General features: G+C 52.8%; 56 protein-coding genes and 3 pseudogenes (1 of these 59 running past the window's edge). 39 read left to right on the top strand and 20 right to left on the bottom strand.

Features of this window, described 5'->3' with window-relative positions:
- The 6 genes from N6P30_RS13535 to gutQ form a co-directional block, all read left to right on the top strand.
- Positions 1-776 carry the 3' portion of a PTS glucitol/sorbitol transporter subunit IIB gene (locus tag N6P30_RS13535; protein ID WP_008499553.1) on the top strand. It extends 184 nt beyond the left edge of the window, so 776 of the gene's 960 nt are visible here — the last part of the coding sequence; its start codon lies off the left edge, out of view; the stop codon is at positions 774-776.
- Between the two features lie 12 nt (positions 777-788).
- Positions 789-1,151, top strand: a complete 363-nt coding sequence (gene srlB, locus N6P30_RS13530) for a PTS glucitol/sorbitol transporter subunit IIA (RefSeq protein ID WP_023294410.1) — start codon at positions 789-791, stop codon at positions 1,149-1,151.
- A 14-nt stretch (positions 1,152-1,165) separates the two neighbouring features.
- Positions 1,166-1,945 carry a sorbitol-6-phosphate dehydrogenase gene (gene srlD / locus N6P30_RS13525; protein WP_023294411.1) on the top strand — a complete coding sequence of 260 codons (780 nt, stop codon included), beginning with the start codon at positions 1,166-1,168 and terminating at the stop codon, positions 1,943-1,945.
- 92 nt (positions 1,946-2,037) lie between these two features.
- Complete coding sequence (gutM, locus tag N6P30_RS13520) at positions 2,038-2,397, top strand: transcriptional regulator GutM (RefSeq protein WP_008499556.1); 360 nt, start codon at positions 2,038-2,040, stop codon at positions 2,395-2,397.
- 63 nt (positions 2,398-2,460) lie between these two features.
- A complete protein-coding gene (locus tag N6P30_RS13515) occupies positions 2,461-3,234 on the top strand; it encodes a DNA-binding transcriptional repressor (RefSeq protein WP_023294412.1) in 774 nt (257 codons plus the stop codon).
- Positions 3,227-4,192 (top strand): arabinose-5-phosphate isomerase GutQ, encoded by a 966-nt coding sequence (gene gutQ / locus N6P30_RS13510; RefSeq protein WP_023294413.1) that lies wholly within the window; start codon positions 3,227-3,229, stop codon positions 4,190-4,192. Before N6P30_RS13515 ends, gutQ begins: the two co-directional genes overlap by 8 nt.
- On the opposite strand, the gene norR is transcribed toward gutQ, so the two are convergent.
- Entirely contained in the window at positions 4,189-5,700 is a 1,512-nt protein-coding gene (gene norR / locus N6P30_RS13505; protein WP_023294414.1) for a nitric oxide reductase transcriptional regulator NorR, read from the bottom strand. The two genes, gutQ and norR, sit on opposite strands and share 4 nt — an antisense overlap.
- A 188-nt stretch (positions 5,701-5,888) precedes the next feature.
- Between norR and norV the strand changes: the two genes are divergently transcribed.
- A complete protein-coding gene (gene norV, locus N6P30_RS13500) occupies positions 5,889-7,331 on the top strand; it encodes an anaerobic nitric oxide reductase flavorubredoxin (RefSeq protein WP_023294415.1) in 1,443 nt (480 codons plus the stop codon).
- Positions 7,328-8,461 carry an NADH:flavorubredoxin reductase NorW gene (gene norW, locus N6P30_RS13495; RefSeq protein WP_023294416.1) on the top strand — a complete coding sequence of 378 codons (1,134 nt, stop codon included), beginning with the start codon at positions 7,328-7,330 and terminating at the stop codon, positions 8,459-8,461. The genes norV and norW overlap by 4 nt, the downstream gene beginning before the upstream one ends.
- Positions 8,462-8,542: 81 nt before the next feature.
- On the opposite strand, the gene N6P30_RS13490 is transcribed toward norW, so the two are convergent.
- From N6P30_RS13490 to N6P30_RS13475, 4 genes are all read right to left on the bottom strand, one after another.
- On the bottom strand, positions 8,543-9,565 hold the full coding sequence (locus N6P30_RS13490) for a HoxN/HupN/NixA family nickel/cobalt transporter (protein ID WP_023294417.1): 1,023 nt from the start codon (positions 9,563-9,565) through the stop codon (positions 8,543-8,545).
- A 1-nt stretch (position 9,566) separates the two neighbouring features.
- Positions 9,567-11,783, bottom strand: a complete 2,217-nt coding sequence (hypF, locus tag N6P30_RS13485; RefSeq protein WP_154827266.1) for a carbamoyltransferase HypF — start codon at positions 11,781-11,783, stop codon at positions 9,567-9,569.
- A gap of 5 nt (positions 11,784-11,788) precedes the next feature.
- Positions 11,789-12,334, bottom strand: coding sequence for an electron transport protein HydN (gene hydN / locus N6P30_RS13480; RefSeq protein WP_008499565.1), 546 nt, complete (start codon positions 12,332-12,334; stop codon positions 11,789-11,791).
- A gap of 134 nt (positions 12,335-12,468) precedes the next feature.
- Positions 12,469-13,482: a LacI family DNA-binding transcriptional regulator gene (locus tag N6P30_RS13475; RefSeq protein ID WP_154827265.1), complete on the bottom strand. Its 1,014-nt coding sequence runs from the start codon at positions 13,480-13,482 to the stop codon at positions 12,469-12,471.
- Between the two features lie 213 nt (positions 13,483-13,695).
- On the opposite strand from N6P30_RS13475, the gene ascF reads away from it, so the two are divergent.
- On the top strand, positions 13,696-15,147 hold the full coding sequence (gene ascF / locus N6P30_RS13470; RefSeq protein WP_008499568.1) for a PTS cellobiose/arbutin/salicin transporter subunit IIBC: 1,452 nt from the start codon (positions 13,696-13,698) through the stop codon (positions 15,145-15,147).
- An 18-nt stretch (positions 15,148-15,165) separates the two neighbouring features.
- Entirely contained in the window at positions 15,166-16,590 is a 1,425-nt protein-coding gene (locus tag N6P30_RS13465; RefSeq protein ID WP_023294420.1) for a 6-phospho-beta-glucosidase, read from the top strand.
- Positions 16,591-16,671: 81 nt separating this feature from the next.
- Here the strand turns inward: N6P30_RS13465 and hycI are convergent, their stop codons facing one another.
- From hycI to hycA, 9 genes are all read right to left on the bottom strand, one after another.
- Positions 16,672-17,127: a hydrogenase maturation peptidase HycI gene (hycI, locus tag N6P30_RS13460; protein ID WP_023294421.1), complete on the bottom strand. Its 456-nt coding sequence runs from the start codon at positions 17,125-17,127 to the stop codon at positions 16,672-16,674.
- Entirely contained in the window at positions 17,120-17,530 is a 411-nt protein-coding gene (locus N6P30_RS13455; protein ID WP_023294422.1) for a formate hydrogenlyase maturation HycH family protein, read from the bottom strand. The genes hycI and N6P30_RS13455 overlap by 8 nt, the downstream gene beginning before the upstream one ends.
- Complete coding sequence (locus N6P30_RS13450) at positions 17,527-18,294, bottom strand: NADH-quinone oxidoreductase subunit B family protein (RefSeq protein ID WP_021241938.1); 768 nt, start codon at positions 18,292-18,294, stop codon at positions 17,527-17,529. Before N6P30_RS13450 ends, N6P30_RS13455 begins: the two co-directional genes overlap by 4 nt.
- The gene (locus N6P30_RS13445) at positions 18,294-18,836 is read right to left on the bottom strand and encodes a formate hydrogenlyase complex iron-sulfur subunit (protein WP_023294423.1); all 543 of its coding nucleotides are present in this window, start codon (positions 18,834-18,836) and stop codon (positions 18,294-18,296) included. The genes N6P30_RS13450 and N6P30_RS13445 overlap by 1 nt, the downstream gene beginning before the upstream one ends.
- Positions 18,837-18,845: 9 nt before the next feature.
- Positions 18,846-20,555: a formate hydrogenlyase subunit HycE gene (gene hycE / locus N6P30_RS13440; RefSeq protein WP_023294424.1), complete on the bottom strand. Its 1,710-nt coding sequence runs from the start codon at positions 20,553-20,555 to the stop codon at positions 18,846-18,848.
- A gap of 15 nt (positions 20,556-20,570) precedes the next feature.
- On the bottom strand, positions 20,571-21,494 hold the full coding sequence (locus N6P30_RS13435) for a respiratory chain complex I subunit 1 family protein (protein WP_023294425.1): 924 nt from the start codon (positions 21,492-21,494) through the stop codon (positions 20,571-20,573).
- A gap of 1 nt (position 21,495) precedes the next feature.
- Positions 21,496-23,310 (bottom strand): formate hydrogenlyase subunit 3, encoded by a 1,815-nt coding sequence (hycC, locus tag N6P30_RS13430; protein WP_023294426.1) that lies wholly within the window; start codon positions 23,308-23,310, stop codon positions 21,496-21,498.
- Complete coding sequence (locus N6P30_RS13425; RefSeq protein ID WP_023294427.1) at positions 23,307-23,915, bottom strand: 4Fe-4S dicluster domain-containing protein; 609 nt, start codon at positions 23,913-23,915, stop codon at positions 23,307-23,309. The genes hycC and N6P30_RS13425 overlap by 4 nt, the downstream gene beginning before the upstream one ends.
- Positions 23,916-23,986: 71 nt before the next feature.
- Positions 23,987-24,451, bottom strand: a complete 465-nt coding sequence (gene hycA, locus N6P30_RS13420) for a formate hydrogenlyase regulator HycA (RefSeq protein ID WP_023294428.1) — start codon at positions 24,449-24,451, stop codon at positions 23,987-23,989.
- 210 nt (positions 24,452-24,661) lie between these two features.
- Here hycA and hypA point away from each other — a divergent pair, with 210 nt between their 5' ends.
- From hypA to N6P30_RS13370, 10 genes are all read left to right on the top strand, one after another.
- Entirely contained in the window at positions 24,662-25,012 is a 351-nt protein-coding gene (gene hypA, locus N6P30_RS13415) for a hydrogenase maturation nickel metallochaperone HypA (protein ID WP_023294429.1), read from the top strand.
- A gap of 3 nt (positions 25,013-25,015) precedes the next feature.
- Positions 25,016-25,879 carry a hydrogenase nickel incorporation protein HypB gene (gene hypB / locus N6P30_RS13410; protein WP_023294430.1) on the top strand — a complete coding sequence of 288 codons (864 nt, stop codon included), beginning with the start codon at positions 25,016-25,018 and terminating at the stop codon, positions 25,877-25,879.
- A complete protein-coding gene (locus N6P30_RS13405) occupies positions 25,870-26,142 on the top strand; it encodes a HypC/HybG/HupF family hydrogenase formation chaperone (RefSeq protein ID WP_023294431.1) in 273 nt (90 codons plus the stop codon). Before hypB ends, N6P30_RS13405 begins: the two co-directional genes overlap by 10 nt.
- A 2-nt stretch (positions 26,143-26,144) precedes the next feature.
- Positions 26,145-27,266, top strand: a complete 1,122-nt coding sequence (gene hypD, locus N6P30_RS13400) for a hydrogenase formation protein HypD (RefSeq protein ID WP_023294432.1) — start codon at positions 26,145-26,147, stop codon at positions 27,264-27,266.
- Positions 27,263-28,273 (top strand): hydrogenase expression/formation protein HypE, encoded by a 1,011-nt coding sequence (gene hypE, locus N6P30_RS13395; protein ID WP_023294433.1) that lies wholly within the window; start codon positions 27,263-27,265, stop codon positions 28,271-28,273. The genes hypD and hypE overlap by 4 nt, the downstream gene beginning before the upstream one ends.
- A gap of 64 nt (positions 28,274-28,337) precedes the next feature.
- The gene (gene flhA / locus N6P30_RS13390; protein WP_021241929.1) at positions 28,338-30,410 is read left to right on the top strand and encodes a formate hydrogenlyase transcriptional activator FlhA; all 2,073 of its coding nucleotides are present in this window, start codon (positions 28,338-28,340) and stop codon (positions 30,408-30,410) included.
- Positions 30,411-30,563: 153 nt separating this feature from the next.
- A complete protein-coding gene (locus N6P30_RS13385; protein WP_023294434.1) occupies positions 30,564-31,562 on the top strand; it encodes an ABC transporter substrate-binding protein in 999 nt (332 codons plus the stop codon).
- A complete protein-coding gene (locus N6P30_RS13380) occupies positions 31,562-32,599 on the top strand; it encodes a FecCD family ABC transporter permease (RefSeq protein WP_023294435.1) in 1,038 nt (345 codons plus the stop codon). Before N6P30_RS13385 ends, N6P30_RS13380 begins: the two co-directional genes overlap by 1 nt.
- On the top strand, positions 32,599-33,360 hold the full coding sequence (locus N6P30_RS13375; protein ID WP_008499588.1) for an ABC transporter ATP-binding protein: 762 nt from the start codon (positions 32,599-32,601) through the stop codon (positions 33,358-33,360). Before N6P30_RS13380 ends, N6P30_RS13375 begins: the two co-directional genes overlap by 1 nt.
- A 16-nt stretch (positions 33,361-33,376) precedes the next feature.
- Positions 33,377-34,597 (top strand): MDR family MFS transporter, encoded by a 1,221-nt coding sequence (locus tag N6P30_RS13370; protein ID WP_023294436.1) that lies wholly within the window; start codon positions 33,377-33,379, stop codon positions 34,595-34,597.
- A 5-nt stretch (positions 34,598-34,602) separates the two neighbouring features.
- Here the strand turns inward: N6P30_RS13370 and N6P30_RS13365 are convergent, their stop codons facing one another.
- Complete coding sequence (locus tag N6P30_RS13365; protein ID WP_008499590.1) at positions 34,603-34,947, bottom strand: nitrous oxide-stimulated promoter family protein; 345 nt, start codon at positions 34,945-34,947, stop codon at positions 34,603-34,605.
- 175 nt (positions 34,948-35,122) lie between these two features.
- Here N6P30_RS13365 and N6P30_RS13360 point away from each other — a divergent pair, with 175 nt between their 5' ends.
- The 4 genes and pseudogenes from N6P30_RS13360 to N6P30_RS13345 all read left to right on the top strand — a co-directional run.
- Positions 35,123-35,353, top strand: coding sequence for a SymE family type I addiction module toxin (locus N6P30_RS13360; RefSeq protein ID WP_023294437.1), 231 nt, complete (start codon positions 35,123-35,125; stop codon positions 35,351-35,353).
- Between the two features lie 456 nt (positions 35,354-35,809).
- A complete protein-coding gene (locus N6P30_RS13355) occupies positions 35,810-36,994 on the top strand; it encodes a DUF4297 family anti-phage-associated protein (RefSeq protein WP_016239654.1) in 1,185 nt (394 codons plus the stop codon).
- A complete protein-coding gene (gene herA / locus N6P30_RS13350; protein WP_016239655.1) occupies positions 36,994-38,709 on the top strand; it encodes an anti-phage-associated helicase HerA in 1,716 nt (571 codons plus the stop codon). The genes N6P30_RS13355 and herA overlap by 1 nt, the downstream gene beginning before the upstream one ends.
- A gap of 136 nt (positions 38,710-38,845) precedes the next feature.
- Positions 38,846-39,061: pseudogene (locus tag N6P30_RS13345) on the top strand (hypothetical protein); the annotation flags it as partial.
- Positions 39,062-39,274: 213 nt separating this feature from the next.
- Here the strand turns inward: N6P30_RS13345 and N6P30_RS13340 are convergent.
- On the bottom strand, positions 39,275-39,469 hold the full coding sequence (locus tag N6P30_RS13340; RefSeq protein WP_016239656.1) for a hypothetical protein: 195 nt from the start codon (positions 39,467-39,469) through the stop codon (positions 39,275-39,277).
- 700 nt (positions 39,470-40,169) lie between these two features.
- Positions 40,170-40,435: pseudogene (locus N6P30_RS13335) on the bottom strand (integrase core domain-containing protein); the annotation flags it as partial.
- 214 nt (positions 40,436-40,649) lie between these two features.
- Between N6P30_RS13335 and N6P30_RS13330 the strand changes: the two are divergent.
- The 3 genes from N6P30_RS13330 to N6P30_RS13320 are packed head-to-tail and all read left to right on the top strand — an operon-like array spanning position 40,650 to position 46,613.
- A complete protein-coding gene (locus N6P30_RS13330) occupies positions 40,650-42,197 on the top strand; it encodes a type I restriction-modification system subunit M (RefSeq protein ID WP_045286511.1) in 1,548 nt (515 codons plus the stop codon).
- Positions 42,194-43,315 carry a restriction endonuclease subunit S gene (locus tag N6P30_RS13325; protein WP_142441492.1) on the top strand — a complete coding sequence of 374 codons (1,122 nt, stop codon included), beginning with the start codon at positions 42,194-42,196 and terminating at the stop codon, positions 43,313-43,315. Before N6P30_RS13330 ends, N6P30_RS13325 begins: the two co-directional genes overlap by 4 nt.
- A 58-nt stretch (positions 43,316-43,373) precedes the next feature.
- The gene (locus tag N6P30_RS13320) at positions 43,374-46,613 is read left to right on the top strand and encodes a type I restriction endonuclease subunit R (protein ID WP_097476836.1); all 3,240 of its coding nucleotides are present in this window, start codon (positions 43,374-43,376) and stop codon (positions 46,611-46,613) included.
- Between the two features lie 45 nt (positions 46,614-46,658).
- On the opposite strand, the gene N6P30_RS13315 is transcribed toward N6P30_RS13320, so the two are convergent.
- Positions 46,659-47,356 (bottom strand): IS1 family transposase gene (locus tag N6P30_RS13315; protein ID WP_232937292.1). Its coding sequence is split into 2 segments (ribosomal slippage): positions 46,659-47,107 and positions 47,107-47,356, totalling 699 coding nucleotides; the frame shifts between segments, so codons are not numbered across the junction.
- Between the two features lie 84 nt (positions 47,357-47,440).
- Here N6P30_RS13315 and N6P30_RS13310 point away from each other — a divergent pair.
- From N6P30_RS13310 to N6P30_RS13300, 4 genes and pseudogenes are all read left to right on the top strand, one after another.
- Positions 47,441-47,842 (top strand): annotated as a pseudogene (locus N6P30_RS13310) (relaxase); the annotation flags it as partial.
- Between the two features lie 198 nt (positions 47,843-48,040).
- Positions 48,041-48,319 carry a hypothetical protein gene (locus N6P30_RS24665; RefSeq protein WP_071839581.1) on the top strand — a complete coding sequence of 93 codons (279 nt, stop codon included), beginning with the start codon at positions 48,041-48,043 and terminating at the stop codon, positions 48,317-48,319.
- 29 nt (positions 48,320-48,348) lie between these two features.
- Complete coding sequence (locus N6P30_RS13305) at positions 48,349-48,735, top strand: hypothetical protein (protein WP_016239665.1); 387 nt, start codon at positions 48,349-48,351, stop codon at positions 48,733-48,735.
- A gap of 19 nt (positions 48,736-48,754) precedes the next feature.
- Positions 48,755-49,018 (top strand): hypothetical protein, encoded by a 264-nt coding sequence (locus tag N6P30_RS13300; RefSeq protein WP_016239666.1) that lies wholly within the window; start codon positions 48,755-48,757, stop codon positions 49,016-49,018.
- 110 nt (positions 49,019-49,128) lie between these two features.
- Here the strand turns inward: N6P30_RS13300 and N6P30_RS13295 are convergent.
- Positions 49,129-49,826, bottom strand: a protein-coding gene (locus N6P30_RS13295) for an IS1 family transposase (RefSeq protein ID WP_232937296.1) whose coding sequence is annotated in 2 segments (ribosomal slippage) — positions 49,129-49,577 and positions 49,577-49,826 — 699 coding nt in all. Because the reading frame shifts where the segments join, the coding sequence is not laid out codon by codon here.
- A 519-nt stretch (positions 49,827-50,345) separates the two neighbouring features.
- Between N6P30_RS13295 and N6P30_RS13290 the strand changes: the two genes are divergently transcribed.
- From N6P30_RS13290 to N6P30_RS13255, 8 genes are all read left to right on the top strand, one after another.
- Entirely contained in the window at positions 50,346-51,332 is a 987-nt protein-coding gene (locus N6P30_RS13290) for an ankyrin repeat domain-containing protein (protein WP_045286509.1), read from the top strand.
- 356 nt (positions 51,333-51,688) lie between these two features.
- A complete protein-coding gene (locus tag N6P30_RS13285) occupies positions 51,689-52,129 on the top strand; it encodes a hypothetical protein (RefSeq protein WP_045286508.1) in 441 nt (146 codons plus the stop codon).
- 15 nt (positions 52,130-52,144) lie between these two features.
- Positions 52,145-53,089, top strand: coding sequence for an ankyrin repeat domain-containing protein (locus tag N6P30_RS13280; protein WP_045286507.1), 945 nt, complete (start codon positions 52,145-52,147; stop codon positions 53,087-53,089).
- A gap of 177 nt (positions 53,090-53,266) precedes the next feature.
- Positions 53,267-53,671 (top strand): hypothetical protein, encoded by a 405-nt coding sequence (locus N6P30_RS13275; RefSeq protein WP_001594377.1) that lies wholly within the window; start codon positions 53,267-53,269, stop codon positions 53,669-53,671.
- Entirely contained in the window at positions 53,668-54,897 is a 1,230-nt protein-coding gene (locus N6P30_RS13270; RefSeq protein ID WP_115186669.1) for a relaxase/mobilization nuclease domain-containing protein, read from the top strand. Before N6P30_RS13275 ends, N6P30_RS13270 begins: the two co-directional genes overlap by 4 nt.
- A gap of 189 nt (positions 54,898-55,086) precedes the next feature.
- Positions 55,087-55,359 (top strand): hypothetical protein, encoded by a 273-nt coding sequence (locus N6P30_RS13265; protein WP_016239672.1) that lies wholly within the window; start codon positions 55,087-55,089, stop codon positions 55,357-55,359.
- A 49-nt stretch (positions 55,360-55,408) separates the two neighbouring features.
- A complete protein-coding gene (locus tag N6P30_RS13260; protein WP_016239673.1) occupies positions 55,409-55,795 on the top strand; it encodes a hypothetical protein in 387 nt (128 codons plus the stop codon).
- Between the two features lie 26 nt (positions 55,796-55,821).
- On the top strand, positions 55,822-56,142 hold the full coding sequence (locus tag N6P30_RS13255) for a cell wall-binding protein (protein WP_260629949.1): 321 nt from the start codon (positions 55,822-55,824) through the stop codon (positions 56,140-56,142).
- A 145-nt stretch (positions 56,143-56,287) separates the two neighbouring features.
- Here the strand turns inward: N6P30_RS13255 and N6P30_RS13250 are convergent, their stop codons facing one another.
- On the bottom strand, positions 56,288-56,713 hold the full coding sequence (locus tag N6P30_RS13250; protein WP_004114857.1) for a hypothetical protein: 426 nt from the start codon (positions 56,711-56,713) through the stop codon (positions 56,288-56,290).
- Positions 56,714-56,978: the final 265 nt, after the last annotated feature.

Here is a 56,978-nt window from a genome sequence, read left to right as displayed (position 1 = left end):
CGGAAATTGGCGTGGCGGTGATCGACTGCGGCGGCACGCTGCGCTGCGGCATCTATCCGAAGCGCCGCATTCCGACGGTAAATATTCACTCCACCGGGAAATCCGGCCCGCTGGCGCAGTACATCCTCGAAGACATTTATGTCTCAGGCGTGAAGGAAGACAACATCACCCTGGTGAAGGGGACGTCTGCGCCGCAAAAAGCGGCCCCGCGCGAGTACGACACCAGCAAGAAAATTACCGAGCAGAGCGACGGCCTGCTGGCGAAGGTCGGGATGGGGATGGGGTCCGCCGTGGCGGTGCTGTTCCAGTCCGGGCGCGACACCATCGACACGGTGCTGAAGACCATCCTGCCGTTTATGGCTTTCGTCTCGGCGCTGATCGGCATCATCATGGCCTCAGGCCTGGGCGACTGGATTGCCCACGGCCTCGCCCCGCTCGCCAGCCACCCGCTCGGGCTGGTGACGCTGGCGCTGATCTGCTCCTTCCCGCTGCTGTCGCCGTTCCTCGGCCCGGGCGCGGTGATTGCCCAGGTCATCGGCGTGCTGATTGGCGTGCAGATTGGTCTGGGGAATATTCCTCCGCACCTCGCCCTGCCCGCCCTGTTTGCCATTAACGCCCAGGCAGCGTGCGACTTTATCCCCGTGGGGCTGTCGCTGGCGGAAGCACGCCAGGACACCGTGCGCGTGGGCGTGCCGTCCGTGCTGGTCAGCCGCTTCCTGACGGGCGCGCCGACGGTGCTGATTGCCTGGTTTGTCTCCGGCTTTATTTATCAATAAGAGGTTCCTGCCATGACCGTGATTTACCAGACCACCATTATCCGCATCGGCCAGAGCGCCACCGACGCGCTGAGCGACCAGATGCTGATCACCTTTCGCGAAGGGGCGCCTGCGGATATCGAAGAGTTTTGCTTCATCCACTGCCACGGCGAGCTGAACGGTGAGCTAAAGGCCGGGAGCCAGCTGGAGCTGGGCGAGGCGCGCTATGCCGTGACCGCCGTCGGCGACGTCGCAGAACAAAACCTGCGCGAGCTGGGCCACATCACCCTGCGTTTCGACGGCCAGCCGCAGGCGGAATATCCCGGCACGGTTCACGTAGCGGGCCCGGTTCCGCAGGCCGTTACCCCAGGCTGCACGTTAAAATTTGTTGCGTAATTAAGGAGATAGACATGAGTCAGGTTGCCGTTGTCATTGGTGGGGGACAAACCTTAGGCGAGTTCCTCTGCCGTGGGCTTGCCGCTGAGGGTTACCGCGTGGCGGTAGTGGATATTCAGAGTGAAAAGGCCGCCCGCGTGGCGGACACCATCAACACCGAGTTTGGTGAAGGAATGGCGTACGGGTTTGGCGCCGACGCCACCAGCGAGCAGAGCGTGATGGCGCTCGCCCGCGGCGTGGACGAGATTTTTGGACGCACCGACCTGCTGGTCTACAGCGCGGGGATTGCGAAAGCGGCCTTTATCAGCGACTTCGAGCTGGGGGATTTTGACCGCTCGCTGCAGGTCAATCTGGTGGGCTATTTCCTCTGCGCCCGCGAGTTTTCCCGTCTGATGATCCGCGACGGCATTCAGGGGCGCATCATTCAGATCAACTCAAAATCGGGGAAAGTGGGCAGCAAGCACAACTCCGGCTACAGCGCGGCGAAGTTTGGCGGCGTGGGGCTGACGCAGTCTCTGGCGCTGGATCTGGCCGAATACGGCATTACCGTCCACTCGCTGATGCTGGGCAATCTGCTGAAATCGCCGATGTTCCAGTCCCTGCTGCCGCAGTACGCCACCAAGCTCGGTATTAAAGCGGAAGAAGTGGAGCAGTACTACATCGATAAAGTGCCGCTCAAGCGCGGGTGCGACTATCAGGACGTGCTGAATATGCTGCTGTTTTACGCCAGCCCGAAAGCCTCATACTGCACCGGACAGTCGATTAACGTCACCGGTGGGCAGGTGATGTTCTGAGTTCATTCCCCGGTGGCGCTGCGCTTACCGGGGCTATAATCCCCGTAGGCCGGGTAAGGCGCAGCCGCCACCCGGCAATTAAAGGAGCCGATATGGTCACCGCACTCATCACCGTCGCCGCCCTCGCCTGGCTCTGCCAGATGGCGTTTGGCGGCTGGCAAATCCATCGGTTTAACCGCGCGTTTGACGCCCTGTGCCAGAAAGGCCGCGTGGGCGTCGGGCGTTCCGGTGGACGTTTCAAGCCGCGGGTCGTCGTGGCTGTTGCGCTGGATGAAAACAACAAGGTCTGCGATTCCCTCATCATGCGCGGCATGACCGTCTTTGCCCGTCCGGTGAAAATCCAGGCAATCAACGGCATTTCGCTGCAGGAATTGCAGCCCGATGTGATCTTTCCCCATGATCCACTCTGTCAGAATGCACTATCATTAGCGCTTAATCTGAAACATGGATAATTTCGTTGTGAAAGATATAGACTTGCGAAATTATCATTTCGCAACCTAAGGAACGAAGCGCCTATGAAACCTCGTCAGCGGCAGGCGGCCATTCTTGAGCATCTGCAAAAACAGGGAAAATGCTCGGTGGAGGATCTGGCCCACTACTTTGACACCACCGGCACGACGATACGCAAGGACCTCGTATTGCTCGAAAACTCTGGCGCCGTCATTCGAACCTACGGCGGCGTGGTGCTCAATAAAGACGAAGCGGACCCGCCTATCGACCACAAAACGCTGATCAATACCCACCAGAAAGCGCTGATTGCCGAAGCCGCCGTAAAATTTATCCACGATGGCGACTCGATCATTCTGGATGCAGGCAGTACCGTCCTGCAGATGATCCCCCTGCTCAGCCGCTTTAACAACATCACGGTGATGACCAACAGCCTGCACATCGTCAACGCCCTGTCGGAGTTCGACTGCGAGCAGACCATCCTGATGCCCGGCGGCACCTTCCGTAAAAAATCCGCGTCGTTCCACGGGCAGCTGGCGGAGAACGCCTTCGATCACTTCAGCTTCGATAAACTGTTTATGGGTACCGACGGCATCGACCTGAACGCGGGCGTCACGACGTTTAACGAGGTGTTCAGCGTCAGTAAAGCCATGTGCAACGCCGCGCGGGAAGTGATTCTGATGGCGGACTCGTCGAAGTTTGGCCGCAAAAGCCCCAACATTGTCTGTAGCCTTGAAAGCGTTGATAAGCTGATTACCGACGCGGGTATCGATCCGGCGTTCAAAAAAGCGCTGGAAGAGAAAGGCATCGACGTGATCGTAACCGGAGAGAGAGATGAGTGATTTTCTGTTAGAAACGGGCCGCCAGACGCTGATGCTGGAGCTGCAGGAAGCCAGCCGCCTGCCGGAACGTCTGGGCGAGGATTTTGTCCGCGCGGCCAACACCATTATCCACTGCGAAGGCAAAGTGATCGTGGCGGGCATCGGTAAATCCGGCCATATCGGCAAAAAGATTGCCGCGACGCTGGCCAGCACCGGCACCCCGGCCTTCTTCGTGCACCCTGCCGAAGCGCTGCACGGCGATCTGGGAATGATTGAGAGCCGCGACGTGATGCTGTTTATCTCCTACTCCGGTTCGGCGAAAGAGCTGGATCTCATTATTCCACGCCTGCAGGAAAAATCGGTCGCCCTGCTGGCGATGACCGGGAAATCCCGCTCGCCCCTGGCGCTGGCCGCCAAAGCGACGCTGGATATTTCCGTTGAGCGTGAAGCCTGTCCGATGCACCTCGCCCCCACCTCCAGCACCGTGAATACCCTGATGATGGGCGACGCGCTGGCGATGGCGGTGATGCAGGCGCGTGGGTTTAACGAAGAAGATTTCGCCCGCTCGCATCCGGCGGGGGCGCTCGGGGCGCGCCTGCTCAACAAGGTCCACCACCTGATGCGCACTGACGATGCGATTCCGCAGGTCAAGCTCAATACCAGCGTCATGGACGCGATGCTGGAGCTGAGCCGTACCGGTCTGGGGCTGGTAGCGGTGTGCGATGACGACGGGTACGTCAAAGGCGTGTTCACCGACGGCGACCTGCGCCGCTGGCTGGTGGGCGGCGGCAAGCTGGAAACAGACGTGTCGGACGCCATGACCCTGGGCGGGCTGACGCTGAACGCCGAGAGCCGCGCCATTGAAGCCAAAGAGGTGCTGATGAAGCGCAAAATCACCGCCGCACCGGTGGTGGATGACACCGGCAGGCTGTGCGGTGCCATCAACCTGCAGGATTTCTATCAGGCCGGGATTATCTAACCCTTCAGCCCGAGACGCTTCGCCAGCCGGTGCAGGTTGGCGACGTCCATCTCCAGCGCCCGGGCGCACGCCGCCCAGTTGCGGTTGTTCTGCTCCAGCGCGCGGGTAATCATCTGACGCTGAAACGCCTCCGTGGCGTCACGCAGATTTTCATTCGCTCTCTCTGGTACAGCCTGCGCAATAGACGCAATTTCATCATGCTGCGCAAAATGCCGGGCATGTATAACCACTTCATCACCCGAACGCGTCGCTCGCGCCAGCACCACCGCGCGGTGAATCGCGTGTTCCAGCTCGCGCACGTTGCCCGGCCAGCCGTAGCTCAGCAGATGCGCCCTCGCCCCCGGGCTTAACACCACGCGGGAAAGCCCCATCCTGAGACGGCACTGTTCGCAGAAATAGCCCGCCAGCAGCACCACGTCGTCCCCGCGCTCGCGCAGCGGCGGCACGGTAAGCGGAAACACGCTCAGGCGGTGGAACAGGTCGGCGCGGAACTGCCCGGCAAGCACCGCTTCACGCAGGTCGCGGTTCGTCGCCGCCAGCACGCGAACGTCCACTCTGTGACTGCGGTCGTCCCCCACGCGCTGGATATCGCCGTACTGCAATACGCGCAGGAGTTTGGCCTGGAGCGACAGAGAGAGCTCGCCAATTTCATCCAGAAACAGCGTGCCGTTATCGGCCATTTCGAACTTGCCGCTGCGGTTGCTGATGGCGCCGGTAAACGCCCCTTTGACGTGACCAAACAATTCGCTTTCCGCCACGCTTTCCGGCAGCGCGGCGCAGTTGAGGTACACCAGCGGACTGACCGCGCGCGGCGACGCTTCGTGAATCGACTTCGCCACCAGCTCCTTGCCGGTGCCGGTCTCCCCGAAGATCAGCACGTTCAAATCGGACGCGGCAACAATCTCAATCTCTTTTTTGAGCTGCGCCATGCCCGGCGAGAGGCCAATCATCTCCGTGTGCGTCACCTGCTCAAACGCCGCCGGGCTGCCGGGAGAAATATTCTGACTCTCCAGCTGTTCAATCAGCAGCGCATTGTTCAGCGCCCCGGCGGCCAGGGCGGCAATCAGGCGAAGCTCCTCATCGCTGAAGGTATCGAACTGGTCCGGCGACAGGCCGTCGAGGGTCAGCGCCCCAATCAGATTCTGCCCGGCAAACAGCGGCAGGCCGATACAGGCGTGCACCTTCAGGCTCTCCTGGCCTGGAATCAGCCCGTCGTACGGGTCGGGCAGATCGCTGTCCGCCGGGAAACGCACCACGTCACCCGCGCGGGCGATGGTCTCCAGACGCGGATGGCCTTCAAGGGTAAAGCGCCGCCCGAGCACGTCCTTCGCCAGGCCGTCGATGGCCAGGGGAATAAACTGCCGCCCCTCGTAGCGCAGCAGCGCCGAGGCGTCGCACGCCAGCACGTGGCGCAGCGTGGAGATCAGCCGCTGGAAGCGGTCCTGATGACCAATACCGGTTTGCAGTTCAATGGCGATTTTCGCCAGCACGTCTACGGAAAAGCTCATCTCTGCCTCACTGTCATTTTGACAATGCATGTTGTCATAGTGACACTGTTTTTAATAGTCATAATGACTACCCACTTCGGATTATCAAAGTATTAACCTATAAAAATCAATATATTAAAAGTTGGCACGCGGCTTGATATAAGCAAACCATCCTATTTGAAAAACGCGATATTACGCTGAGGTTTGCTATGTCTATTCTGGTTAAAAATAACATTCATTGGGTGGGTCAACGTGACTGGGAAGTGCGCGATTTCCACGGGACGGAATATAAAACGCTGCGCGGCAGCAGCTACAACAGCTATCTCATTCGTGAAGGTAAAAATGTGCTGATCGATACCGTCGATCACAAGTTCAGCCGCGAGTTCGTGCAGAACCTGCGCAGCGAAATCGATCTGAACGACATCGACTACATCATCATCAACCACGCGGAGGAGGATCACGCCGGGGCCCTGACCGAGCTGATGTCGTATATTCCGGACACCCCGATCTACTGCACCACCAACGCCATCGACTCGATCAACGGCCACCACCACCATCCGGAGTGGAACTTCCACACCGTGAAAACGGGCGACGCGCTGGATATCGGCAACGGCAAGCAGCTGATCTTCGTGGAAACGCCGATGCTGCACTGGCCGGACAGCATGATGACCTACATGACCGGCGACGCGGTGCTGTTCAGCAACGACGCCTTCGGCCAGCACTACTGCGACGAACGTCTGTTCAACGACGAGGTGGATCAGACCGAGCTGTTCGAACAGTGCCAGCGCTACTACGCCAATATCCTCACCCCCTTCAGCCGTCTGGTGACGCCTAAAATCACCGAGATCCTCGGCTTTAACCTGCCGGTGGAGATGATTGCCACCTCCCACGGCGTGGTGTGGCGTGAAAACCCCACCCAGATCGTGGAGCTGTACCTGAAGTGGGCGGCGGATTACCAGGAAGATCGCATCACGATCTTCTACGACACCATGTCCAACAACACCCGCATGATGGCGGACGCCATTGCCCAGGGCATCAACGAAGTGGACCCGAACGTGGCGGTGAAAATCTTCAACGTGGCGCGCAGCGATAAAAACGAGATCCTCACCAACGTCTTCCGCTCCAAGGGCGTGCTGGTGGGCACCTCCACCATGAACAACGTGATGATGCCGAAGATTGCCGGTCTGGTCGAAGAGATGACCGGCCTGCGTTTTCGCAACAAGCGCGCCAGCGCCTTTGGCTCCCACGGCTGGAGCGGCGGCGCGGTCGACCGCCTTTCCACCCGTTTACAGGATGCAGGGTTTGAGATGTCGATGAGCCTGAAAGCGAAATGGCGGCCGGATATCGACGCCCTGGAAATCTGCCGCCAGCACGGCCGCGACATTGCCCGTCAGTGGGCGCTCGCACCGCTGCCGGAAACCGCCCCCGCTGCGGCGGTTGCGCCGGAAGCCGTAGCTGAAGCCGCCGCTGCCGACCTCGGTCCTTGCATGCAGTGCAGCGTGTGCCAGTGGATTTACGACCCGGAACGGGGCGAGCCGCTGCAGGATGTCGCCCCGGGCACGCCGTGGAGCGAGGTGCCGGACAATTTCCTCTGCCCGGAATGTTCCCTCGGGAAAGACGTCTTTGATGAACTGGCAACGGAGGCAAAATGAGCCACGGTATCGTCATTATCGGCTCGGGCTTTGCCGCCCGCCAGCTGGTGAAAAATATCCGCAAGCAGGACGCTAACGTGCCGCTGACGCTGATCGCCGCCGACAGCATGGACGAGTACAACAAGCCTGATTTAAGCCACGTCATTAGCCAGAACCAGCGCGCCGACGATCTCACCCGCCAGACGGCGGGGGTGTTCGCAGAACAGTTTAACCTGCGTCTGTTTCCGTACACCTGGGTCACCGATATCGACGCCAACGCCCGTCTGGTGAAAGCGAAAGATAAAACCTGGCAGTACGACAAGCTGGTGCTGGCCACGGGTGCCTCCGCGTTTGTGCCGCCGGTTGAGGGCCGCGAGCTGATGGTCACGCTCAACAGCCAGCAGGCGTATCAGGCCAGCGAAACGGAGCTTCGCGACGCCACGCGGGTGATGATTGTCGGCGGCGGGCTGATCGGCACCGAGCTGGCGATGGACTTCTGCCGGGCGGGAAAATCCGTGACCCTGGTTGACCACGCGGCGAGCATTCTGTCGGCGCTGATGCCCGCGGAAGTGAGCAGCCGCTTACAGCATCGTCTGACCGACATGGGCGTGCATCTGCTGCTGAAATCGCAGCTGCAGAGCCTGAGCAAAACCGGCAGCGGCATACGTGCAACGCTCGACCGCAGCCGCAGCGTGGAGGTGGATGTGGTGATTGCGGCGACGGGGCTGCGCCCGGAAACGGCGCTGGCGCATCGCGCAGGGGCCGAAATCAACCGCGGCGTGAAGGTTAACAGCTTCCTGCAAACCACCCAGCCGGACATGTATGCCCTGGGCGACTGCGCGGAAATTAACGGCCAGGTGCTGCCGTTCCTGCAACCGATTCAGTTAAGCGCCATGTGCCTGGCGAAAAACCTGCTCGGCGGCAACGCCCCGGTGAAATTACCCGCCATGCTGGTCAAAGTGAAAACGCCGGAATTACCGCTGCATCTCGCAGGCGAAACGCAGCGTCAGGATCTGGACTGGCAGATTGCCCTTTCGCCGCAGGGCATGGTGGCGCGCGGCACCGATACCGACGGTCAGATGCGCGCCTTTGTCGTCAGTGAGGACAGAATGAAGGAGGCCTTCGCCCTGCTGAAATCGCTCCCTGCTTAACCCTCGTATTGCCGGGTGGCGCTCCGCTTACCCGGCCTACATGCAGACCCGTAAAAGCGTAGCGCCACCGGACTGGGTCGTTCAGGAACGTACCACCAGCGCGTCGTAGCCGCGCCAGCGGTAATTCGCCATGGAGATCAGCCAGCAGGCGACAAACAGACCCACGACGACAAACCCGGCGTTGCCCAGATTGTCGTTTACCGCGCCAATCCGATCCCAGAGGCCGCCGCTGAGGGCAAATTTATCCATCAGCAGACCCAGCGCTTCCAGCCCGCCGATAAACAGCGCCACCACCACGGAGGTGCCGGTGATGGTCATGTTGTAGTAAAGCTTGCGCTGCGGTTTGTTAAACGCCCAGCCGTAGGCACCCACCATCAGCAGGTTGTCGAGGGTATCCACCAGCGCCATGCCGCTGGCGAAGAGTGCCGGGAAGATCATGATTGACCACACCGACATTCCGCTGGACGCGCTGGCGGCAGAGATCCCCAGCACGCCGATCTCGGTGGCCGTATCAAAGCCGAGACCGAACAGGAAACCGACCAGGTACATCTGCCAGCTTTTATTGACGAGGCGGAAGGTCTTGCCAAACAGCCAGTTCATCACCCCGCCCTGAGTCGGTAGCGTGATGTCGTCCTGCACCGGCCTGCCGCGTTTTAGCGCCTGAAAACTGCGCCAGACGCCGCGCAGGATCACCATATTCACCAGCGCCATCGCCAGCAGGAAGGTCGCGGAAACGGCGGTGCCAATCAGGCTGCCGGTTTCGTGGAACCACGCCATGTTCTTCTGAAACGCCGTGGCGGTAGCGGCGATGGCAATGGAGGCCAGCACCACGATGGTGGAGTGGCCCAGCGAGAACCACGCCCCCACGCCGGACGGGCGTTTGCCCTGCTGCATCATCTTACGCGTCACGGTATCAATGGCGGCAATGTGGTCAGCGTCCACCGCATGACGCAGTCCGTAGCACCACGCCAGCAGGCTTGCCGCCATCAGCGCCGTGCTGCCGCTAAAGGTGTGCCATGCCCATCCCCAGGCCAGCAGGTTTGCCATTACCAGAGCCAGCAGCAGAAGCGCGGCGCGAGGTTCATTGCGTAACAGTCGTAACATTTTAAGTCCTTTGTAAACATGACCGGGCTGCGGCGACCACCGCCTGCCCGAAGGAGATCGCTCCGTCACCTGCGGGCAGGCGCGAAGGAAAAAGAAGCGTAAAATCAGAAAGATAATGACGCAGACGCGCGCGCAGCAGACGGTTGTGCAATACCCCGCCACTGAGGCAGATTGTCGACAGCGACAGGCGCCGGGCGTGAAACGCGGCGAGCTGCGCCAGCCCTTTTGCCAGCGCGTCGTGAAACGCCCAGGCGCGCGCGCAGGGCTCCGCCTGCCAGCTCAGCCACTGCTGCCAGAAAAGCGCGAGGTTATCCACTATCAGCGTCACCGGATGGTCGACACCCGCGCACTGCGATGCCAGGGCTTCCAGCCGGCAGGCGGCCTCACCTTCCCAGGATTGGGTTTCGATACCCAGCGCGCAGGCGACTGCATCAAACAGGCGACCGCAGGACGAGGCCCGCGGCGCGTTGAGGCCACGCTGGATCGCCGTCGCCAGCAGCGGCCAGTTCTGGCGCTGTACCGCGTGGGTTTCCGGGTACTGCTGCCAGTCAGGCACAAACGCCAGGCAGTGGGCGAGCAGATTGCGCCACGGCTGCCGCGCCGCCAGATCGCCGCCCGGCAGCGCAACGGCAGGCAGGCCACCCAGATGCGCGTATTCGAGATAGCTGACCCGCAGGCACTCTCCGCCCCACAGCGCGCCGTTTTCCCCCATGCCGATCCCGTCCAGCGTCAGGGCGATAACGTCTCCGCCCTCGCGCGGCCAGCCGTTTTCGGCCAGGCACGCCGCCGCGTGAGCGTGATGGTGGTGTACCTCTTCAAGGGGCAACGCCTGCGCCTGCGCCCACTGGCGAGCGCGATACCCCGGATGGGCATCGCACACCACGCGTGTCGGCTGAAAGGCGTAAATGTCCTGCATCACCGACAGCGCGGAACGCCACTGCGCTTCCACACCCTCGTCACCGAGATCGCCAAAATGCTGGCTCAGCACCGCCTGGTTCCCACGCACCAGGCAGAAGGTGTTTTTCATCTCCGCCCCGGTGCACAGCATGGCGGGGATATTGTCGAACCCGGCAGGCAGCGTGATGGCATCCGGCACAAAACCGCGCGCGCGGCGCAGCATCGCACCGTCCCGATCCATCACCGAATCGTCCATCCGCTGCAGGATATTGCGGTTATGCAGCAGGAAACCGTCCGCGATGCCGCTGAGCTCATCCAGTGCCTGGCGGTTGGTGACGGCAGGCGGTCTGCCGCTGAGGTTGCCGGAGGTCATCACCAGCGGGCGCTGACAGTCCATCATCAGAAGATGCTGCAGCGGGTTCGCAGGAAGCATGATGCCCACGGTATCCAGACCGGGTGCGATACCTTCCGGGAGCGCGGGCAGCCAGGCTTTTGGCGTGAGCACAATGGGTGCGGCGGGTGAGCGTAGCAGCGCCTGAACCGTCTCCGGCAGGTCATCCGCATGCGGGATCATTACCGCCAGCGGCTTCGACGGGCGCTGCTTGCGTGACCGAAGCGTCGCGACCGCCTGCGGGTTACGCGCATCGCAGACAAGGTGAAAGCCGCCCAGCCCTTTAACCGCGACAATACCACCGCTTTTCAGCATCGCCACCGCGGCGCGCAGCGCAGCCTCACTGTCAGCGGTCATGTCGCCCGCACGCCACGCCAGCGCGGGTCCGCAGTCCGGGCAGGCGACCGGCTGGGCGTGAAAACAGCGGTCGGCAGGATTACGGTACTCTGCTTCACACGGCACACAGAGCGGGAACGGCGCCATTGCCGTGGCCGGGCGGTCGTAGGGCATGGCGCGGATAATGGTAAACCGCGGCCCGCAGTGGGTGCAGTTGATAAACGGATAGCGATAGCGGCGTTCGCGTGGGTCGCCCATCTCAGCCAGACACGCCGGGCAGGTCGCGGCATCGGGGACAATCTGGGTGTCCATCGTCCCGCCTGCGCTGTGGCGGATGGTAAAGTCCTCCGGCACGTGCGCCCAGGTAAACGGCTGCGTTTCCACGCGATCAATGCGTGCCAGCGGCGGGCAGTCCTGATGCAGCCTCGCGGTAAAGGCCCCCCCATTACCCGCGAGGCGCACCAGCACGCCCTCTCCGTCATTGCAGACGTCACCGGTCAGCTGAAGCGCCTGCGCCAGCTGCCAGACGAAGGGACGAAACCCCACGCCCTGCACCTTGCCGCGCACCCGCAGCTGAACGCCGTTGCTGCTCATACGGTTCAGAACAGCAGTGATGACGAGGTGTCGAACGCCGCGCGACGGCGCTTTTCGGCGCTCATCTGCTCAAGCTTGTCGCGATCCACGCAGACCAGCGCGTGCGTCGGGCAGGCTTCCATACAGGCCGGGCCGGCCTCACGGTGGTAACACAGGTCGCACTTGTTGGCTTCGGCTTTCTCCGCCCGCACGCTCAGCCCCATGCCGCTGTTGCGCACCACCGGACGGACCACCACCTCCATCGCGCCATACGGGCAGGCAACCACGCAGGTTTTGCAGCCAATGCAGCGCTCCTGCATCACGTGCACAAAGCCTTTCTCGCGTTTAATCGCCCCGTTCGGGCAGACGTTCGCGCACGGTGCGTCTTCGCACTGGCGACAGATGGCGGCGGTAGAAATATTCACGCCTTTGATGACGTGGATGCGCGGCAGGAAGGTGTCAGGGGTGAGCGACGCGCAGTCCTGCTCCGCCTGATGGGAAACCACGCACGCCACTTCACAGGTACGGCAACCAATACACTTACTGGCATCGGCCATAATAAAACGGTTCATCTGCTTCTCCAGCATTACAGTTATGCGCGGAGATATTCATAAACCGTGCCAATAATTAACACATTGATTTTATGGGACTTTTAAAATCACAGCGGCGCTGTCATCGTCACTTATGACGATGACAGCTGTCGACATCAGCGGTGTGGGCCGTCAATAACCGAGTCGCGCAGGACAAGCTCGCCGGAGAAGGTTTGCTGATATTTAAACTCGCCGCCGTCGAGCATGAAGATCAGGCGGCTGATGGTCTCCTGAATCATCTCCGTTACCGGAATGCGTACGCTGGAGAGCGACGGCACGATGTAGGGCGCGATGGCCACATCGTCGAAACCGATCACCGACACCGCGTCCGGCGTGGCCACGCCGCTGTCGTGCAGCTGCTTCAGGGCACCGATGGCCATATCGTCATTGCTCGCCACCAGCGCCGTAAAGCGCTCACCGCGCGCAAGCAGGTCGGACACCGCCGCCGCGCCGCTGGCGGGGTTCCACTTCCCCTGCGCGATCAGCCCCTCGCGCAGCGGAATACCGTACTGCGCCAGCGCATCCTTGTAGCCGGAGAGACGCTCGACCCCGGTGGGAGAATCCATCGAGCCGGTGATAAAGGCGATCTCCCGATGCCCTTTCGCAATCAGCTGTGACACCGCGTCCTGGCTGGAGGCTTTATGATCGGACCAGACGCTGTGGCTGCTGTTTTTCCGCAGGCGGCGGTTGAGCACCATAATGGGCTGCTCGCACTTCTCGACGATCGCATCCATCTCATCCACGCTCAGAAAACGCGGATAGATGATCACCGCGTCGCAGCGCATATCCAGCAGATACTGGATCGCCTCGCGCTCCTCATCGGCGCTGTGCTTGCCGTCCGCGAGGATCAGCTGTCGCCCTTTCTCTTCGGTCATGCGCGCGGCGTGAAACAGCAGTTTGCTAAAGTAGACGCCGTGATAAAGGGTGTTCGTCACCACCAGGCCCAGCGTCTGGGTGCGTTTGGTCGCCAGGTTGCGCGCCAGCAAATTTGGGCGATAGCCGCTCTCTTCAATGGCCTGAAACACCCGGTCTTTGGTCTCCTGGCTGACGTAGCCATTACCCGACAGCACCCGGGACACCGTCGCTTTCGAAACGCCTGCCCGCTTCGCCACTTCCAGCATCGTGGTCATGTTTTTTTTCCATCCGAAACTCATGCGGGCAGTGTACTGCACTGCAGAAAAATTGTCGCAGCGGCGACATCACGCTTTCGGCACCTCATTGCGACATTCATCACGAAACGAAAAAATGGTCAAAAAGCGATCTTGTTTCATTCATAAAAACTCATGATGATTATGTGGAACCGGTTTCCTACATTTCACACAACGATAACAGGATCACATCCGATGGCCAAAAATTACGCTGCGCTGGCGAACGACGTTATCAGCGCGCTGGGCGGCAAAGAGAACATCGTCGCCGTCACCCACTGCATGACGCGACTGCGTTTCGTTCTGAAAGACGAAACCCTCACCGACGCCGCGCGCCTGAAAAGCATCAGCGGCGTGCTCGGCGTGGTGCGTAACGACAACCAGTGCCAGGTGATTATTGGCAATACCGTCTCTCAGGCGTACCGCGAGGTGGTAAGCCTGCTGCCCGCTGACCTGCAGCCCGCGGTGCCGGAAGGCCCGCAAAAGCTGACGTTACGCCGCATTGGCGCCGGGATCCTCGACGCGCTGATCGGCACCATGTCCCCGCTGATCCCGGCGATCATCGGCGGCTCGATGGTCAAGCTGCTGGCGATGATCCTCGAGATGACCGGCGTGCTGCCCAAAGGCGCACCGACGCTCACCATTTTGACCGTCATCGGCGACGGCGCGTTCTTCTTCCTGCCGCTGATGGTGGCGGCCTCGGCGGCGGTGAAATTCAAAACCAACATGTCGCTGGCGATAGCCATTGCGGGCGTGCTGGTGCACCCGAGCTTTATCGAGCTGATGGCGAAAGCCGCGCAGGGCGAGCACGTTGAGTTCGCCTTTATCCCGGTGACGGCGGTGAAATACACCTACACCGTCATCCCCGCGCTGGTGATGACCTGGTGCCTGTCGTACATCGAACGCTGGGTGGATCGCATCACCCCGGCGGTGACGAAAAACTTCCTCAAGCCGATGCTGATCGTGCTGATTGCCGCCCCGCTCGCCATCGTGCTGATTGGCCCGCTGGGGATCTGGATCGGTAGCGCCATCTCCGCGCTGGTCTACACCATTCACGGCTACCTGGGCTGGCTCTCCGTGGCGATCATGGGGGCATTGTGGCCGCTGCTGGTGATGACCGGGATGCACCGCGTCTTTACGCCGACCATCATTCAGACCATTGCCGAAACGGGCAAGGAAGGGATGGTGATGCCGTCGGAAATTGGCGCCAACCTGTCGCTCGGCGGTTCGTCGCTGGCGGTGGCGTGGAAAACGAAAAACCCGGAGCTGCGCCAGACGGCGCTGGCGGCGGCGGCCTCCGCCATCATGGCGGGGATCTCTGAACCGGCCCTGTACGGCGTCGCGATCCGTCTGAAACGCCCGCTGATTGCCAGCCTGATCAGCGGCTTTATCTGCGGCGCGGTGGCGGGCATAGCCGGTCTTGCCAGCCATTCGATGGCGGCACCGGGGCTGTTCACCAGCGTGCAGTTCTTCGACCCGGCCAACCCGATGACCATCGTCTGGGTGTTTGGCGTGATGGGTCTGGCAGTGGTGCTGTCGTTTATTCTGACCCTGATACTGGGCTTTGAGGATATTCCGGTCGAAGACGAGGCTGAAAAAGCGCGCGCCCTGCAGACCGCACCGGTACAGAACAACGCAGCAAAAGCATAAATTGAAAGCGAGGTAAGAATGTCTGTTTTTCCACAAGGATTTTTATGGGGCGGCGCGCTTGCCGCCAACCAGAGCGAAGGGGCTTACCGTGAAGGCGGCAAAGGGCTGACGACGGTCGATATGATCCCCCACGGCGCGAATCGCCTGGCGGTGAAGCTCGGTAAGGAAAAGCGTTTCTCGCTGCGTGACGACGAGTTCTACCCGAGCCACGAGGCGATTGATTTTTACCATCGCTATAAAGAGGACATCGCCCTGATGGCGGAGATGGGCTTTACGGTGTTCCGCACCTCGATCGCCTGGAGCCGCCTCTATCCGAACGGCGACGAGCCGCTGCCGAACAAAGAAGGCATTGCCTTTTACCGCGCGGTGTTCGAGGAGTGCAAAAAGTACAACATCGAGCCGCTGGTGACCCTCTGCCACTTTGACGTGCCGATGCACCTGGTGACGGAGTACGGCTCCTGGCGCAACCGCAAGATGGTCGATTTCTTCGCCCGCTACGCCCGCACCTGCTTCGAAGAATTTAACGGGTTGGTGAAATACTGGCTGACCTTCAACGAAATCAACATTATGCTGCACAGCCCGTTCTCCGGGGCGGGACTGGTGTTTGAGGAAGGCGAAAACGAAGACCAGGTGAAATACCAGGCCGCGCACCACGAGCTGGTGGCGAGCGCGCTGGCGACCAGAATTGCCCACGAGGTAAACCCGGAAAACCAGGTGGGCTGCATGCTGGCGGGCGGTAACTTCTACCCCTACTCCTGCAAGCCGGAAGACGTGTGGATGGCGCTGGAGAAAGACCGCGAGAACCTGTTCTTTATCGACGTGCAGGCGCGCGGAAGCTACCCGGCCTACTCTGCCCGCGTGTTCCGCGAGAAAGGCGTGGTGATTGTTAAAGATCCGGGCGATGACGAACTGCTGAAAAATACCGTCGACTTTGTGTCGTTTAGCTACTACGCCTCGCGCTGCGCCTCGGCGGACATGAACGCGGGCAACACCAGCGCGGCGAACATCGTGAAGTCCCTGCGCAACCCGCACATCCAGGTAAGCGAATGGGGCTGGGGCATCGACCCGCTCGGGCTGCGCATCACCATGAACATGATGTACGACCGCTACCAGAAGCCGCTGTTCCTGGTGGAAAACGGCCTCGGCGCGAAGGACGTCATCGATGAAAATGGCGAGATCAACGACGACTACCGCATCAGCTACCTGCGCGAGCATATCCGCGCGATGGGCGACGCGATTGAGGACGGCGTACCGCTGATGGGCTACACCACCTGGGGCTGCATTGACCTTGTCTCGGCCTCGACGGGGGAGATGAGCAAGCGTTACGGGTTTGTGTACGTCGACCGCGACGACGCCGGGAACGGCACGCTGGAGCGCAAACGCAAGAAATCGTTCGGATGGTATAAGAAGGTGATTGCGAGTAACGGGGCGGATCTGGCGTAGCCTGTTTTGCCGGGTGGCGGCTTCGCCTTACCCGGCCTACAAAACCGTAGGCCCGGTAAGCGTAGCGCCACCGGGCGCTGCTCAGAGCTGAGAAAAACCTCCATCCCCAACCCACCCGGCAAGCCGTGAATACACCACGTCCACCGCCTCTTTCACCGGCGGCGTCATCGGGTAATAAAACCCGACAATGTCCGGCTGAATGCCCAAAAACAGCATCTCGCCCACGTCACCTTTGATCTGATCCACGAGGTAGTTCAGCGGCATATTGTGGGTGGTCATCATAAACATCTCGGCGATATCGTCCGGGTCAATCAGGCGGATCTCGCCGGGGTTGAGCCCCATATCGGTGGCATCGACGATTAACAGCCTGTCCGGGCGCAGCTCGCGGATGGCCACCACGTCGTTTTCCGGCGCGCTGCCGCCGTCAATCACCACCCAGTCGCCCTGCGGGTTGGCGGCACACATCTCTGCGAGCAGCGGACCCGCGCCGTCATCGCCCATCATGCTGTTGCCGACACACAGTAAAACGTCAGTCACGTAATCTCCTCACCATCAGGTAGATGGCGCTCTCCTGATGAATATCATGCAGCATGCCGAGCAGCGTTTTGCTCCACGCCTGCTGCTCCGGGGTTTGTCTGCCCAGCGCCGCGTCAAAGGCGTTTGCGAGCATGGCAATGTGGTTCGCATCGATCACGATCTCGCCGTACTTCGGCACGCCTTCCATTTTGCGCCGCGCCGTACTGCCCTCCTCCAGCGTGGCAATCCACGCCAGGTATTCCGGCCACGGACAGCTCAGCGCGGCCTCCAGGCAATCAATCACCCCGAGGTGATGCCCAATCGCCAGGCTGTAATAGACCACCTGCTGCGCCGCATCCGGCGTGGCATCGTTCTCATCAATAAACTTACGGCTCAGCTGGCTGAACACCACCGTTTCACTCATCGGATACGCGCCTCGTCGACGATGCTGTTCAGGTTCGCCACAATCTCATTGAGGCGCGGATCGTTTTCCGCCTCCAGCCAGCGTGCGACCTGGTGGTCACCCTGGCTCAGCAGGCGCAGATAGTCGTCGGCAATCTGGCGCCCGTAGCGGTACCCCGCCAGCCTGCGCGCCGTGCGGTCAACCTTCACCCGCAGCGGCTGCACCATGTCCGGGTGCAGAATGGCCGCCGGCTGGTTGTCGAGTTCGCCCGGCTCCCGAGCGTGGATTTTCTGCTCCAGCAGGCCGAGCGCCATCGCAAAGCCGTACAGCGTGGCGGCAGGAGTCGGCGGGCAGCCCGGGATGTAGACGTCCACCGGCACGATTTTGTCGGTGCCGCCCCAGACGCAGTAGAGGTCATGGAAGATGCCGCCGCTGTTGCCGCAGGCGCCGTACGAGATGCAGATTTTCGGATCGGGCGCGGACTGCCAGGCGCGCAGCGCGGGCGAGCGCATGGCGCGGGTGACGGCCCCGGTGAACAGCAGGATGTCCGCATGACGCGGGGACGGCACCACCTTGATGCCGAAGCGCTCGGCGTCAAACAGCGGCGACAGCGTAGCGAAAATCTCAATCTCGCAGCCGTTGCAGCCGCCGCAGTCCACGCGGTAGACGTAGGCCGAGCGTTTGATTTTTTTCAGCAGCGACGCCTTCATGCTGGCGATGGATTCGTCCACCGTCATCGGCACCGGAATGCCGTTCGCGTCGCGCGGGCCCAGTAGGTTTTCCATCAGATGGCCTCTCTCATGTGGCGGGTGATATCAATGCGGTCGGACGGCAGCAGGCATTTCTGACGCTTGCACGCCGGGCAGGTTTCGAAGCTTTCGCGGTGGTGTTCCGCGCGCGCGTCGCCGTTGTGCTGCAGCAGCGCGATGGCGTAGTCGATCTCTTTTTGCACGGCGAACGGGCGCTGGCAGACGCGGCAGTGGCACAGGTCAAAACGCGACTGCTGCAGGAAATCCTCTTTCTTCCATACCGCCAGTTCGTACTCCTGCGACAGGCGAATGGCGACCGTCGGGCAGACCTCCTCACAGCGGCCGCAGAAGATGCAGCGTCCAAGGTTAAACTGCCAGGCCAGCTCGCCGGTTTTGAGATCCGTTTCCACCGTCAGGGCGTTCGACGGACAGGCGTTAACGCAGGCCGCGCAGCCAATGCACTGCTGCGGGTTGTGCTCCGGCTTGCCGCGAAAGTTTTTGTCGACCGGCATCGGCTCCAGCGGATAGCGGCTGGTCTGCGTGCCGGTTTTGATCACTTTTTTGATAAAGGTAAACATGACGAGTCCTTATTTCAGCGGCGAGTTCTTACGCTCGATGCTGTAGCGCTCAAGCTCTTTGTACGGCACCACCTGGCTTTTCTTCTTGCGCACGTCCACAACGGTCATGCGGTCGGTGCAGGAGTAGCACGGGTCGAGGCTGCCGATGATCAGCGGCGCGTCGGAGACCGTGTTGCCACGCAGCATATAGCGCAGGGTTGGCCAGTTGGCGTAGGTCGCCGCACGGCAGCGCCAGCGGTAGAGCTTCTGGTTGTCGCCGGTCATGCTCCAGTGGATGTCGTCCCCGCGCGGCGCTTCGGCAAAGCCGAGGGCAAAGCGGTTTGGAATGTAGGTGAAGCCCTCCACCATCAGCGGGCCGCCCGGCAGGTTGTCCAGACCAAAGTCGATCATGTTCAGCGCGGTGAACACCTCGTTGATGCGCACCTTCAGGCGGGAAATGACGTCGCAGCCCTGCTCGCTGTGCACGGTCATCGGCAGCAGGCCGTAGCCGACGAACGGGTGATCGGCGCGGGTGTCGCGGGCGTGGCCGCTGGCGCGCACCATCGGGCCGACGTTGCTGAAGTCGCGGGCGATTTCCGGGTCAAGACGGCCGATGCCCACGGTGCGCTGCTCGATGTTGGGCGTGCTGAGCAGCATATCCACCAGCTCCTGCACGTCGCGGCGCATCTGCTGCGCCAGCTGGCGGGTCTGGATCATGTCGTTTTTCAGCAGGTCGCGGCGGATCCCGCCGATCAGGTTCAGGCCGTAGGTTTTGCGCGCCCCGGTGAGGATCTCCGCCATCTTCATCGACGCTTCGCGCACGCGGAAGAACTGCATAAACCCGGAGTCAAAGCCGACGAAGTGGCAGGCCAGGCCGAGGTTCAGCAGGTGCGAGTGCAGGCGCTCCACCTCCAGCAGGATGGCGCGGATCATCTGCGCGCGTTCCGGCACCACGATCCCCATGCCGTTCTCTACCGAGGTGGTGTAGGCGGTGCTGTGGGCGAAGCCGCAGATGCCGCACACGCGGTCAGAAAGAAACGTCACTTCGTTGTAGCCCATGCGGGTCTCCGCCAGCTTCTCCATGCCGCGGTGGACGTAGAACAGGCGGTAGTCGGCGTCGATAATGTTTTCGCCGTCAACGAACAGGCGGAAGTGGCCCGGTTCGTCAGAGGTGACGTGCAGCGGGCCGATCGGCACCACGTTATTCTTCTTGCTGCCCAGCTCGTTGATGAACTCGTAGGTTTCGCTGTCGGTAGTCGGCGCCGGACGCTGGCGGTAGTCCATGCTGTCTTTGCGCAGCGGATAGAGTTCGTCCGGCCAGTCGTCCGGCAGCACCAGACGGCGCTCGTCCGGCAGGCCAACCGGCACCAGGCCATACATGTCGCGCACTTCGCGCTCGCCCCAGACGGCGGCGGGCACGCGCGGCGTGACGGACGGGTATTCCGGTTTATTCGGGTCGACCTCGACGCGCACGGTGATCCAGCACTTCTCGCCCTGCTCCATCGACATCACGTAGTACACCGCGTAACTGCCGCACAGCTGGCGCTCGTCGTTACCGAACAGCACCGACAGCCAGCCGCCCTGCCGGTAGTAGAGAAACTCCACCACTTCCGGCAGATAGTTCACCTTAATGGTGACGGTGATCTGGTCTTTGGTTTGCCAGGACTCCTCCAGCACCACGCCCGGGAAAGCCTGATGCAACGCGGCGAGATACTGCTGACCTTTCTTTTCTTCAGACATAAATACTCTCTTTAATCACGCCACCAGCAAGGAGACGAACGCTAAAAATGCAAAACCAAAACCGGCCCAGGTGATGCGGGACGTTTCCACAAAACGCAGGCGCGCCATGCTGTTTTCGAACAGGGCAATGACCAGCACGCCGACCAGCAGCTTGAGGGCGGCAACCACGACGGCCAGCAGCAGACCGCCCGCGGAGAAGTGCGTCATCTGCCCCCACGGGAAGAAGACGCCGACAAACATCTGCAGCACCACCAGCTGTTTGAGGCTGATGCCCCACTTCAGCACCGCAAAGCCGTAGCCGCTGTATTCGGTGAGCGGCCCTTCCTGCAGCTCCTGCTCGGCTTCGGCCAGATCGAACGGCAGCTTGCCCATCTCGATAAACGTGGCGAACGCGCAGGCGCACAGCGCCAGCACCAGCGGAAGGGAGCGGGCAACTGGCCAGTGGTAAACGGTGTCGGTGATAAAGCTGATGTGCGTGGAACCCGCAACCTGCGCGGCGACCCACAGCCCCAGCAGCAGGATCGGCTCAACCAGCACGCCAAGCATTGCCTCGCGGCTGGCACCGATGCCGGTAAACGGGCTACCGGTGTCCAGGCCCGCAATCGCAAAGAAGAAGCGGGCGATGGCGAAGAGGTAGATAAGGGTAATCAGATCGCCAAGCACGGGCAGGGGCGAAGCCACCGTCACCACCGGCAGCGCGGTGGCGACGGTGAGCATCACGCCCACCATCACAAACGGCGTCAGGCGGAAGACCCAGCCTGCGGCATCCGGGGCCACGCTCTGGCGAGAAAGCAGCTTGAAGAGATCGCGGTACTCCTGCAGTACGCCAGGCCCACGACGGTTGTGCATCCGGGCGCGCGCCACGCGCGTGATGCCCGACAGCAGCGGCGCGGCGGCGAACAGCACCAGCGCCTGAAGAATTGCCAGTAACAGACTCATGTCAGGCTCCTCGTGAAATCACAATCACTACCAGTACCGCCAGCTCGATCAGCGCCAGACGGCGGAACAGCGCGGGCGCGGCAGCGTTCTGCCAGCCGGGTACCCAGCCCACCGGGTTCAGCCAGTGGCGCAGCTTCAGCACGGCGGCGAAGTTCTCTTTCACCGGCATAGCAAAACCGTGGGCGGTGATGACCATCGACTGTTCGTGTTCATAACCGCAGGCCCACGCGGCACCGCGCGAGCGGGAGGTGAGCCGGTCGCGTTTGAAGAACAGCATCAGCACGAACGGCAGCAGCGGCGCGGCAATCAGCAGCAGTGCAATCATCGGCTGGGAAACGACGGTGTGCGCCGTCTCAAGCGGCAGAGGAATGGCGTGGCCCAGCAGCGGCAGCAGCCACGGCGCGGCAACCCCGCCCGCGATGCAGCACAGCGCCAGCGCGACCACGCTTACGCCCATCAGTACCGGTGCGCAGCAGGCGTTCTCAGCCTCACGCGTACGCGGCGCACCAAGGAAGGTCACGCCGTAGACTTTCGCCATGCACATCACGGCCAGCGCCCCGGTAATCGCCAGCCCGACCGCCAGCAGCGGCCCCAGCAGGCGGGCGATAAACGCCTCGCTCTGACCGAGGGCGAAGAAGGACTGATAGATCACCCACTCCCCGGCAAAGCCGTTCAGCGGCGGCAGCGCGGCCATCGCCATCAGCCCGACCAGCATCGCCAGCGAAATCACCGGCATTTTTTTGCCAATCCCACCGAGCTTTTCGATATCCCGATGGCCAGTGCGGAACCAGACGCTGCCCGCCCCGAGGAACAGGGTGCTTTTAAACAGGCTGTGGTTGATCAGGTGATACAGACCGCCGATAAAGCCGGCGGCAATCAGCGCCGGTTGATTCAGCGCCAGCCCGGTCACGCCCGCGCCCATGCCGAGCAGGATGATGCCGATATTCTCCAGCGTGTGGTACGCCAGAAGACGCTGGATATTGTGCTCCATCAGCGCGTAGAGGCCGCCGACGAAGGCGGTGATCATGCCCGCAATCAGCAGCACCACGCCCCACCACAGCGGCGGCTGGCCGCCGGTCAGCGTAATCGCCAGAATCCCGAACAGACCGACCTTCATCACCACCACAGAAAACAGCGCGGCAGCGGGCGCGGAGGCATTCGCATGCGCCTGCGGCACCCAGCCGTGCAGCGGGATAATCCCGGCCAGCAGGCCAAAGCCGATCACGCCCAGCAGCCAGACGTCATTGCCCAGCGGATGCCCGTTAAGCGCAGCGAACTCCAGCGTGCCGAAACGCTGCCACACCCGCCAGCAGGCCAGCGCCAGCAGCAGCGTCCCGAGGCGTCCCAGCGCAAACCACACTTTCCCGGAGGCGCTGCAGCCGGTCAGGAACACGCCGCACAGCGCCATAATCTCCGCCATCACCACCAGCGCGCCGAGGTTGCTGGCGATCACGGTGCAGACCGCCGTCGCCATCAGCAGGTTCACCAGCAGGCCGTTGGCTTTGGCGTGCGGATGGCGGTGCCAGTCGATATTGAACAGGCTGATAAACAGCCCGCACAGGCCAAAGGTCACCAGCCAGATGGCGTTCAGCGGCGTAATCGCAACGGTGTGGCGAATCAGCGGCATCACGGCCTCTGCGGACTGCCCGCCGAGCAGGACAACCCCACCCGCCGCCAGCGTCATCAGGCTGCCGACCGCCCCGCCGATCCCGCCGATCCAGCCGCTCAGGGTTTTATGGAATGACAGAAGCCACGCCAGCACGGCGGCGGCGGCAAAGTACGCCACGGCGCTGGTAATCATCGTAATCGCGTTCATTTCACCCCCTCGTTGAGCGCCTGCAGAAGCGAAAGATCGCCGACGTCGGTATTAATGGTCAGTTCGCGCTTGCGCTTGCTGGTGCGGGCGATGTCGCGAATGTTCACCAGAATCAGCGCTTTGGTTGGACAGGTGCGCACGCAGGCCGGGCCCTGTTCATCGAAGCTGCACAGGTCGCACTTCACCGCCACGGCACGGATGCCGGGCACCCAGTCCAGCAGCGTGCTGACGCGTGCAGGCGCCGGAGGTGCGGGCGGGGCTTTAGGCGAGTTGGCATTGGCCGGAATATGCAGCGGGCGGCTGCCGGAGAATTCAATCGCGCCGAACGGGCAGGCAATGCCGCACAGCTTGCAGCTTACGCACAGGCTTTCGTTCAGCTGGACTGCGCCATCCACGCGGGTGATGGCGTTCACAGGACAGACACCCGCGCAGGGGGCATCTTCACAGTGATGGCAGAGCTGCGGGGCAGACTCTTTTTCATTACGCATGACATGCAGGCGCGGCATGGACTGTAGCCCATGCAGGCGATGCGTTTCCGAACACGCCGCCTCACAGGTTCGACAGCCAATACAGACCGTCGAGTCAGCAATTACAAAACGGTTCACCGGGTTATCCTCTGGTGATAGTCATTTTTGACGAAAAACTGTCTTGTCGACACTTCTCGACACACGGGGGGTCAGGCCACGTTCGCTGAGGTATTTCCGTCCATCAGCTGCTTCAGGTTGACCGGGAGATCGTGTTCAACGGCGGTGTACAGGCCGTTATAAACCGGGGCGATTTTTTCCAGATAGTGCTCCAGTACCTGCTGGCGATCGCGGTTGCTGACGTGGCCGTCCACCATGCCGTCAGCCATCAGCTGCGCCTTTGCAATACACTGTTTTTCACCGTCTTTTGTCTCGAGGTGGTACTCGATGGTGTGGCTATTGAAGTTATCCGCCAGGGTGACGTTGATGATGAAATGGCCGAAGAGGACAAAGCGCATATCGCCCTGCGCCGCACAGCTCATCGCGTGGTGAAGACGCGCTTTCGACAAGGTAATGCCCTGAACCAGAGAGTTGCAGTAAAGGTGCCACTGGTCCTGTAACTGCTGATGACGCTGCGCGATGTATTCCGCTTTTTCGCTGATTTCCCAAATAGTCATAAAAGGTATCCGTTTAATGGAGATAGCGGCTGTTAAGCAGATTCCATGCCAGTTTTTATGCTTATGATTTTCAATGGATTTAATTAAAAATTCGCTGTCAACATCGCGGTGTCGACGTGTCATTTCGACAGCGGTGACATCGACACGCCTTAACAAAAATCAAGCTGGCACTGTTATTGCATTACCGGGGCAATTCATTGAGGAGGCGTCATGCACGAAATCACCCTCTGCCAGCGGGCTCTGGAACTTATCGAACAGCAGGCTGTGCAAAACCACGCGAAACGCGTCACCGGCGTCTGGCTGAAGGTCGGGGCGTTTTCCTGCGTCGAGACCAGCGCCCTGACCTTCTGTTTTGAGCTGGTGTGCCGCGGCACGCTGGCGGAAGGCTGCGAACTGCATATTGAGGAGCAGCAGGCGGAGTGCTGGTGCGAACAGTGTCAGCAGTACGTCACCCTGCTCTCATCAAAGGTACAGCGCTGTCCGCAGTGTCAGAGCTCCGGGCTGCGCATCGTGGCGGATGACGGCATGCAGATCCAACGCCTCGAAATCGAGAAGGAGTAAAGTATGTGTAGTACCTGCGGTTGCGCCGAAGGCAACCTGTATATAGAAGGGGATGAGCACCGTCCCCACTCCGCGTTTCGCTCCGCGCCCTTTTCCCCTGCCCCGCGCCCTGCGGCAGCCCTGACCGGCATTACCTTTGCGCCGCAGCGTTCCGACGCGGGCGACCTGCATTACGGCCACGGCGAAGCGGGTACCCACGCGCCGGGCATGAGCCAGCGCCAGATGCTGGACGTGGAAATCAACGTGCTGGACAAAAATAACCAGATCGCCGCCCGCAATCGCGCCCGCTTTGCCACCCGCAAACAGCTGGTGCTGAACCTGGTCTCCAGCCCCGGTTCCGGTAAAACCACGCTGCTGACCGAAACGCTCAAACGCCTCAACGGGCGCGTCTCCTGCGCGGTGATCGAGGGCGACCAGCAAACGGTAAACGACGCGGCGCGCATCCGCGAAACCGGCACCCCGGCAATTCAGGTTAACACCGGCAAAGGGTGCCATCTGGATGCGCAGATGATTGCCGACGCCGCCCCGCGCCTGCCGCTGGCGGATAACGGCATCCTGTTTATTGAAAACGTCGGCAACCTGGTCTGCCCGGCGAGCTTCGATCTGGGTGAACGACACAAGGTGGCGGTGCTTTCGGTGACCGAGGGCGAAGACAAGCCGCTGAAATACCCCCACATGTTCGCCGCGGCATCCCTGATGCTGCTGAACAAAGTCGACCTGCTGCCGTACCTGAATTTCGACGTGGATAAGTGCCTGGCGTATGCCCGCGAGGTGAACCCGGAGATTGAGATCATGATGGTCTCCGCCACGCGCGGCGACGGCATGGACGGCTGGTTACGCTGGCTGGAGAACGAACGATGTGCATAGGCGTACCGGGACAAATCCATTCCCTCAACGGTAATCAGGCCAAAGTCGAGGTTTGCGGCATCCTGCGTGATGTAGACCTGACGCTGGTGGGCAGCACCGATGAAACGGGCTCGTCGCGTCTCGGCCAGTGGGTGCTGGTCCACGTGGGGTTTGCCATGAGCGTGATTAACGAAGCGGAAGCCCGCGACACGCTGGATGCGTTGCAAAACATGTTCGACGTGGAGCCGGACGTCGGCGCGCTGCTGTACGGCGAGGAGCGGTAATCATGCGTTACGTTGATGAATACCGCGCGCCGGAGCAGGTGCTGCAGCTTATCGGACACCTCAAAACGCGCGCGGCGCGGCTGGACTACACCAAAGAAAGGCCGCTGCGGATCATGGAGGTGTGCGGCGGGCACACGCACGCGATCTTCAAATTTGGCCTCGACCAGCTGCTGCCGGAGAACATTGAGTTTATCCACGGCCCCGGCTGCCCGGTCTGCGTGCTGCCAATGGGACGCATCGACAGCTGTATCGAGATTGCCAGCCGGCCCGACGTCATATTCTGCACCTTTGGCGACGCGATGCGCGTGCCGGGGAAAAACGGCTCGCTGCTGCAGGCGAAAGCGCGCGGGGCGGACATCCGGATCGTCTATTCGCCGATGGATGCCCTGACGCTGGCAGCGGATAACCCCGCGCGCAAGGTGGTATTTTTTGGCCTGGGGTTTGAAACCACCATGCCCGCCACCGCCATCACGCTGCAGCAGGCGAAAGCGCGCGGCGTCGATAACTTTTTCTTCTTCTGCCAGCACATTACGCTTATCCCCACCCTGCGCAGCCTGCTGGAAGCGCCAGGCAACGGCATTGACGCCTTTCTGGCACCGGGCCACGTCAGCATGGTGATTGGCACAGACGCCTACGGTTTTATCGCTGAACAGTACAATCGTCCGTTAGTGGTGGCTGGTTTCGAACCACTTGATCTACTGCAAGGTGTCACCATGCTGGTTGAGCAGAAAATAGCGGCCCTGAGCGCGGTCGAAAACCAGTACCGCCGCGTGGTGCCGGATGCCGGCAATGAACGGGCTCAGCGTGCCATTGCGGAGGTGTTCAGCGTCGAAGGCGACAGCGAGTGGCGAGGACTGGGGCTGATTGCCGAATCCGGCGTGCGCCTGACGCCAGCCTATCGCGCGTTCGACGCCGAAGCGCATTTCCGCCCGCAGCCGCAGCAGGTTTGCGACGATCCCCGGGCCCGCTGTGGCGAGGTGCTCACCGGCAAATGCAAACCGCATCAGTGCCCGTTATTTGGCAAAACCTGTAACCCGCAAACGGCGTTTGGCGCGCTGATGGTCTCCTCCGAAGGGGCATGCGCCGCGTGGTATCAATATCGCAACCAGGAGTGTGAAGCATGAACACGGTGGAAATGGCGCACGGAAGCGGTGGACAGGCGATGCAGCAGCTGATTAACCGGCTGTTCATGGAGGCCTTTAACAACCCCTGGCTCGCCGAGCAGGAAGACCAGGCGCGCATTGACCTCGCCACCCTCACCGCCCTGGGCGACCGGCTGGCCTTCTCCACCGACAGCTACGTCATCGATCCGCTGTTCTTTCCCGGCGGCGATATCGGCAAGCTCGCCGTCTGCGGCACGGCCAACGACGTGGCCGTCAGCGGCGCCATTCCCCGCTACCTCTCCTGCGGATTCATCCTCGAAGAGGGTCTGCCGATGGAGACGCTCACGGCGGTGGTGAACAGCATGGCACACACCGCGCGCGAGGCGGGTATCGCTATCGTCACCGGGGACACCAAAGTGGTCCAGCGCGGTGCAGCCGATAAGCTGTTTATCAACACCGCCGGAATGGGGGCTATCCCCGCCAACATTCACTGGGGCGCACAGCGGCTTAGCGCGGGCGACGTGCTGCTGGTAACCGGCACGCTGGGCTGCCACGGAGCGACTATCCTTAACCTGCGCGAAGGCTTAGGGCTGGACGGTGAACTGCGCAGCGACTGCGCGGTGCTCACCCCGCTGATTCAGACGCTGTGTGCTATTCCCGGCGTGAAGGCCTTGCGTGATGCCACCCGCGGCGGGGTGAATGCCGTGGTTCACGAATTCGCCGCAAGCAGCGGGTGCGGAATTGAACTGACCGAGCGTGGCCTGCCTGTAAAAGCTGCCGTGCGGGGGCTGTGCGAACTATTGGGACTTGACCCACTGAACTTTGCTAACGAAGGCAAGCTGGTGATCGGCGTGGAACGCGCGGCGGCAGAAGCCGTTCTTGCTGAGCTGCGCGCGCATCCATTAGGGAAAGAGGCCGCCATCATAGGCGAAGTGGTTGAGCGCAAGGGGGTGCGCCTGACCGGACTTTACGGCGTGAAGCGCACGCTGGACCTGCCGCACGCGGAACCCTTACCCCGAATTTGCTAGAGCCGCGCCATAAGCGGTCAGCACTGAATGTCTCTTTTTTGCCAGTTTCTATTGGAAAGCAATAATGCCGTATACACCGATGAGCGATCTTGGACAGCAGGGCCTGTTTGATATCACGCGCACACTTTTACAGCAGCCCGATCTCGGCGCGCTGAGCGATGCCCTGACGCGGCTGGTCAGGCAATCAGCGCTGGCCGACAGCGCGGCGATTGTACTGTGGCATAGCGGAACGCACCGCGCGAGCTACTACTCAACGCGCGATAATGGCAAAACGTTTGAGTACGAAGACGAAACGTATCTGGCGCATGGCCCGGTGCGCCGTATTCTCTCCCGTCCGGAAGCGCTGCACTGCAACTTTGAGGAGTTCCGCACGGCGTGGCCGCGGCTCGCGGAGAGCAACCTCTACCAGCCGTTCGGCCACTACAGCATGCTGCCGCTCGCGGCGGAGGGACATATTTTTGGTGGCTGCGAGTTTATTCGCACGACCGACCAGCCCTGGAGCGAGGCGGAATACGAGCGTCTGCACACCTTTACTCAGATTGTGGCCGTCGTCGCGGAGCAGATCCAAAGCCGCGTGACCAATAACGTGGATTACGACCTGCTGAGCCGCGAGCGCGACAACTTCCGCATTCTGGTTGCCATCACCAACGCCGTGCTGTCGCGCCTTGATATGGACGAACTGGTCAGCGAAGTGTCGAAAGAGATCCACCACTATTTCAAAATCGATGCCATCAGCATCGCGCTGCGCGGCCATCGCAAGGGCAAGCTGAACATCTACTCCACGCATTATCTGGATGAAGCCAACCCGGCGCACGAGCAGAGCGAAGTGGACGAAGCGGGCACCCTGTCTGAGCGGGTATTTAAAAGCAAAGAGATCCTGCTGCTCAACCTGAGCGAGCAGGACCCGGTGGCACCGTACGAGCGGATGCTGTTTAACACCTGGGGCAACAAGATACAGACCCTGTGCCTGCTTCCCCTGATGTCCGGCAACACCATGCTGGGGGTGCTGAAGCTGGCGCAGTGTGATGAAGCCGTGTTTACCACCGCCAACCTGAAGCTGCTGCGCCAGATCGCCGAGCGTATCTCCATCGCGCTGGATAACGCCCTCGCCTATCAGGAGATCCACCGCCTGAAAGAGCGGCTGGTGGATGAGAACCTGGCCCTGACCGAACAGCTCAACAACGTGGACAGCGAGTTTGGTGAAATCATCGGGCGCAGCGACGCCATGTACAGCGTGCTCAAGCAGGTTGAGATGGTGGCGCAAAGCGACAGCACGGTGCTGATCCTGGGCGAAACCGGTACGGGTAAAGAGCTGATTGCCCGCGCCATCCACAACCTGAGCAACCGCAACAGCCGTCGGATGGTGAAGATGAACTGCGCGGCGATGCCCGCAGGCCTGCTGGAAAGCGACCTGTTCGGCCACGAGCGCGGTGCATTCACCGGGGCCAGCAGCCAGCGGCTGGGCCGTTTTGAGCTGGCGGACAAGAGCTCGCTGTTTCTCGACGAAGTGGGCGATATGCCGCTGGAGCTACAGCCGAAACTGCTGCGCGTCCTGCAGGAGCAGGAGTTTGAACGTCTTGGCAGCAACAAGCTTATCCAGACTGACGTGCGGCTGATTGCCGCCACCAACCGCGACCTGAAAAAAATGGTCGCCGACCGCGAGTTTCGCAGCGATCTCTACTATCGCCTGAACGTCTTCCCGATCTTCCTGCCGCCGCTGCGCGAGCGCCCGGAAGATATTCCCCTGCTGGTCAAAGCGTTTACCGCCAAGATCGCGCGTCGGATGGGGCGAAACATCGACAGCATTCCTGCCGAGACGTTACGTACCCTTTCATCGATGGAGTGGCCCGGCAACGTGCGCGAGCTGGAAAACGTCATCGAGCGTGCGGTGCTGCTGACGCGCGGCAATGTGCTGCAGCTCTCCCTGCCTGAAGTGACGCTGCCTGACGTGACCGTGCCCGCCGCCGAGACAGCGAAAGAGGGAGAAGATGAATATCAGCTCATTATGCGCGTACTCAAAGAGACCAACGGCGTGGTCGCCGGGCCAAAAGGTGCCGCCCAGCGTTTAGGGTTAAAACGCACTACCCTGCTGTCGCGCATGAAGCGTCTCGGGATCGACAAAGAGAGCCTGGTTTAAGCCCCCAATCCGGCGGTGTTTTTCTGGCACCGCCTTTCGTTACCCTGCGCAATTGTCCCTCATTGACACAAAATCGTTTCCTCTGTATAAAATTCCGCCTTAATAATGAGTTTCATTTGCATCAATAATAATATTAATCAAGGGTAGCGTTTCATGAAGAAGGTCATCTGCGCGTTAGGCCTGGCGGTTGCGTCGGTCAGTTCTGCTCTGGCAACCACATATCCTCTGACGATTGAAAACTGTGGCTATAAAGAGACATTCACCAAAGCGCCGGAACGCGTCGTGGCTCTGGGTCAGAATACCGTCGAAATTCTGCTCCTGCTGGGGCTGGAAGATAAGGTGAAGGCCAGCGCCTTCTGGCCGACGAAAGTGCTGCCGCAGCTGGCGGAACAGAACGCAAAAATCAAAACCCTGACGGTCGAAATCCCTACCCTTGAATCCGTGCTTGCGCAAAATCCCGACTTTGTCCCCGCGCAGTCACCGCTGCTGCTGGGGCCAGAAAGCAAGGTCGCAAAACGCGACGATCTGATGACCCTGGGCGTGAATAGCTACGTGTCCCCGGGCATGTGTGCGACCAAAAAAGCCACCGGCGATATGTACGGCAGCCGCCAGAAACTGTGGGATATGACGTATCTCTATCAGGAGATTGAGGATTTCGCCAAAATCTTTAACGTTGAAGACCGCGGTCAGGCCGTGATTGCCGATTTCAAAAAACGTGAGGCCGACTTGCGTAAGGAATTCGGCAAGAACAAAAAAGACCTATCGTTTGTTTTCTGGTTCTCAAGCTCCTCCCCCTCTGCGGACGCCTACGTAGGCGGTAAAAATAGCCCCTCCGGGTTTATCGCCAGCCTGATGGGCGGGCATAACGCCATCACCTCAGAGACCGAATGGCCAACCGTGGGCTGGGAAAGCATTATTGCCGCCAATCCGGATGTGATTGTGGTCTCGAGCCTGGATCGCAACCGCTGGGCGCTGGATAACGCGGAAGAGAAAATCAAATTCCTGAAAAGCGATCCGGCCGTCAGCCAGCTGGACGCGGTGAAAAAAGGCCATATCGTGGTGATGGACGGTCAGGCCATGAACCCGACAATTCGCACGATTTACGGGGCTGAGCAGGTTGGCGAACAGCTCAGAAAACTGGGGCTGCACTGATGACCACCGCTGTCCTTCAGGCCAGGCAGAGCCTGGTTCTGACGACCTCGTGTTTGCTCGCCTTTGTCCTGCTATTTCTGGTTATCGCGCTGAGCGTCAGCGTCGGCGAGCTGTCCATCCCGCTGGATAACGTGTTTTACGCCATCAGCAATAAAATGGGGCTCACCGAGGTTCCGCTCACTCGCATCTATGAGAGCGTGATCTGGGACTTCCGCCTGAGCCGCGCGCTGGTGGCGGCCTGCTGCGGCGCAGGTCTGGCCATCTGCGGGGCCGTATTGCAGAGCCTGCTGAAGAACGCGCTGGCGGAACCCTACGTGCTCGGCGTGTCCGCGGGCGCATCGACCGGGGCGGTTTCTGTCGTCGTATTGGGGATCGGCACCGGTGCGGTGTCGCTCTCTGCCGGAGCCTTTGCCGGGGCGTTCGCCGCGTTTGCGTTTGTCGCGTTTCTGACGAACGGGGCGCGCGGCGGGAATGAACGTACGATTCTGGCAGGCGTCGCCGCCTCGCAGCTTTTTAACGCCATTACCGCCTACACCATTAGCACCTCCGCCAGTGCCCAGCAGGCGCGCGACGTGATGTTCTGGCTGCTGGGCAGCTTCAGCGGCGTACGCTGGCCTGAATTCCAGCTGGCACTGGTCGTGGTGCTGATTGGGTTAGCCGTGTGCCTCTACTATTCCCGGGCGCTGGATGCCTTTACGTTCGGTGATGACGCCGCGGCGTCGCTGGGCATTGCTGTCCCCTGGGTGCGCCTGGCGCTCTTTACCACCACCGCGCTGATTACCGCAACCATCGTCAGCATGGCGGGGTCAATCGGCTTTGTCGGGCTGGTGGTGCCGCACGTCATGCGTTTCCTGTTCGGGCCGCTGCACCGCACGCTGCTGATTGCCAGCGCGCTGGCAGGCGCGATCCTGATGGTGCTGGCAGACATTGCCTCGCGCATGCTGATTGCTCCGCAAAGCCTGCCCGTCGGCGTGGTCACCGCGCTGGTTGGCGTTCCGTTCTTTGCCGTGATTATCTACCGCTCAAGGAATAAGTGATGAGCATCTGCGCTGAAAATATTACCTGGAAGGTCGGCAAAAAAGTCATCGTTAATGACGTCTCGCTGAAGGTTTCCCGGGGCGAAACGGTAGGACTGCTTGGCCCTAACGGCTGCGGTAAATCGTCTCTTTTACGTATCCTCGCGGGGCTGCGTCGCCCGGATGCGGGCTGTGTGACGCTGGACGGCCAGGACATCTCTCGTATTGCCAAAAAGCAGCTGGCCCGCCGGGTCGCCTTCGTGGAGCAGCACGGCATGACTGACGCCAACATGCGCGTGCGCGACGTGGTCAAACTCGGGCGGATTCCGCACCACTCCGCCTTTTCCAACTGGAGCACGCACGATGACGAAACCGTCACCGCCGCTCTGCAGCGCGTGGATATGCTGGATAAAAGCGACCAGGGGTGGCTGAGCCTCTCCGGCGGTGAGCGCCAGCGCGTCCACATTGCCCGCGCGCTGGCCCAGACCCCGACGGAAATCCTGCTGGATGAACCAACAAACCACCTGGACATTCATCATCAGATGCAGCTGATGCAGTTGATCAGCGAATTACCGGTCACCAGCATTGTCGCTATCCACGATCTCAACCACGCCTCGATGTTCTGCGACTCGCTGATTGTGATGCAGAAAGGGCAAATTGTGGCGACGGGGACACCGCAGGACATCCTGTCCGAGTCGTTGCTCTGGGACGTCTTCCGGGTCAAAACCAAAATCGAGATCTCGCCGTTCCATGGCAAAAAACACATTCACTTTATCGTTTAGGGGCGAGTGACCAACGATGCCCCTTCGCCCTGCCACCACGCTCTGGCCCCCCGTTTTACTGGGTAGCCAGTTTGTTTTTAACATCGGCTTTTACGCCGTTGTCCCCTTCCTGGCGATATTCCTGCGCGACGATATGCTGCTCTCCGGCGGGCTGATTGGGCTGATCCTCGGCCTGCGCACGTTCTCTCAGCAGGGAATGTTTATCGTCGGCGGCGCGCTCTCGGACCGGTTTGGCGCGAAAATCGTTATCCTGAGCGGGTGCATTATTCGCGTCGCGGGGTATCTGCTGCTGGCGCTTGGAGAATCGCTGTGGCCGATTATTCTGGGCGCGTGCCTGACGGGGGTGGGCGGCGCGCTGTTTTCTCCCTCTATTGAGGCATTGCTGGCGAAAGCGGGCACGCACAGCGAGGCGAAAGGTAAACGAAGCCGGGCGGAGTGGTTCGCGCTCTTTGCGGTCTGCGGGGAACTCGGTGCGGTACTGGGCCCGGTTGCCGGCGCCCTGCTCACCGGCCTGGGCTTTCGCCAGGTGGCGCTGGCGGGCGCTGGCGTCTTTCTCGTTGCGATGGTGGTTCTCTACTTTTGCCTGCCCGCGTCACGCCATGCCGCGCGGACGCTGAAGCTCGTTCCCTGGTGGACGACCTTTCGCCAGCCCCGCTTTGTCGCCTTTATCATTGCCTATAGCTCGTGGCTTTTAAGCTATAACCAGCTCTATCTGGCGCTGCCGGTAGAGATCCAGCGCGCCGGCGGTAACGAGAAAGATCTCGGCCCGCTTTTTATGCTGGCCTCTGTCCTGATCGTGGCGTTACAGCTGCCGCTGGCGCGATTCGCCCGGCGCGTGGGCGCGGTGAGGATCCTGCCGGTGGGCTTTTTATTCCTCTCCGCCGCCTTTGCAAGCGTGGCAATGTTTGCGCCGACGGCACCGCCTGAGGGCTGGCTGCGCCTGCTGCCGTCGGTCTGTTTCGTGACGCTGTTGACGCTGGGACAGATGCTGCTGGTACCCTCAGCTAAGGACCTGGTCCCCCGGTTTGCCGAGGAGTCCACGCTGGGGGCGCACTACGGCGCACTCGCCACCGCCGGAGGCATTGCGGTACTGGCCGGAAATTTGCTGTTTGGCAGCCTGCTGGACCGCGCGCTGGTGCCCTCAACGCAGGCGATGCTCCCCTGGCTGCTGCTCGCCCTCTTCCCGCTCTGCAGCGCGCTGGCCCTTAACGTGATTTGCCGCCCGCTCAGAAGCTGAACCGGTCACTTTTTCGGACGATACTTTTCCGGCAGTTCCGGTACGGGACGACGGTCATCCATCAGATGGCGGACGGTCAGAATGGGGTGACGCCAGAGCATTCGCGGGCCTGCCCAGCGCATAATCTGCTTCATCTCTTCGCGTTTTGCAGGCTGGTAGCAGTGGACCGGACACTGTTTACAGGCGGGCTTTTCCTCCCCGAAAACGCATTTATCCAGACGCTTATCGGCATAGGCATTTAGCGCCTGATAGTGCCCCTCTTCCACAGAGGCTTGAGGACACTGCTTCTGATACAGCGCGATCATTTTCGCGATGGTCTCTTTTTCGCGTGAAATTCGTTTACCGGACATAGCGACTTACCGAACAATAAAGTGCAAAAATAATACACCTTTCAATGCGGGATTTCAGTTATTGCATGTCGTTTTCTGAAGCCTGATTCCAGTTTTAGCCCTGCAAGGCCCAACCATCACTGGTATTTTATACAGGCATCAGTAATGACTTTTATCCGTGTTGTCGGGAGACCCTATGCAAGAGCTCGCTATCAGCAAACCCTATCGCCATTTAACAGTGGGATATTTCAGAAAGCGTCATGAAGACCGCAATACCAAGATACCGAAGCGCTACAGCGTGCATGCGGCGCTGAGCTTAAAAGGTGACTGGCTTGAAAAGGCAGGGTTTACCACCCACTCCCGGGTGCGAGTGGGCGTAGAGCATGGAAAAATCGTCATTGAGCTCATGTCGGAAGATGCCTCGTAAAGCGGCGACATTTTTCTGCGCCGTACCTTTTTTTCATGCGACAATAGAAGGAACAAACGGCCACTGAGCCGCTCAAAACGGTTTATATTCAAAGAAATGGACATCATAACTCCATGAGCACACTCGACAATTTCGACGCACATACGCCGATGATGCAGCAGTATTGAAAAATATAACATATCCAACTGATTGTATTGAAAATTTAAAATAGCCATATAACAAAAGGTTACACATAAGCTACTTTTTGGGGTTTCAGGCAAGAAACTAAAAATTATTAACGCCATCAAATTATTCACATCTTAATAATTAGCATTGAAATTTAATGTTTTTGGTTCTTTGTACATGTCAATGGCTTGTCTTTGTGGCAGAATCATAAAGCTATGCAATCATTGCATTGTTATTAACACAGCATATTTTTATATACTTTTAACACCTTACCTCAAAAAGGATAACAAAGTGGACAGAAGTGCGGTTGATACAATTCGTGGGTATTGTTATCAGGTTGATAAAACGATTATTGAGATTTTTTCGTTACCACAAATGGATGACTCGATTGATATAGAGTGCATTGAAGATGTTGATGTCTACAACGATGGGCATTTAACTGCGATACAATGCAAATATTATGAAAGTACCGATTATAACCACTCCGTTATATCAAAGCCCATAAGATTAATGTTGTCACACTTTAAGGACAATAAAGAAAAAGGGGCTAATTATTATCTTTATGGGCATTATAAATCCGGTCAAGAAAAGTTAACACTCCCATTAAAAGTTGACTTTTTCAAATCTAATTTCCTCACCTACACCGAAAAAAAAATCAAACATGAATACCATATTGAAAATGGGCTTACCGAAGAGGATCTACAAGCCTTTTTGGATCGGTTAGTTATAAATATCAATGCAAAATCATTTGATGATCAAAAAAAAGAAACTATACAAATAATAAAAAACCATTTCCAATGTGAAGATTATGAGGCAGAGCATTATCTTTATTCTAATGCTTTCAGAAAAACATATGATATCTCTTGTAATAAAAAAGATAGAAGGATAAAAAAATCTGATTTTGTTGAAAGTATCAACAAATCAAAAGTCTTATTTAACATATGGTTTTATCAATATGAAGGAAGAAAAGAATATTTAAGAAAATTAAAAGAATCTTTCATACGCAGAAGTGTAAACACCTCACCTTATGCTCGTTTTTTCATCTTAGAATTTCAAGACAAAACTGATATAAAAACAGTTAAAGACTGTATATATAAAATACAATCAAATTGGTCTAATTTATCTAAAAGAACAGATCGACCATATTCTCCTTTTTTACTTTTTCATGGCACCAGCGATGCCAATTTATACGAATTAAAGAATCAATTATTCAATGAAGATCTAATTTTCACTGATGGGTACCCTTTTAAAGGAAGTGTATTTACCCCCAAGATGTTAATCGAAGGTTTTTCAAATAAAGAAATCCACTTCCAATTTATCAACGACATAGATGATTTCAATGAAACACTGAACAGTATTAATATAAGAAAAGAAGTTTACCAGTTTTATACGGAAAACTGCCTTGATATCCCATCCCAACTACCCCAGGTAAACATACAAGTTAAAGACTTTGCCGACATAAAGGAGATAGTGTAATGAGCAGGAATAATGATATTAATGCAGAAGTAGTATCGGTATCGCCAAATAAATTAAAAATTTCCGTAGACGATCTTGAAGAATTTAAGATAGCAGAAGAAAAATTAGGTGTAGGATCTTATTTAAGGGTTTCAGATAATCAAGATGTTGCTCTTCTGGCGATCATAGATAATTTTTCTATTGAAGTTAAAGAAAGCCAAAAGCAGAAATACATGATAGAAGCAAGTCCAATAGGTCTTGTTAAAAATGGAAAATTCTATCGCGGTGGAGATTCACTTGCACTTCCTCCTAAAAAAGTGGAACCAGCGAAATTAGACGAAATAATATCCATATACTCAGATAGTATAGATATAAATGACCGTTTTACTTTTTCAAGCTTATCGCTTAATACCAAAGTATCCGTACCTGTGAATGGGAATAGATTTTTCAATAAACATATCGCTATCGTAGGTTCAACGGGTTCAGGTAAATCCCACACTGTTGCAAAAATACTTCAAAAAGCCGTAGATGAAAAGCAAGAAGGTTATAAGGGATTAAACAATTCTCATATAATTATTTTTGATATACATTCTGAATATGAAAATGCATTCCCTAATTCAAATGTATTAAATGTAGATACATTAACCCTTCCATATTGGCTATTAAATGGTGACGAGTTAGAAGAGCTTTTTCTTGACACGGAAGCAAATGATCACAATCAAAGAAATGTGTTCCGTCAGGCAATAACATTAAATAAAAAGATACATTTTCAAGGAGATCCAGCCACAAAGGAAATAATAAGCTTTCACTCGCCATATTATTTCGACATTAATGAAGTCATCAATTATATTAACAATAGAAATAATGAAAGAAAAAATAAAGATAATGAACATATTTGGTCAGATGAGGAAGGAAATTTCAAGTTTGACAATGAAAATGCTCATAGGTTATTCAAAGAGAATGTAACTCCTGATGGAAGTTCAGCCGGTGCTTTAAATGGAAAACTTCTCAATTTTGTTGATCGATTACAAAGTAAAATATTTGATAAGAGATTAGATTTTATTCTGGGTGAAGGTAGCAAATCCGTAACATTTAAAGAAACATTAGAAACTTTAATAAGCTATGGAAAAGATAAATCAAACATAACAATACTTGATGTAAGCGGTGTTCCTTTTGAAGTACTTAGCATATGTGTATCATTGATATCTCGATTAATTTTTGAATTTGGCTATCATTCAAAAAAAATAAAAAGAAAATCTAATGAAAACCAAGATATCCCAATATTAATTGTTTACGAAGAAGCACATAAATATGCTCCCAAAAGTGATCTGAGCAAATACAGGACATCCAAAGAAGCAATTGAGAGGATTGCAAAAGAGGGTAGAAAATACGGAGTAACCCTTCTCCTTGCAAGTCAGAGACCTTCTGAAATTTCAGAAACAATATTTTCTCAGTGTAATACTTTTATCTCAATGCGATTAACTAACCCAGACGATCAAAATTATGTTAAGCGATTACTCCCGGATACAGTAGGTGATATTACAAACCTCCTACCATCGCTCAAAGAAGGTGAGGCCTTAATCATGGGGGATTCAATATCAATACCTTCGATTGTAAAAATAGAAAAATGTACAATACCCCCATCGTCAATTGACATCAAATATCTTGATGAATGGAGAAAAGAATGGGTAGATTCGGAGTTTGATAAGATAATTGAACAATGGAGTAAAAGTTAATTTCAGAAGTGGATTCACTCTTGCTCAAGAGTGAATCCACTAATATCATATCCTAATGATATAGTTTAATAAAATCTATTCTGGAATCATTAGGCTGAGAGTTAATAGATTCTTTTATCTTCCCTATTGTATAAGAAGCTCTCTTGATAGGCTTCCTCCGGTCGTTCCTGCTATCAATGTTGAAGCTTGGAAATCACTCTCTAACATATCCCAAAAGCTGAACTGCCTTACAAACCATCTTAATGCAAAAAGTAGCAATAGTGAGTTAACTAAAACAGAGATCTTCGCAGTCAATAAACAGATCAAAGAGCTTCGCTTGTGCCAGACAGCCTCTATGAGTAGGTATTCATAAGAGGGAATGCAACGGCCCCTCAGTTTGAGGATAGTTATCACCCCTCTAAAAATAGCCCTGAGGGCAGATTGTTAGGATTGCAATTAACCATTAAATTCTTTTTATGTCTTTACCTTTATCTGAATTTTCTAATATGATTGAAGAAATTACTTTTTCTTCTTTTTTTGCAATTAGAGATTGGATATTAATAGTTCCAAAATCTAATTTATCGCCCTACCAGTACATGAATTCTTTTATTACGGGAGTCATATCGTCTATAACCTCTTGAGATCCTTCGTTATAAATAAAAGACAGTATTTTTAAATTTTCAACATCAATCTCACGCACAATTATCCGAAACATATCATTAGTTGGATATAAATTCGTTTCATTCAATGCTATATTTAATTTACCAAGCATTTCATTCATAAGCAACTCTACTTCATCTAAAGCCTTATTATATTTAACTCCTTATTTTTAATTGATATAACATTATCACTATCATTTAAATAAGAAATGTCAACGCTTGTCCAAAAACAAATAAAAATTATTTAAAAAGAATTGCATGAGTGAATATTTTAAATTACAAACACAATACTGTGTCATCTATGCAACCGAAGCGTAAATTTTATCATCTCCTGAGCTGCAACAGAATATTTAAAACAAATACAAGTGAAGCTGTATATATTTACATAAAAATATCAGCCACTCCGATTTTTATGATTATACGAAATGAAGCAAGGGCTAACTCTGCGAAGCCGCTGCGCTTGCTTCTTCGAGTTCCCCTTGCTTTTCTGCCCTTCGGTTAGAAAAGAAACCAAACCGCTACCAACCTTGAATATCTATATTTTTGAATAGATACCCCCCTCCTTAACTACCACTATCAAAAATAGAAAAATCATCTTACAAATAACCCACACACATTATTTTAGATTGCTACCTTATTAAATTAAAAATTCAACCTTAGATGGAATTTAATGTACAAGGAATGTCCTACTGTAACGGAGAATTTTAAACATTAAAAATTATAACTATGGTTTGTCATAGCCTGTACATCTATTCACCTCATGCATATGCACTAAGAAAGTTTTTTTGAATACTGGAGTTGCCCCTGCTAAAACGGACACGGTTAATTAACTGCTAATATGGCATCACGATATTCGAGTGGAGATTTCATGTTCAACCTCTTGTGTGGATGCAGATTATTATAATCCTCTATCCATTATGCCATTTTTCCATCACTGAGACTGCATCCGGCAGATCATTTACATACACGTAATCTCACTTGAACGTCTTTACAAACGATTCTGCCATGCCGTTACTTTCCGGACTGCGTACTGGTGTAGTACTCACGATGAACCCCAGTGAACTGGCGAATGTGCGAGTGGCATCGGCTGTGCAGCAATTATGCCAATGACAGTGGCTCCATTGACGGCAATGACCTGACATCTACAATCCCGCTACAAAGCATTTACTCCATGAGTCATTGCACTTGCTGAGCTACACGAACACACTAAAACCAGATAATAATTAATCGCTGTATAAGCTCGTAACGAGCGGAACTTTAAGGCAAAATAGAGCCATCTCCCCCCTTCACAAAGTTACGCTAATGGCCAGAAAACCTAAAGAAATCAAAACAGACCCGTTAGAGGTCATCCTGTGGAAAGCGGCTGACAAGCTACGTAAGAACATTGATGCAGCCGAGTACAAGCATGTCGTGCTGGGCCTCATTTTCCTTAAGTATATTTCTGATTCTTTTGAATCTCATTATGAGTTGCTGAAGGCTGGTGAAGGCGAGTTCGCAGGCGCTGACCCGGAAGATAAAGACGAGTACACCGCTTACAACATTTTCTTTGTCCCTGAGCTTGCACGCTGGAACTATCTAATATCTAAGGCCAAGCTACCCGAAATCGGTAAGCTGGTTGATGATGCTATGGAGCTTATCGAAGCGGGTAACCCACAGCTAAAAGGTGTGCTGCCGAAAGTCTACGCTCGCCAGAACCTCGACGCCACTGTGCTGGGTGAACTGATAGATCTGATTGGCAACATTGCACTGGGAGATGCCAAAGCGCGTTCTGCTGATGTATTAGGCCACGTATTCGAATACTTCCTTGGTGAATTCGCACTGGCAGAAGGTAAACAAGGCGGTCAGTTCTATACACCAAAATCCATTGTTAGCCTGCTGGTTAACATGCTGGAACCCTACAAAGGCCGTGTCTTTGATCCCTGCTGTGGTTCTGGTGGTATGTTCGTTCAGTCAGAAAAATTTGTTGAAGCGCATCAGGGAAATATTGACGATATTTCGATTTACGGTCAGGAATCCAACCAGACCACTTGGCGTCTGGCAAAAATGAACCTGGCTATCCGGGGTATCAATTCAGAACACGTCCGCTGGAACAGTGAAGGTTCTTTCCTTAACGATGCTCATAAAGATTTGAAATCTGATTTTATCATTGCCAATCCACCGTTTAACGTGTCTGACTGGTCCGGTGAGCAGCTTCGTGGCGATGCCCGTTGGCAATACGGTATCCCACCTACCGGGAATGCTAACTTTGCCTGGATGCAGCATTTTCTGTATCACCTGTCGCCAAAAGGTCAGGCTGGTGTTGTACTGGCAAAAGGGGCTTTAACATCTAAAAGTTCTGGTGAAGGTGATATCCGTGCCGCACTGGTAAAAGATGCCAATGTGATTGACTGTATCGTTAATTTACCTGCAAAACTGTTCCTGAACACCCAGATCCCTGCGGCGTTATGGTTTATGCGTCGTGATCGTGAAAATAGCAGCCAATATCGTGATCGCAGTAAAGAAATTCTGTTTATCGATGCCCGTAATCTTGGTCATTTGATTAATCGTCGTACCAAAGTGCTTTCTGACGACGATATTAAAACCATCGCAGACACCTACCATAACTGGCGTAACAAAGGTGGCGAATATGAAGATATTGCGGGTTTCTGTGCGTCAGTAGACATTGATGAAGTTGCTAAACTTGATTATGTGCTGACACCTGGTCGTTATGTTGGCCTTGCTGACGAAGAAGACGATTTTGACTTTAAAGAACGTTTTACGGCTCTTAAAGCGGAGTTTGAAGCACAATTGGAAGAAGAAGCGCATCTGAATAAGTCTATCGCTGAGAGTCTGGCGAAGGTGGTTTTATGAGTCAGTGGATAAAAACTAAACTTGGTGAGATTGTCATTCTTAATTATGGTAAAGCATTAAAGGCACAGGATAGGAATGCTGGCTCTATACCTGTATATAGTTCAGGTGGATTAACTGGTTGGCATAACAAAGCATTAATAAACGAACAAGGAATTATTATTGGTCGTAAAGGAAATGTTGGGAAAGCGTACTTAACTTATGGACCATTTTGGTGTATTGATACTGCTTATTATATTTTACCTAACCCTTCGAAATATGATTTTGTTTTTTTATTCTATTTGTTGAAAACATTAGGGCTGGAAGAACTGAACGAAGATAGCGCTGTTCCTGGACTAAACAGGGATACCGCTTATAGTCAAGAGATCCTATTACCTTCACTGCCAGAGCAAAAAGCCATCGCCTCTGTACTGTCCTCTCTTGATGACAAAATAGACCTGCTTCATCGCCAGAATAAAACTCTGGAATCCATGGCCGAAACCCTGTTTAGGCAGTGGTTTATTTTAGATAGCACTGGTGTATCAGTTAGTATAGATCAGATAATTGACTTTAATCCAAAGCGAACTTTAATTAAAAGCCAAGACGCTACTTATTTGGACATGGCTGGACTGAGCACTGTTATTTTTCGTGCAAATGGATATTACAGACGTCCATTTTCTTCAGGAACTAAATTTACTAAACGAGATACCTTGCTAGCCAGAATTACCCCATGTTTAGAAAATGGGAAAGCGGCCTATATTGATTTTTTAGACGACAATGAAACTGGATGGGGTTCTACCGAATTCATAGTTATGCGTCCTAAAAAAGAAATCCATCCTTTTATCTCATATATCATGTGCCGAAACCCGGACTTCAAAGAATATGCAGAAAGCTGTATGGAAGGTTCAACTGGCAGACAACGAGTTAACTTGGATCATCTTAAGAAGTTCAATGTTAATCTGCCAACAGAAGCTTCCCTACGTATAATTAATGAGTTATTAGATTCATTTGAAAGTAAACTTATTAACAACTCAAAACAAATTGATAGCTTAGAAAAACTCCGCGATACCTTACTTCCCAAACTGATGAGCGGTGAAGTACGGGTTCAGTATGCAGAAGAAGCAATCGCATCAGTAGCATAAAATAATTATGCGGGTGTACAGCCCGCTCTCTGGTTAAGCGGCAATAAGGACAGTACGCATGGCAAAGATGACCGAATCCGATATTGAAGTAATGGCAATTGAGCACCTGCAAGGGCTGGGCTATGAGTATGTTTACGGCCCGGACATTGAACCCAGTGGAATCAATCCGTTACGTAGCTATCAGCAGGTTATCCTTGAAGATAAAGTGCGTACAGCATTGCAACGAATTAATCCGCACCTTAGTGAGCAGAAGTGTGAGGAAGCTCTAAAACAGGTGATGCAGATCAGCTCACCTGACCTAATGGCAAACAATCTAACCTTTCATCGCCTTTTGACCGAAGGAATCAATATCGAAGTCAGCAAGGATGGTAATACACAAGGGGAGCTGGCCAGCCTGATCGACTTTAACGATCCCACTAATAATGCATTTCTGGTCATTAATCAGCTCACCATCAAAGAAGGCAACCATACCCGCCGGCCGGATCTTATTTTGTTCATCAACGGTCTGCCGTTAGTCGTTATTGAACTCAAAAATGCTGCTGACGAAAATTCCACGTTATCAGGCGCTTATAACCAGATTAAAACCTATCAGAACCAAATATCCAGCCTATTTACGTACAATGTGTTTAATGTGATATCTGACGGACTGGATGCCAAGGCGGGGACGATTTCTGCTGATTTCAGTCGTTATATGACGTGGAAAACCGCAAACGGTAAAACGCCAGCTACCAGTACCCAACCACAGCTCGAAGTTTTATTACAGGGGTTGCTTAATCCTGTAACGCTGCTGGATATGATCCGCCACTTTATCGTGTTTGAGGCCAGCAAACATGAAGACAGCAAAGGGATTATCAGTATCCGTACTGTTAAAAAAATGGCGGCTTATCACCAGTACTACGCGGTCAATGCAGCAGTTCTTTCCACTATTCGTGCCTCAGCGGTGAATGCGGACTCCCCCTCTGCCGAAGTGGCACTGCGCCAGCAGGGACGTAACAGTAAAGATCTTGTTAATGCGCAAAAAACCGGAGATCGCAAAGCGGGCGTAGTCTGGCATACTCAGGGTTCCGGTAAATCGCTTTCGATGGTGTTTTATACCGGGAAAATTGTGCTGGCGCTGGATAATCCGACAGTTGTTGTGATTACTGACCGTAACGACTTAGATGATCAGCTATTCGGTACGTTCTCTTCCGCGACCCAGCTACTTCGTCAGACACCAAAACAGGCCAACAACCGGGAAGAACTCAAAGAATATTTGCGTGTCGCCTCTGGCGGTGTGGTGTTTACTACTATTCAAAAATTCCAGCCTGATGATGGCAGCAATATCTATGAGTTGTTGTCAGACAGAAGCAATATCGTCGTTATCGCTGATGAAGCCCACCGTTCACAATACGGTTTCAGCGCCAAAGAAGTTGACGTGAAAGACAGTGAAGGCAACGTTACAGGTAAGCGCACTGTTTATGGCTTTGCCAAATATATGCGTGATGCCTTACCTAATGCGACCTATCTCGGCTTTACCGGAACCCCCATAGAAAAAACGGACGTCAACACGCCTGCTGTTTTTGGTAACTACGTTGATATCTACGATATCTCACAGGCCGTTGAAGACGGTGCAACCGTGCGTATTTTCTATGAAAGCCGTCTGGCGAAAATTGCCATCAGTGATGAAGGCCGACAGCTTATTGAAGAGTTTGACGATGAGTTTAACGAAGACGAACTGACGCTTACCCAGAAAGAACGTTCTAAATGGGCCAGAATCGAAGGTCTGATTGGCAGTTCAAAACGTATTAAAGCCATTGCGGCGGATATGGTTCAACACTTTGAACAGCGCTTAAAATCTAATGCCTATCATGGCAAGGGCATGATTGTTACCATGTCCCGACGTATTGCTGCTGAACTATATAAAGAAATCATAGCCTTAAAGCCTGAATGGCACAGCGATGATTTAAATGACGGTATAATAAAAGTCGTCATGACCTCTTCTGCTGCTGACGGGCCAGAAATCGCTAAACACCACACCACAAAAAAAGAACGTCAGGTTCTGGCTAACCGTATGAAGGATGACGACGACAAGCTGAAACTGGTGATAGTGCGTGATATGTGGTTAACCGGCTTCGACGCTCCCAGCATGCATACGCTGTATATCGACAAACCAATGAAAGGCCACAACCTCATGCAGGCAATTGCCCGTGTGAACCGTGTGTATAAAGATAAGATAGGCGGTCTGGTTGTTGACTATCTGGGCATTGCCTCTGATTTAAAAGAAGCCCTCTCCTTTTACTCTGATGCAGGTGGACGTGGAGATCCTGCTGAGGTTCAGGAAGAAGCCGTAACGCTCATGCAGGAAAAGCTGGAAATCCTAGAAGGCATGATGTATGGCTACGATTACAAAGCTTACTTTGCCGCAACTACCTCACAACGCCTGACAATTATTCTTGAATCAGAAAACCATGTTTTAGGGCTGGATAACGGTAAAGGTAAAATGCGTTTCCTCGCTGCGGTTGCAGCCTTATCGCAGGCATTTGCATTGGCGACACCGCACGATAAAGCAATGGAAGCGGCACCCGAAGTAGCATTCTTCCAGGCAGTAAAAGCCAGACTGAATAAATTTACTGAAAACTCAGACGGATCAGAAGAAGAACACAATGACAGTCTCGAAGTTCGGGTAAAACAGACTATCGATCAGGCTCTGGTTACCGATAAAGTTGTTGATATTTTTGACGCTGCTGGGATACAAAAACCTGATATTTCCGTTCTTTCTGAAGAATTCCTTCAGGAAATGAAGGATTACCAACACAGAAATATTGCTTTGGAAACGCTTAAAAAACTGCTTTCTGACGAGATCAAGGTTCGCTCGAATCAAAGTATCACCCAAGGCAAAAAACTGATTGATATGCTGACCTCTGCAATCAATGGCTACCAGAACAAGGTACTGACCGCAGCGGAGGTAATTGATGAGCTAATCAAGCTTGCCAAGACTATCCAGGAATCTGACAGCCTTGCCAGCCAGTTAAACCTCAGCGCTTATGAATATGCCTTCTATTCTGCTGTTGCAGATAACGACAGTGCTCGCGAGTTAATGGAAAAGGAAAAACTACGAGAACTGGCAGTCGTACTTACGGAGGCTATCCGCAACAATGTCAGTCTTGACTGGACAGTGAAAGAAGCAGCAAGAGCAAAAATTCGCGTGGTGGTAAAACGTCTGCTCAAAAAATATGGTTATCCGCCTGATATGTCATTGCTCGCCACAGAGACTGTTTTGAAGCAGGCTGAACTTTTAGCTGGAGAATTAGGAAAATGATTCCCTAAATTTTTAGCATATAAACTATTTGGTAATGGTCCCAACTTATTGATAGTGTTTTATGTTCAGATAATGCCCGATGACTTTGTCATGCAGCTCCACCGATTTTGAGAACGACAGCGACTTCCGTCCCAGCCGTGCCAGGTGCTGCCTCAGATTCAGGTTATGCCGCTCAATTCGCTGCGTATATCGCTTGCTGATTACGTGCAGCTTTCCCTTCAGGCGGGATTCATACAGCGGCCAGCCATCCGTCATCCATATCACCACGTCAAAGGGTGACAGCAGGCTCATAAGACGCTCCAGTGTGGCCAGAGTGCGTTCACCGAAGACGTGCGCCACAACCGTCCTCCGTATCCTGTCATACGCGTAAAACAACCAACGCTGGCGTGATTTAGCGCCGACGTAACCCCACTGTTCGTCCATTTCCGCGCAAACAATGACGTCACTGCCCGGTTGTATGCGTGAGTTTACCGACTGCGGCCTGAGTTTTTTACGTGTCGTAAAACCGTGTTGAGGCCAACGCCCATAATGCGTGCACTGGCGCGACATCCGACGCCATTCATGGCCATATCAATGATTTTCTGGTGTGTACCGGGCCGAGAGGCGGTGTAAGTGAACTGTAGCTGCCATGTTTTACGGCAATGAGAGCAGAGATAGCGCTGATGTCCGGCAGTGCTTTTGCCGTTACGCACCACGCCTTCAGTAGCGGAGCAGGAAGGACATCTGATGGAAATGGAAGCCACGCAAGCACCTTAAAATCACCATCATACACTAAATCAGTAAGTTGGCAGCATTACCCTGCTCCTGCTCCTGCTCCTGCTCCTGCTCCTGCTCCTGCTCCTGCTCCTGCTCCTGCTCCTGCTCCTGCTCCTGCTCCTGCTCCTGCTCCTGCTCCTGCTCCTGCTCCTGCTCCTGCAACGATTTTAAGGACAACTGAGAGAAGGGAAAGTATCGGTGGAAAAATTGCAGAACTGGAATTACGGCTCAGAGAAGACAAACGGAACGAAATCGTAGAAAAGATCCTTCAAAAGAATGCCGTCAAACAGCAAAAGCATCTCAGGCTTATCGGCTGGCTTCCATTTCTTAGAAGGTTTACAGAGCTTCTCCGAAGCTATGGTAAGAGCATTCTTCATAAGCCCCTCCCTGGATTCTCAAAACTCTATGCCACAGGGCCTCTACGCAAAGGAAAAAAATTCATTTATAGACAACAAGTTACTGCTTACCCCTGACAGTAAAATCATTTTGATAGTAGTAAATTTAGGATAAGTCAATAATAAATTGATCGTTATTACAGATCGATAATCTATCTATGATAGTCATCACCTATCAATTACCGATAATCGATCGGTGCAATCAATTTTACTAAAGCCAACGAGTCATCGAGAATCCCTACAAACACGCAGTAAATCTTCTACCCTGGGGTTACCATGAAGAACGAAACAATAAAGTGCCCATTTTGTTTTAAAGAGAGTCCGTTCGGTGTTCGTGTCTGCACTGGCTGTCATTCGACTATCAAATATGGAGCCGTTTCATCCTGGTTAGCTTTACTCATAGGAATTGTGCTGTTAGTAATTGCTTTCTTCATATTTGCTATCAGTCAAAGTTTTATATTAACTGTCGTTATCTATTTTGCCTCGGCAATTTTTTTAAGATTTTATTTGCGTAAGAAATTTTCACACAGAGCCATTTTCACACATAAAAGCTAACCCCGGCCAAATATAATAAGGATGATAAAATGAATAAATTTATTGTTACATCATTTTTTATTGCAATATTTTCAATTTCTGGCTGTTCAACATCAGGGAACCAAAAAATTAAAAATGAAACTGCTCAAAGTCTACAATCAAAAATAATTAAAAACAAAACAACTAAAGCAGAGCTACTTGCTCAACTTGGTGAGCCTGACACCAGAACGACTCTTGACGATGGCAACGAGCAATGGAGATATTTCATGTATAACAATCAGTTTAATGCCTCGACTTTTATCCCTGTTGTCGGTTTGCTAACTGGCGGTTCCCAGACTCAGTCTAAATCTCTCGAAATCGACTTCAATGGAGAAACCGTAAGCAAATGGACATTCTCTACTGATAATAACAATACAAAATCTGGCATTCTTAATTAATCGTTTCCGGAATAAGAAAATGAAAACATACTCAATTCTCGCAGTTATCCTTTCTACTTTTCTATTAACAGCCTGTAATTCCGAACCTTCTGAAAAAGATATTTATTCTGCTTTAAGTAAATGGACGGGAAGCCAACTGACCTCAGTGAAAAAAGTAGATTGCACGAAAGAATCAGATAAAAGCTATAAATGTAATGTAGTGATGGATATTAGTGGTTTAAAACAAGCAGCATCAATTAAACTCCTAAAAACAGATGACGGCTGGCAATTTGTGGGTGATTAAGATTGATTAACTATTGAAATGAAGCTCCCGAACGGGAGCTTTTATAATCGGCTATTTGCATTCTGAGGTAGGATCGCAAATTTAGCCAAGAATTGGGTAATGACTCCAACTTATTGATAGTGTTTTATGTTCAGATAATGCCCGATGACTTTGTCATGCAGCTCCACCGATTTTGAGAACGACAGTGACTTCCGTCCCAGCCTTGCCAGATGTTGTCTCAGATTCAGGTTATGTCGCTCAATGCGCTGAGTGTAACGCTTGCTGATTACGTGCAGCTTTCCCTTCAGGCGGGATTCATACAGCGGCCAGCCATCCGTCATCCATACCACGACCTCAAAGGCCGACAGCAGGCTCAGAAGACGCTCCAGTGTGGCCAGAGTGCGTTCACCGAAGACGTGCGCCACAACCGTCCTCCGTATCCTGTCATACGCGTAAAACAGCCAGCGCTGACGTGATTTAGCACCGACGTATCCCCACTGTTCGTCCATTTCCGCGCAGACGATGACGTCACTGCCCGGCTGTATGCGCGAGGTTACCGACTGCGGCCTGAGTTTTTTAAGTGACGTAAAATCGTGTTGAGGCCAACGCCCATAATGCGGGCGGTTGCCCGGCATCCAACACCATTCATGGCCATATCAATGATTTTCTGGTGCGTACCGGGTTGAGAAGCGGTGTAAGTGAACTGCAGTTGCCATGTTTTACGGCAGTGAGAGCAGAGATAGCGCTGATGTCCGGCAGTGCTTTTGCCGTTACGCACCACCCCGTCAGTAGCTGAACAGGAGGGACAGCTGATATAAACAGAAGCCACTGGAGCACCTCAAAAACACCATCATACACTAAATCAGTAAGTTGGCAGCATCACCCCTTCCTGGCTGTTGAAAAAGACTCCGCTGCTTAAATTTTAAATGAGCATCCTCAAGCCGAATAACTTAAAGGATGCTCTTCAAATTTTAATAAGAATTATCAACAGAAAAAAACCTCATAAAAAACACTACTCATTTAATTTCCAAAATTAAGAAGAACATTAATAACCACCATTATATTACATGATCTTTTCCATATCCTATAGCATTACTCTCTATATTATTAATATCTGAGCCTCTAATTATCTCCTTTATACAAATTAGTTCCAATATGGATAAATATTCTTGTGAAAATGGTTAATCCACATCACATAGGATAACCTTAACGTCCCTATGTTCCATTAAGTTAAGAATAACCTCAAGCAAACCAAATCAGATACCCCCTAATAAAACAAAAATAAATTTGAATACCGTAAAATCTGGTGTCATTAATATCTTGAAAACAACAAAAAAGGAGATAAACAATGATATCAAGAGAAAATAATAAAAATAACCTATTCCGTGTAAAGTCTAAAAATGGTGTCCTTCGTTGCCTCAAGGCTGGCATGGATATAAATATGTGCAATAGTAAAGGTCAAACTGCTCTTTTTACCTGTAATGTACCCGAAGCTATACAGGCAATGATTGACGCTGACATTGACATTCACCACTTAGACAATGACGGAAACAATGCATTGTTTTATGCTCAAAATATAGAGACGGTGGAACTTCTTGTCAGCAATGGAATTAATGTAAACCACAGAAACAAGTCAGGCACCCTTGCCATACAGCATATTAATGTTTCACCTGGGTTAATAAAATATCTTATCAAAGCAGGACTAGATATCCATGCCAAAGATAGCTATGGCAATTCCTTTCTTTTCATTCCATTTGAAGGATATGTGTACGATGCACTAATTGAGGCTGGTTGCGACATTAATCATAAAAATATAAGTGGACAGACAGCATTCGATCACTGGCAGTCAGAAAATAATAGCATAGTTGGTAAATATACGCACTGGGAATCTAAAAATGATAACTACATGCGCTTCCTTATCCGTAATATTCACCTTACAAACAGTTCAAAAATTGTATTCAAGAACATTACATTTAAATCAATTGAGCTGTTGTCATTGCTTATAAAACAAAAAAATGAATTTGAGATAAGTGATAAATGTATCATAACACCAACAAATGCCGACGCTAAAAAATTAATTTTACAACTAAAGAAGCTGACAGACATTAGTCATGTTTGGTTTTACATAAGCAGTACATATCTACTGACGCACTATGCAGGAAGACTGCTAATTAAATGGTTAATACGTAATGATATAAAAGTTGATATAGAATCACTAAAAGAACGCTACTTCTATGAAGAAATCCTCCAGGAAAAATCACAGAGAGAGCAAAAGGTTTTACGAACAACGCTTCAACCAGTTACCTGTAAAGCAATTACAAAAAAAAGATTATGAATTGAATCTGCCTGAACACTCTCCCCTTGGCTTTAACCTTTAGTTAGATAGCCAAGGGGCGCTAACATCATTAATTTAATACAAAGCCCCACATTGCACCTTAGCACTTTGATAAATTTATTTTTTAAAACACCCTCATCGCCAATTCATACAATATCAATCACTACTCTCAAACCAAATCAATCAAATAAAACACAGCACTTTTTGATAAAAATAATATAACAATGAAAAACAACACCTTATATGAAATATAATAAAAATATAACTATTTAATTAAATAAATATAAAAATATATTTGCATTTTGTTTATTTAATAATATATATTTCATTTGTTAATTAAATAAAGGAGAACTAAAATGAATAAAACAAACTATCCAAGCCTGACTAACTATCTCGCCAAAACAAAAAAGAACGCAGATCTTTATAGATTATATAATCCACAATTTTCTTTTTTCTGCAAAAGTGACACTCAGGAGCAAAGATTTTATTTCGATTATTTCTCAAGACATATGGTCTCGAAGAGAAATATTTTAACCGTATTCTCTATCTATACATTCACCTCTTATAACATGAACAAAAAAGAGACAATAAAAAATTTCATTCGATTTCTCAAAACGACGAATGAAAGTACATTCCATAATGCTTTTTCATTTCGCGGTGGTAACATTTTGTATGTAAGCAACAAAAACATGTTGAAAGAGATCTCATGGTTTTCACTCGCTCGAATTTACGAAGACATTAAAAAAATAAAGGAATATAAAACCAACCATGAAAACTATATCAGATTAGTCGCTTAACAGAGGAGAAAAATTATGAATAACAACGCAATAAATGCATTACTCTCTTGTAAAACTCCAAAAGACATTCAGGCTTGCATTACTGCAGGCTCCGATATTAATACACTGGATTCGTTTGGAAGAAATATACTGTTTTACTGTAAAAACCCAAGAATGATTGACACTCTGGTTAAAGCAGGAATAGATTTTAACCATGTTGACAACTATGGTCACAATGTTTTGTTTAACCAGCGAAATCCTCACATACTGAAAAAATTGATTGATTCCGGCGTAGATATACACCACAAAAATGGTCTCGGCCAAACCTGTTTATGCTCGTTAGCTGATAATATATCCTGTTGCAAAACCCTGATCAATGCTGGAATTAATGTCAACAATGTGGATAAATGCGGAAGAACAATACTTTTTTACGTAAAAAATCACTCTATCTTTGATTTGATGGTACAGGCCGGTTGCGATATAAACCACAGAGATAACCAGGGTCATGGTATTTTTGAAATTTGCTATTCATTAGGCGATTTCAAAGCCAAAATGCTCATTCGTCATATTAGTATGAAGGATAGCAGTCCAGTAATTTTCAACTACCTCAACAGCGAAAGTCTGCAGATAATGGATTTGCTTCAGAAGAAAAACCTTAACTTTACTATCTCTGATAACTGCCAGGTTTATCTAAGTGCCAATGAAAATGAAATGAGCTCTTTCTTCAGTGAACTAAAGAAGAAGACAGATATCAGCAACACACATTTTCGCCATATTGTACTGCGAGGTTATGATTTACGCGGGGACATTGAAACCATTAAATGGTTTATCCGCAATGATATCAAAATAGATAAAAAACAACTGGAACAGCATATTCGACATGATGAGATTTGTAAATATATAGCAGAACATGAGAGAAAGAAACTTAGCGAAATTATGAAACAAACAATCTCTTTAATGCCAGTAAAACGTAGATTGTAACCTCCGCCCCTCCTCACTGTCATAATGAATTTAATATGAACCCTATTTTTACCCAGAGCAGATTACCTAATTAGCAATCTGCTCCACCTCTCTTATTTATAAATTTCGACAATGCCTTGACTTATTTTACCAATGCGCTAACTGTAGATCATGAACACATTTTAAAAAAGGTTAGATATGCATAAAAATGAAAGTAAAGAAGATCTATCAAGAAGCTCAAGAAGAGGTAAATTCCATACAGCAAAATATTCACCTAATGAAGTTCGAACTCACTGCGTCAGCGTTCGGTTAAACGAAGAAGAATTATCTATTCTCGATAGTAAAAGAGGCCCTTATAAAAAAGGGGAATGGCTAAGAATGGCATCCCTCAACAAACTCCCACCGGTATTACCTGAAATCAATCGTGAAGCATGGATTAAACTCGGCAACCTTTCACAGGATTTAAACCGCCTGCTGAATCATCTCGACAGCAAAAGCCCTGACAGCGAACTGACCCGTACAGAACTCTTCGCCCTGCGCAGACAAATCAAAACTCTCAGGGATCACCTTATTCCATCAACCTTTCTGGAGCAAGACCAGTGAAAGGCATGCAGAAAATAAAGCGGGGTAAACAGTTTGCAGGTGTGGTTCTCTATAGCCTTAAGCCAGGATCTCACCACAAAATCACGCCTTATATTATCGGTGGCAACATGACGGGAAGCACTGCTGCTGAACTTATCAGTGAATTTGAAGGCACAAGACTACTGCGCCCCGGTGTCGCCAAACCTGTCTGGCATAATTCGCTTCGCCTGCCAAAGGGAGAAACACTGTCAGTCAGACAATGGGCGGCATTCGCTGACGATTATATGACCCGGATGGGATTCACTGAAACCCATCTTCGCTGCTATATCATGCACGATGATTCGGACGGGCAGCATATCCATATAATAGCTAACAGAATTAACATGGTCGGTGGGAAATTATACCTTGGTAAAAATGAAAACCTCATCAGTACCCGGATTATCAGCGAACTGGAGAAAGTCCACAAACTCACTCAAACTACACCTGCAAACAGTGGTCATCGTCAGGAGAAAAGAAAGCCTTCCCGCAATGAGCTGATGATGGCTGAACGAACGACAACTCTCTGCCCCAAGTCCACTCTGCAGAGCCTGATTGATAATGCGTTAACCGGCCGCCCTGATTTGCTGACTTTTATCACTATGCTGGAAAAGGAAGGCGTGAACTGTAAACCCAATATCGCCTTAACGGGAAAAATGAACGGCTTTTCATTTCAGTATCAGGGCATTGCCTTTAAAGCATCTCAGTTGGGTAAGAAATATGGCTGGTCTTACCTGCAAACGCTGATTGATTTCGTACCGGAACATCTGACTTTACTGAAACAAGCACAAAAGCCAATACTACCTGCACCAGTGCCAGTGCCAGTGCCAGTGCCAGTGCCAGTGCCAGTGCCATCATGCGAGTCTGAAGAACAGGCTGCAAACCGGGAAACGATTCTGGAGAAAATCCATCAGCTTGAAGAAAAAATTCGTCTGGAAAGACAACAGGAGACAGTGGGTATCATTCAGCTCAGGAGCAAGCTGCACAATACAACCCGTCAGATACCCCGCCAGCGTCGCCTGAAGGTGTGGCTTTTATTACTCAACCAAATTGTTGTACTTCTAAGGCGCAGGGGAATGTCACTGCTGCATGCCACAACACATCCTTTCCGCAAGATTCTTCATCTGCACCTGTTAGCACCCGTTCCTTTCACAGCCAGTCATTCTCCTCAGGAACAATCAGTTAGGAATAACCAGCACCACACACCATAAGGTGTGCTAGTCCATAACGAAACAATAGTCAATGAATAATTGATCGTTTGTATAGATCGATAATTAAGTTATGATAGCCATAAGCTATCACGAAGTAATCATCGATCGGTACAAGCAATTTTACTAAAGCGGGTCATTCATCGAAAATGTTCAAAAATACATCATCTTAAATCAGTCCTTGGAGTCACGATGGATAATAAAACGATTAGCTGCCCCTTCTGCTTTACACAAAGCCCACATGGTGTGCGGGTTTGCAAAGGCTGTCATGCAAAAGTGGCCTATGGTGAAAGCCCGCTCAGTGTGGCATTCTTGTTTCAATTCGTGGCATTAGCTATCGCCTGGTTAGTATTTTCATTAACCGGCAGCACTCCTGTCTCAGTCATTACGTTTTTTGCCAGCGTCATTATTCTTATCTGCATTATTAAAAAGAAATATGCAGATAGAGTTATTTTTATACGGTGATATTAATTTCACACTACCGCAAACATAAAAAACTAATATGAGATAACTTATGAACAGATTCATGATTTCTGTGTTTTTTATTTCTTCTTTCCTTATTTCTGGTTGTTCAACATCAGGCAATCAGCAACTGAAAAAAGAAACATCACAAAGTCTGCAGTCTAAAATCATCAAAAATAAAACAACGAAATCAGAAATCATTACCGCATTAGGTGAGCCCGAAACCAAGACTACACTTGATAGTGGAAATGAAGAATGGACTTATTCGATGGATAACAATCAGTTTGATGCCACCACATTTATTCCCGTTGTTGGGCTGCTGACGGGGGGCTCACAGACGCAGGCCAAAACGCTGGAAATCGAATTTAAAGGAGAAACGGTCAGCAAATGCTCGTTCTCTGAAAATAAAAGCAGAATGAATACAGGTCTGATTCAATAACTCACGTTACAGCCAGGGAATTATTTATGAAAACTTATGCCGTTATCACACTCGTTACCGCTGCATCGTTGCTGAGTGGCTGTAACAGCGAACCTTCCGAACAGGATATTTACACTGCCATGAATAAGGTCGTTGCGCAGGCGAATGCTTTCGTGAAATCTATAGCAGGCAAGGATGTCCCAAAAGACGCACTGCGCGAATTAAAATCAGTCAAAAAGCATGACTGCATAGAAGTCTCTGATCAAAGTTATAAATGCAATGTGACGGCTATTGTCGATAACGAAAAGCGTACTGCTGCTGTAACCCTTGTCAAAACGGATGATGGCTGGCAGGTCGTTGATAAGTAAACCCACCTTAAAGCCATCACGACAGGCGGGACGCCAACTGGGTGGCTCCTGCCTTTTTAATACTCGATTATGACCTGCCGGAAACGCCAGCTCCATTTCTCTCCACCATTCAGCATCCCATTCCTTGTACACGCTGCTGCCGCTATCAAAGTCTTTTCCTGATCACTGAGCCTGGCGGAGTATAAGCCAGAGAGCCTGCAATGCGTTTCTTTTCATACTGAGCCAGCAAATCAGCATAAATATGCTCTGCTTCGTCCAGATTGCCTGAAATATAATTCACAAGTGAATTCAGGCAATGCAGCAATGTATTGCTGTTTGCAAGCTTCCTGAGCAGAGTTGTGTTCAGGGTTGAAACGACTCCTGTAAACATCTGCATAATATTATCAACGTGATAACATGAATTGCGATACTGCGCCCGTGAATAAAAATACTTCAGATGATACCCGGCGAAGAGAACATAAAGTTTTTTGTAAAAGACATTGTTATTAACGCTGTTGTGATGATGGGTTATAAATTTATCAACAACATGTATAAACTTTTCCTCCTGAGATAAAACATCAATAGCACTCATAATTTTCTCCATTTTTTACTTTTATAATTAAGTACTATCATCTTCAAAAAGTAAAATCAATAGTAATTTAAAAATATTTTTATAAAACAATATTTATTCTATTCTCACTTAAAACAGCTTTCACTGTGGAGATATTGAGTCCTCCAGATTGCATTACTATTTCATATTTCAATTATCTGAGTCATTTCCATATTTCAGATAAAAAAACCACAGGAATATTTTTGAGAGCGTGCTACGCACTGGCTTACGCCCCGACTACCGATAA

This window comes from Enterobacter sp. PL1 (genome assembly GCF_945957325.1).
Taxonomy (GTDB): domain Bacteria; phylum Pseudomonadota; class Gammaproteobacteria; order Enterobacterales; family Enterobacteriaceae; genus Enterobacter; species Enterobacter roggenkampii.
Note: the sequence above shows the minus strand (reverse complement) of the source record. Positions and strands in the feature narration are given on the sequence as shown.

Bases quoted from the DNA above. Each gene is read 5' to 3' on its own strand.
- N6P30_RS13490 (WP_023294417.1), bottom strand. From the start codon at position 9,565: ATGTTACGACTGTTACGCAATGAACCTCGCGCCGCGCTTCTGCTGCTG.
- N6P30_RS13360 (WP_023294437.1), top strand. From the start codon at position 35,123: ATGCAAGAGCTCGCTATCAGCAAACCCTATCGCCATTTAACAGTGGGA.
- N6P30_RS13455 (WP_023294422.1), bottom strand. From the start codon at position 17,530: ATGAGTGAAACGGTGGTGTTCAGCCAGCTGAGCCGTAAGTTTATTGAT.
- N6P30_RS13260 (WP_016239673.1), top strand. From the start codon at position 55,409: ATGAACAGATTCATGATTTCTGTGTTTTTTATTTCTTCTTTCCTTATT.
- hycE (WP_023294424.1), bottom strand. From the start codon at position 20,555: ATGTCTGAAGAAAAGAAAGGTCAGCAGTATCTCGCCGCGTTGCATCAG.
- srlD (WP_023294411.1), top strand. From the start codon at position 1,166: ATGAGTCAGGTTGCCGTTGTCATTGGTGGGGGACAAACCTTAGGCGAG.
- hycA (WP_023294428.1), bottom strand. From the start codon at position 24,451: ATGACTATTTGGGAAATCAGCGAAAAAGCGGAATACATCGCGCAGCGT.
- N6P30_RS13385 (WP_023294434.1), top strand. From the start codon at position 30,564: ATGAAGAAGGTCATCTGCGCGTTAGGCCTGGCGGTTGCGTCGGTCAGT.
- gutM (WP_008499556.1), top strand. From the start codon at position 2,038: ATGGTCACCGCACTCATCACCGTCGCCGCCCTCGCCTGGCTCTGCCAG.
- hypB (WP_023294430.1), top strand. From the start codon at position 25,016: ATGTGTAGTACCTGCGGTTGCGCCGAAGGCAACCTGTATATAGAAGGG.
- srlB (WP_023294410.1), top strand. From the start codon at position 789: ATGACCGTGATTTACCAGACCACCATTATCCGCATCGGCCAGAGCGCC.
- N6P30_RS13375 (WP_008499588.1), top strand. From the start codon at position 32,599: ATGAGCATCTGCGCTGAAAATATTACCTGGAAGGTCGGCAAAAAAGTC.
- ascF (WP_008499568.1), top strand. From the start codon at position 13,696: ATGGCCAAAAATTACGCTGCGCTGGCGAACGACGTTATCAGCGCGCTG.
- N6P30_RS13305 (WP_016239665.1), top strand. From the start codon at position 48,349: ATGAATAAATTTATTGTTACATCATTTTTTATTGCAATATTTTCAATT.
- N6P30_RS13515 (WP_023294412.1), top strand. From the start codon at position 2,461: ATGAAACCTCGTCAGCGGCAGGCGGCCATTCTTGAGCATCTGCAAAAA.
- N6P30_RS13300 (WP_016239666.1), top strand. From the start codon at position 48,755: ATGAAAACATACTCAATTCTCGCAGTTATCCTTTCTACTTTTCTATTA.
- N6P30_RS13405 (WP_023294431.1), top strand. From the start codon at position 25,870: ATGTGCATAGGCGTACCGGGACAAATCCATTCCCTCAACGGTAATCAG.
- N6P30_RS13450 (WP_021241938.1), bottom strand. From the start codon at position 18,294: ATGGAAAACCTACTGGGCCCGCGCGACGCGAACGGCATTCCGGTGCCG.
- N6P30_RS13340 (WP_016239656.1), bottom strand. From the start codon at position 39,469: ATGAATGAAATGCTTGGTAAATTAAATATAGCATTGAATGAAACGAAT.
- gutQ (WP_023294413.1), top strand. From the start codon at position 3,227: ATGAGTGATTTTCTGTTAGAAACGGGCCGCCAGACGCTGATGCTGGAG.
- N6P30_RS13250 (WP_004114857.1), bottom strand. From the start codon at position 56,713: ATGAGTGCTATTGATGTTTTATCTCAGGAGGAAAAGTTTATACATGTT.
- N6P30_RS13475 (WP_154827265.1), bottom strand. From the start codon at position 13,482: ATGACCACGATGCTGGAAGTGGCGAAGCGGGCAGGCGTTTCGAAAGCG.
- hycC (WP_023294426.1), bottom strand. From the start codon at position 23,310: ATGAACGCGATTACGATGATTACCAGCGCCGTGGCGTACTTTGCCGCC.
- N6P30_RS13435 (WP_023294425.1), bottom strand. From the start codon at position 21,494: ATGAGTCTGTTACTGGCAATTCTTCAGGCGCTGGTGCTGTTCGCCGCC.
- norW (WP_023294416.1), top strand. From the start codon at position 7,328: ATGAGCCACGGTATCGTCATTATCGGCTCGGGCTTTGCCGCCCGCCAG.
- herA (WP_016239655.1), top strand. From the start codon at position 36,994: ATGAGCAGGAATAATGATATTAATGCAGAAGTAGTATCGGTATCGCCA.
- flhA (WP_021241929.1), top strand. From the start codon at position 28,338: ATGCCGTATACACCGATGAGCGATCTTGGACAGCAGGGCCTGTTTGAT.
- norR (WP_023294414.1), bottom strand. From the start codon at position 5,700: ATGAGCTTTTCCGTAGACGTGCTGGCGAAAATCGCCATTGAACTGCAA.
- N6P30_RS13325 (WP_142441492.1), top strand. From the start codon at position 42,194: ATGAGTCAGTGGATAAAAACTAAACTTGGTGAGATTGTCATTCTTAAT.
- N6P30_RS13285 (WP_045286508.1), top strand. From the start codon at position 51,689: ATGAATAAAACAAACTATCCAAGCCTGACTAACTATCTCGCCAAAACA.
- N6P30_RS13445 (WP_023294423.1), bottom strand. From the start codon at position 18,836: ATGTTTACCTTTATCAAAAAAGTGATCAAAACCGGCACGCAGACCAGC.
- hypE (WP_023294433.1), top strand. From the start codon at position 27,263: ATGAACACGGTGGAAATGGCGCACGGAAGCGGTGGACAGGCGATGCAG.
- N6P30_RS13370 (WP_023294436.1), top strand. From the start codon at position 33,377: ATGCCCCTTCGCCCTGCCACCACGCTCTGGCCCCCCGTTTTACTGGGT.
- N6P30_RS13255 (WP_260629949.1), top strand. From the start codon at position 55,822: ATGAAAACTTATGCCGTTATCACACTCGTTACCGCTGCATCGTTGCTG.
- N6P30_RS13320 (WP_097476836.1), top strand. From the start codon at position 43,374: ATGGCAAAGATGACCGAATCCGATATTGAAGTAATGGCAATTGAGCAC.
- N6P30_RS13265 (WP_016239672.1), top strand. From the start codon at position 55,087: ATGGATAATAAAACGATTAGCTGCCCCTTCTGCTTTACACAAAGCCCA.
- norV (WP_023294415.1), top strand. From the start codon at position 5,889: ATGTCTATTCTGGTTAAAAATAACATTCATTGGGTGGGTCAACGTGAC.
- N6P30_RS13380 (WP_023294435.1), top strand. From the start codon at position 31,562: ATGACCACCGCTGTCCTTCAGGCCAGGCAGAGCCTGGTTCTGACGACC.
- hypF (WP_154827266.1), bottom strand. From the start codon at position 11,783: ATGAGCAGCAACGGCGTTCAGCTGCGGGTGCGCGGCAAGGTGCAGGGC.
- N6P30_RS13280 (WP_045286507.1), top strand. From the start codon at position 52,145: ATGAATAACAACGCAATAAATGCATTACTCTCTTGTAAAACTCCAAAA.
- N6P30_RS13275 (WP_001594377.1), top strand. From the start codon at position 53,267: ATGCATAAAAATGAAAGTAAAGAAGATCTATCAAGAAGCTCAAGAAGA.
- N6P30_RS13365 (WP_008499590.1), bottom strand. From the start codon at position 34,947: ATGTCCGGTAAACGAATTTCACGCGAAAAAGAGACCATCGCGAAAATG.
- hypA (WP_023294429.1), top strand. From the start codon at position 24,662: ATGCACGAAATCACCCTCTGCCAGCGGGCTCTGGAACTTATCGAACAG.
- N6P30_RS13330 (WP_045286511.1), top strand. From the start codon at position 40,650: ATGGCCAGAAAACCTAAAGAAATCAAAACAGACCCGTTAGAGGTCATC.
- N6P30_RS24665 (WP_071839581.1), top strand. From the start codon at position 48,041: ATGAAGAACGAAACAATAAAGTGCCCATTTTGTTTTAAAGAGAGTCCG.
- hypD (WP_023294432.1), top strand. From the start codon at position 26,145: ATGCGTTACGTTGATGAATACCGCGCGCCGGAGCAGGTGCTGCAGCTT.
- N6P30_RS13465 (WP_023294420.1), top strand. From the start codon at position 15,166: ATGTCTGTTTTTCCACAAGGATTTTTATGGGGCGGCGCGCTTGCCGCC.
- N6P30_RS13290 (WP_045286509.1), top strand. From the start codon at position 50,346: ATGATATCAAGAGAAAATAATAAAAATAACCTATTCCGTGTAAAGTCT.
- hydN (WP_008499565.1), bottom strand. From the start codon at position 12,334: ATGAACCGTTTTATTATGGCCGATGCCAGTAAGTGTATTGGTTGCCGT.